The following is a 57671-nucleotide window of genomic DNA, read 5'->3' on the forward strand; positions in this document are numbered from 1 at the left end:
ATTTTAAGTAGAGGCCCTGCGCTTGGCCGGCGAGAGCCGCAGCACGCAGGCGGCCAAGCGCCAGCTGGGTATTAGCCCCAGGCTGCTTTACCGCTGGCAGCGGCCCACTTCCTCACTGCCCACATCGGCCAGCGAGCCGGCCTGGCAAGTGGCCGTGCGCGAAGCTTTGCCCACCACAGCCAGTGCTACGGCACTCGCCGGCTGCGGGCCCAAGTGCAGGACCAGGGCCATGCCGTGGGCCGCTGGCGCATTCGCCGCGTGCTCAAAGCCCGCGGGCTGCGGGCCCAACAGCCCCGCTCGTTTGTCCCCCGCACGACCGACTCGGACCCGGCCGTGCGTGCTGCGCCCAATCGCTTGCTGGGCCTGCCGGTGCCCACGGCCCCCAACCAAGTCTGGATCGGCAACATTACGTACCTGCCCCGCCAAGGCGGCGGCTGGCTTTATCTGGCCGTCTGGCTCGACCGCTGCCCGCGCAAAATTGTGGGCCGGGACGTGCGCTCTGGCCATGCCCGAAAAGCTGGTCAGCGAAGCGCTCCACCGAGCCCTCGTGGTGCGCTAGCCTGCGGCTGGGCTCATCGTCCATTCCGATCAGGGTAGCCAGTACACGGCCACTCGCTTTAAAGAACTGGTCGCCAAACACGAGGCGCTACAAAGCATGGGCCGACGCGGCAACTGTTATGAGAACGCGCACGCCGAATCGTTTTGGAGCGGCTTCAAAGCCGAACTGCTCGACGGTGGCTCCTGCCCCAGCTTAGCCGAAGCCGAGCTTGAAATCAGCGATCACATTGCCTATTACAACGCTGAACGCCGGCATTCTGCCCTCGATTATCAATCGCCTAACCACTTCGAAACTCAACTCCAAACCACGTCCCAATTCTGTCCGGCTTAGCTAGACCACCTCATTGCGGTCGCCGGACGCTTTAAAGCAGCAATCTCCAGTGGTGCCTGGTTCAGGTAGCTGGCCCCCGCTTTCCGCTTCTAACTGCCATGGTCAACTCTCGACTAAATAATAGTCAGTCGCCTTGCAGCAGGGCGGCGGATCTCTGCGGGGGGGCGTACCGGGCTGGTTTATCCCGATAAACCCCGAGTTGGTGTAATAAAATTTACAACGGGTATTTCAGCTCTAATCTTTCAGGAGTGAAGGGTACCCGGACTCGCCGGCCAGCTTGCAACTCCGCAGCTAGGCCCGGGCCGCGAGTGTGCAACTGCTCTGCCGTCGCGAAAATGGGTCTTCCCGCCATTCTGGGTTCAGCCCAGTGATTCCCCGCAACCTGCTAACTGCTCCCGCAAAAGTCTATGTCGACCCCGATTTACCAACCAGCCCCGCTAACTGCGTTAACCGCCAGCGAAGAAGAGTTGCTGCTTACTGCATTCAACGATACCGCTTCGGCTTACTCGCGCGATGAAACAATGGTCAGCCTCTTCGAGGAGCAGGTGAGGCGAACGCCAGACCACCCGGCGTTACTCTATCAGGAAGAATGCCTGACCTATCGGCATCTGCTCGCGCGCGTCAATCAAATGGCCAACTACCTGCGTCGCCGTGGCGTGGGCGCCCAGGTACTCGTGGGGGTATGTCTGCCGCGCACTACGGACCTAATAGTGAGCCTGCTGGCGATTCTGAAGGCTGGTGGTGCTTATGTGCCTATTGACCCAGCTTATCCGCGCGAACGGATTCAGTACATGGTCGAAGACAGTCGGGCAGCGTTGGTGCTAACTACTACCCGCGAGCAAGCCCTGCTGCAGGGTAGTGGCCACACCCAGATTATCTGCCTCGACCAACTGGCAATCGAACTGTCAGCCGAAAGCGAGGAATTGGAGGTGAGCAGCGAGGGACGCTGGGAAGAGTTGGCCTACGTCATCTATACCTCTGGCTCAACAGGTAAGCCCAAGGGCGTCATGATCGAGCACGGCAACGCTACGGCCTTCGTGCGCTGGTGTCAGGACGAGTTCATCCACAGCCCGTTCGAAGTAGTGTACGCGGCCACCTCTATCTGCTTCGACCTTTCGATATACGAGCTGTTTTACACCTTGAGCATCGGTCGCACCATCCGTTTGCTCGATAGCGGTCTGCACATTGCTGATGCCCTAGCTCGGGAAGCTTCCCGCGCAGTGCTGCTCAACACCGTTCCGAGCATCATTCGCCACTTGCTTAACGAGGGGGCCGACTGGGCACCGGTGACGGTTATTAATATGGCTGGAGAGCCAATTCCTGTGGATGTGCACCAGCGGGTGGACTTGGTCCGAATTGAAGTGCGCAATCTGTATGGTCCCTCGGAAGATACCACTTATAGCACTTGCCAGCGCCTGCTGCCGAACGAGCCCGTGCTCATTGGCCGGCCAATTTCGAACACACAGGTTTACATTGTCGATGAGCAGTTGCAACTCCTGCCACTCGGGGCCACTGGGGAGCTGTGCATCAGCGGTGATGGATTGTCGCGCGGATACCTGAACAAGCCTGAGTTAACGGCCGAGAAGTTTATTGCCAACCCCTTTCCAGGAGGTGGTTCCCGGCTTTACCGTACGGGCGACTTAGCCCGCTGGCGCCCCGACGGCGTCATTGACTACGTAGGACGCCTTGACACCCAAGTCAAAATCCGGGGCTACCGCATTGAGCTTGGCGAGGTGGAAACGCGGCTGCAGCAGGTGCCCGGTGTGGCTCAAGCCGTGGTGCTAGCCCGGCCCGATGCCAGTGGGGCCCTCCAACTGGTTGGTTACATTGTAGCCGAAGAAGGCAGCGGCTTTGAGCCGGCCACCGCGACCACGCACTTACGCGTGAACCTGCCTGAATACATGGTGCCCAGTACCTGGGTAGAAATGCCCTCGCTGCCGCTGACGCCCAACGGTAAAGTCGACAAGCAGGCGCTGCCCGACCCACAACCCGGCCAGTTCCGGGCGCAGGACTACCTGGCGCCGCGCACCGAAACGGAACAGCAGCTGGTGGCTATCTGGCAGCGCCTGTTGCAGGTGGAACATGTCGGCATACAGGATGACTTCTTCGCCCTAGGGGGGCACTCGTTGCTGGCAGCCCAGCTCATGGTAGCCATTGAGAGAGAAACTGGCACCCGCCTACCACTGGCCACTGTACTGACTAATCCCACCGTGGAGCAGCAGGCTCAGTGTTTAGCACAACCCCTGCCAACCGGAACCGAACTCGGCCGGCAAGAACGCCCGGCAGCTATTCCGCTGGCGTTCATGCAGGAGGGCCTGTGGTTGGTCGACCAGTTGGAGGGCGGCAGTGTCCACTACAACGTTCCACTATTGCTGCGCCTACGCGGCGTGCTCAACGAGGCCGCCCTGCGCCTGGCACTGTGGCAGCTGGTCGAGCGGCATGAGTCCCTGCGTACCGTCATCGTCAGCGACGGCCTCGCCCCGCAGCAGCGCGTGCTGCCCGCTACGGGCTGGAAACCTGATCTTAGTACAACAGCGGACTGCAGCGACGATGCCAAGCAGGTGCGCGCCTGGCTGGCCCGCTCCTTTGATCTGGCCCGTGACTACCCCATCCGCGCCCGGCTCTGGCGCGGCCCCGACGACAATGAGAACCTGCTGACGCTGGCCGTGCACCACATCGCCTGCGACGGCTGGTCGCTGGGCATCCTGGTGCGCGAGCTGGCCCAGGCCTACGAAGCGGCACTGGCTGGATCCCCTCCCCAGTGGCCGGCACTACCCGTGCAGTACGCCGACTATGCGATCTGGCAGCGCCGCCAGCTCACGGACGAGGTGCTGGCCCCGAGCCTGGCCTACTGGCAAGAGCAGCTGGCCGGCCTCAGCCCGCTGCCGCTACCCACCGACTTTGAACGCCCCCCCGTCCCTTCACAAAACGGGAACCTGATCCACAAAAACCTGCCTGCGGAGCTGCAGCAGGGGCTGGAGCAAGTCAGCCGCCGCGAAGGGGCGACCCTGTTTATGGGCCTGCTGGCCGGTTTTCAGGTGCTGCTGGCCCGCTACAGCGGACAGAACGACATCTGCGTGGGCACGCCAGTTGCCGGCCGCACCCAGGCGGCCGAAGAGCCACTCGTGGGCCTGCTGGTCAACACCGTGGCCCTGCGCGGCAACGTGGCCGAGGCCGCCTGCTTTACTGAGTTGCTGCGCCAGGTCAAGCACACCACGCTGGTGGCTTACGCCCACCAGCACGTGCCCTTCGAACGCGTGGTGGAGGCCGTCGCCCCCCAGCGGGACCTGAGCCGCAATCCCCTCTTTCAAGTCATGTTCAGCCTCTATAATGCCCCGGCCGTAGCGAGTGAACAGGCATGGGGCGGACTAGCGGTCAATTCTGAGGCTTTCGATTGGAGTACCAGCAAATTTGATCTAGCCTTCGATATTGACCACACCCCCGAGGGGCTGCTCCTAAACGTGGAGTACAACTGCGACCTGTTCGAAGAAAGTACCGTCCGCCGCATGATGGACCACTATGAGCTTCTGCTTACCGGCTTGGCGGCCAGGCCTGACGCACCCTTAGCTCAGGTCAAGATGCTGTCGGCAGGCGAGGAACAGCAGCTTATCCATGAGTTCAACGCTACGGCCAAGCCTGCGCAGATGGAGCTAACTACGGACCAGCTCATCGACCAGATAGCCGAGCGCAGCCCTGAACGCGTGGCTATCGTCCACGACAAGGAACGCATCACTTACGGGGCTCTGCGGAAGCTGGCCGAGCGCACCGCCACCTTCCTGACCAGGCATGTAGAGTTGGCTGAGGAGGCCATCGTGGGCGTCCTCACCGACCGTTCTATCAGTATGTTGGCCGGCATCTATGGCGTGTGGAAAGCTGGCGGGGCTTACGTGCCCCTGCACCCTGAACTACCCGCCGACCGGTTGCAAATTGTTCTCGAAGATGCCGAGGTAGGCGTACTACTCTACCAGCACAAGTATGCCTCTCTGGCCCTGGAGGTGCAGCGCCGCTGCCCTGGCCTGCGCCACCTCATCTGTCTCGATGCCACTGTCCCGGTAGCGGCCGCTGTAGCGCCGCAGTTCAACCATGCGCTGCCCCCGGCAGCGCCCACACCCTTCATCCGTCCGCCCGGCCGGGGCAATGCCGGCTTGGCCTACGTGCTCTATACTTCTGGTTCAACTGGCCGGCCCAAGGGGGCAATGGTTGAGCACCAGGGCATGCTTAACCACCTCTTCGGCATGGTTGAGGAGCTCGCCATGGACCAGGACAGCCGCATGGCCCAGAACGCTTCCCAAAGCTTCGATGTGTCGGTGTGGCAGATGTTTGTAGCCCTGATTATTGGCGGGCAGACGGTCATTCTCGACCCCGAAGTGGTACTGCAACCCGCTGAATTCGTGGGCCAGGCCACCGAGCAGGGGGTAACCGTACTGGAAGTGGTACCGAGCTACCTGTCAGTACTGCTTGAAGAAACCAGTAATTACTGTTCGAGCCGGCCTTTGGCTAGCTTACGGCAATTATTGGTAACTGGCGAAACAGTGACGCGCCAGCTACTGGCCCGCTGGTTCCAGCAGTTCCCCAACGTGCCAGTAGTTAATGCATACGGCCCGACTGAGGCCGCTGACGACGTAACTCTGCATCACCTGCGGGAAGTACCGGCCCGAACGATAGTACCCATCGGCCGGCCTATCCGCAATACTCGTATCTACCTCGTCAGCGCTAACGGACAGTTGTGTCCTGTCGGCGTGAAGGGCGAAATATGGGTATCGGGTCTCGGGGTGGGGCGTGGTTACGTGAATGACCCGGCCAAAACGGCCGCCGCTTTCAGCACCGACCCTTTCTGCGGCGAACCCGGCGTGCGGCTCTACAAGACCGGCGACCTGGGCCGCCGCCTCTCGGATGGTACCATCGAGTTCTTCGGCCGCCAGGATTACCAGGTCAAAATTCGCGGGCATCGTATCGAGCTGGGCGAAATCGAGCAGCACTTAGCAGAGGTAGCTGGGGTGCGCGAAGCCGTGGTGGTTGATCGGCAGGATGCGGCAGGGCAACCATTTATCTGCGCCTACTTTACCGCTGACGAACCGACCCTGGATACGGACGCTATCAAGCAGGCACTGGCTAGGCGTTTGCCGGCCTACATGCTGCCTGCTTTCCTGCTGCAGCTGCCTATGCTGCCGCTCACACCCAACGGCAAGGTTGACCGAAAAGCACTGCCCGAGCCGACCGGCCACGCCCTGGGCTCCGTGCCCGAGCGCACAGCGCCGCGCACGGCTACTGAGCAGCATGTGCTGCTTATCTGGCAGGAACTGCTGGGCCGGGTCAACATCAGCGTGACGGATAATTTCTTCACCCTGGGCGGCCATTCGCTTAAAGTGACGCAGCTCACTTCCCGACTCTACCGCGAGTTCGGCGTGAAGCTCCCCCTGCGCGAAGTATTCGTGCGCCCCACGCTTGAAGCCATTGCCACTTTCGTCGATGTAAACCGCCAAGCTGCCTACACCCCTATTCCCCTGGTAGCTAAGCAACCGTTTTACGAGACTTCTAACGCTCAGAAGCGCCTCTGGATCATTGATCAGCTGGAGGATAACTTGGCGGCCTACAATTCCTACATGGCATACTGTCTGCGGGGCACCTTGAATGTAGCTGCTTTGCAGGCGGCCGTCGACCTCGTAGTAGCCCGGCACGAAACGCTCCGCACCACTTTCCTGGAAGTAGGTGGGGAGCCCAAGCAACGTATCCACGCCCCTGGTGATCTGCCTACCAGCCTTGATGTGGTAGACTACCGCCACGGGGGCAAAACGCCCGCCGCCGTTGAGGCTGAACTGGCTGAGCGCGGTCAGGCCCCCATAAACCTGCAAACCGGCCCCCTATTCCAGTTAGCGCTGTACTTGCTGCCCAACGACACCTACTACCTGTTCTGCGTGATGCACCACATCATCTGCGACGGGTGGTCAAACAACCTGCTCATTGAGGAACTGCTAACTAGCTACCAGGCCCTGGCCGACGACAGCCCGATAACGCTGCCGCCGCTACCTATTCAGTATAAAGACTACGCTGCCTGGCAAACCACCCAGCTGACTTCCCCCGAAATGGAGCAGCACCGCCACTTCTGGCTGGAGCAATTGGCCGGCGACTTGCCCGTCCTCAATTTCCCCAACTACCGCCCCCGCCCGCCCGTGCAGACGTTTAATGGCCGCACCCTCGAGCACCGCTTTAACTTCGAGAGCCTGCGCCACCTGCGCCAGCTCAGCGCGCAGGGCAACGCCAGCTTGTTCGTTACGCTGACAGCGCTGCTCAACGTTTTGCTCTACCGCTATACCGGGCAGCGTGACATTATTCTGGGGGCGGCTACGGCCGGCCGCAATCACCCCGACTTGGAGCGTCAACTGGGCTATTACCTCAATACCATCTTGCTGCGCAATACAGTGGAGCCCGCGGAAAACTTCCTGCAGCTGCTGGAGCGGGTCAAGCAGAGTAGCATATCGGCATTTGAGCACCAGGATTATCCCTTTGACCTGCTCATCAACCAACTCGAAAGCCCGCGCGACCTGAGCCGCAACCCCGTATTCGATGTGCTCATCATTCTGCAAAATTTCGATGAGGATGAGACCAGTCTGCTGCATAAGCATTTGGGCGAGCTTCACGTCGAGCCGGTCGATTTGGCCAGCCGCACAACTGTGTTTGACCTGGACTTCGACTTCACCGAAAGCCGCACGGGTCTGGAATTACACCTTTCCTATAACACCGACCTCTACGATCAGGAGCAGATGCACGCCCTGTTGCGTCACTTGGAGGTCCTCATTACTCAGGCCGCTACTACAATTAAGCCCGTCGCGAAGCTGGATTTGTTAGGCGAAGCGGATTTACTGCAGCTGGCCGCCTTCAACGACACGGCCGCTGACCTGCCGGTGGAAATTACCTACCACCAGTACGTGGAGCAGTTTGCTCAGCAGACGCCCGACCAAACAGCTGTCATTTGCAACGAGCGGCGCCTGAGCTATCACGAGCTGAACGCCGGTGTCAACAAGCTAGCCCGCGCTATTGCCCGCCATGTCACGCTCGGCGAAGACGACTTGGTGGCTGTGTATATGGACCGTTCGGAGCATATGATTCAGTGTATTCTGGCACTGTGGAAGAGCGGCGCGGCCTATATTCCGGTCGAGACCAGGCTCCCGCTCAACCGGGTAGAAGGGATTGTGCAGGATGCAGGCACCAAGCTGGTTATTGCCCAGCGCAGCGGCGATGCAGCCGAACTGCGCCAGCGGATTCAGGCCCAATGCCCGGTCCTCTACCTCGAAGATCTGCTGGCTGAGGCTGAGCAGCTGGACGACTCCAACCTGAACCGAGTGGTTAACCCCGATTCGCTGGCCTTCGTCATCTTCACCTCGGGCTCGACTGGCAAACCCAAAGGAGCAATGATTGAACACCGGGGACGCATGAATCACTCGCACTCCACGGCTGAGCTGCTGGGGATGAATAAAGATACGGTGCTGGTGCAGAATGCCTCGCACAGCTTCGATATCTCGGTGTGGCAGTCTTTCAACGCTTTCGTTCGAGGGGGAACCACGCTCATCTACGACGACGAGCTGGTGGCGCAGCCGGAACGGTTGCTGCGCGATATGGTAACCAACAGGGCGACCCATCTACAGGTAGTTCCCTCCTACTTGGCTGTTTTGTTGGACCTTATCGAAAAAGATCCGGCCGCCTACAACTTCTCGCTGGTACGGCTGCTGAGTTGTGGTGAGCGCCTGCCACCGGCTCTGGCCGAGCGGTGGCTGACCAGCTACCCCCATATCCGTATGGTCAATGACTTCGGGCCGGCCGAAGCGGCGGATGGAACCTCATTGTACCAGTTCGATCAGGTGCCAGCAGGGATGACCAACATTCCCATCGGCCGCTCCGTGCATAACATGGCCAACTACATAGCCGATGAGCACCTGAACCTGTGCCCGGTGGGCGTAATGGGCGAGCTCTGCGTAGCCGGTGTAGGGGTGGGCCGCGGCTATATCAATGACCCGGAGCGTACTGGTCAGGCCTTTATGGTGGACCCCTTTGCCCCGGAAAAAAACCAGCGCCTTTACCGTACCGGTGACTTGGCCCGCTACCTGCCCAGCGGCCTGCTAGAGTTTCACGGCCGCAAGGATTATCAGGTAAAAGTGAATGGCCAGCGTATTGAGCTGGGCGAAATTGAAACCAAGCTAACTCAGCTGGCCGGAGTCAAAGACGCGGTAGTCCTTGCCAAGGAAGAGGCGAACGGCCGCAAATATCTGCTGGGATTCGTTGTGCCAAGCACTGAGGACAGCACTGCTGATAGCATCCGTAAAGCCCTCGCTGCCGAGCTCCCACCTTATATGCTGCCGCGGCAGCTGCACCTGCTCGCGACATTGCCAATGACCAATAATGGCAAAGTCGACCGCCGGAAGCTGGACCAATGGGAAAGCGAGGAGCCGGTTGAGAAGGCCCACTACCACGCCCCGTCCACTGAAGTCGAAGCCTTGCTGGCTGAAGCGTGGGCCTCCGTCCTCAAGCGCGAGCGAATGAGCGTAACTGACAACTTCTACGATGCTGGCGGCGACTCTATCAGTGCTATCCAGGTAGCCTCGCGTCTTTACAAGGAGGGATATAAAGTAGACATCCGCGATGTAATGCGCCAGCCTACCATCCGCGAACTGGCCCCACTTGTCCGGCCGCTGCAACGCGTGGCCGATCAGGCCCCGGTAGTAGGAAAAGTGCCGCTAACTCCCATTCAGGCGGACTTCTTCGCTACTGCCAAAGCCAACGCTAACCACTATCACCAGTCGCTGCTGCTGGCCGCTGCCTCCCCGTTGGAGCCTGTGGCCTTGCAGGCTGCCCTTGACCAGTTGCTGCGCACCCATGACGCGCTGCGCATGAGCTACCACCGCAAAGCTGCGGGCCAGGTAATTCAGCTCAGCCCGGCCCCGGGCGCGGGCGCGGAGCTACGCGTATACGATATGCGGGATTCAGCCAACCCCGGCCCCCGGATGCAGCAGCATGCCCAGGAGTTGCAGGCGGCCTTTGACCTGAGTGTCAGCCCGCTGCTGAAAGGGGCCATATTCCAGACTGAAGAGCAGGACTTCCTGCTCTTGGTTGGCCACCACTTAGTCATCGACGGCGTATCATGGCGCATTCTGCTGGAAGACCTGACGGCAGGCTATCAGGCTGCTGCGCAGGGCCAGGCGCAACCAATTCCGCTCAAAACAGATTCTTTCCGCACCTGGGCCCAGCAGCTGGCGGCTTACGCTACTTCGCCCGCCTTCACCAGCGAAAAGCTCTACTGGCAACGCGTGGCCGACTTCCCTACCCAAACCATCCCGCGCGACCTGCCCGCGGCCGGGCCCGGCCGAGTGGGCGACCGTGCTGAAGTAGCAGTGGAGCTGAACGTCGACTATACGACGGCCTTGCTCACCCAGGCACACCGCGCCTTTGGCACAAACACCGATGATTTGCTGCTGACGGCCTTGGCCCTAGCGACCCATCAGGTATTCGGCCTGCAGAAGCTAGCCGTTATGCTCGAAAGCCACGGCCGTAGCCAGCAACTCCCCGAAATGAACCTGACCCGCACAGTGGGTTGGTTTACCAGCGAGTATCCTGTGTGCCTCGACCTCGCCCCCGACCACGACCTGGCTCAGCGGCTTAAGGTGGTGAAGGAAACTTTGCGGCGGGTCCCGCACCTGGGCACTGGGTACGGCTTGCTGCACCAGCACGGAATTGCACCCGTCCAGCCCCGGCCTCAACTAGTGCTCAACTATCTCGGCCAGCTGGGCAACGATGACGAGGCGGATTTCTTCCAGTTGCAGCCCTACAGTCTGGGCTGTGATGAAGCTCCCGATAACCAGTGCGATTACGAATTGGAACTCATTGGCAGCGTCCAGCAAGATCGCCTCTCACTTACCCTGCACTACCCCGACACCCACTTCCTGCCGCACACGATGCAGCAGTGGATGCAGGCCTACCAGCAGCACCTGGAAATGCTCATCGACTTCTGCGCTCAGCGTCAGACGCACGAGGTGACGCCCAGTGACTTCGAGTATCAGGACTTCTCGCTTGATGACCTGGATACGCTCCAATTGCTATTTGATTAATTCTCCCTTTTTTTCTAAAAACAGCCCTTTTGTCATGACTGATTTCTCCCAATACCACCTCGGCGAAGATGCCCAGATCATCACTGAATCTATTCCTGGGCCTCGCTCCCAAGCCCTACTGCAGGAGCAGCTGGAGCTGGAAGGCAGCGTGGTGTCTTACCCGCGCAGCATCCCAATTGCCTTCAAGCGAGCTAAGGGAGCCATCGTTGAAGATGCCGACGGTAACCGCTTCATTGATTTCTTTGCCGGGGCTGGGGTGCTCAACCTAGGGCATTCCAACGCAGATGTGCTGGCCTACACGGCTGCCCAGCAGCAGGAACTAGTTCACTGTCTTGATTTTCCGACCGAGAATAAACTCTCAGCGATTCGTAAAATTCTTGGCAACCTGCCCGAGCATCTGCGTGACCAGTACAAAGTGAGTTTTGGCGGCCCCACCGGCTCCGACGCGGTGGAAGCGGCCATCAAGCTGGCTAAAATCAAAACCGGACGCGATACTATTATTGCCTTTACCGGCGGCTACCACGGCATGACCTCCGGTGCGCTGGCCCTGACCTCCAACGTAGGCTTCCGTAACAAGCTGCCCTCGCTCATTTCCAATGTGCATTACGTGCCCTATAGCTACTGCTATCGCTGCGTATTCAAGCAAGAGCCTGGCACCTGTAATAACCAGTGTGTAGATTACCTGCGGACGGTTTTAGAAGACAGCCACTCCGGTGTGCCAAAACCCGCCGCCATCATTCTGGAACCAATTCAAGGCGAAGGTGGCAATATCGTTCCGCCTGATGGCTATTTGGAAGACATTGTACGGCTGGCCCATAAGCACGATGTGCTGGTCATCTTTGATGAAATCCAGAGCGGTTTCTTCCGCTCGGGCGAGTTTCTCTCCTGCATGCACACGGATGCCGTACCCGATATTATCACCATCTCTAAAGGCCTGGGCGGCGTCGGTTTTCCTATTTCGGCGCTAGTGTACCGCAAAGATGTGGAAGCCTGGGGCCCAGGCCAGCATATTGGCACCTTCCGCGGCAACCAAGTAAGCCTGGCTGCCAGCAACGGGGCCTTCGACTTTGTCGCAAAACACGGCGTTGCCGAGCATGCCACTCGCATGGGCGAGTATTTAACGTCCCGCCTTGAAGAGCTCAAGCAGGACTGTCCTTACTTGGGCCAAGTACGCGGCCGTGGCCTGATGATCGGGATGGAGTTTGTGCAGGACCAGAGTAGCAAGGAGCCATTTGCCGAGTTTGTGCAGGCTTTTCGCCACGCCTGCGTGCATCGTGGTCTGCTGTTCGAAGTAGGAGGCCACTATAACAACGTCGTGCGCTTGGTGCCCCCACTCATCATCACTCCTACAATTATCGACAATGCCGTGGCCATCATGCGAAGCGCCTTGGAAGCTATAGCCGTGGATTTCCCAGGTGCTATTGTCCAAGAAGAGGCTATGGTTGAGGCCTAATCATCAATCCGCCGCCAGCTCAATCAGACGGCATGTTTGAGCGTGGTCACCGGCCTTCTCCCCCCCCCTAAACCTTTCTGACGACGATGCAAAAGATCCAAATAGTTGACACCATTTCGGGCCCGGATTTTCACGAGCGGTTCGTAAAAACCAACACGCCGGTACTCATCCGCAACATGGCCCAGCAGTGGCGTGCCCTGCATGCCTGGAACGAGGCGGAGTATTTTGAAGGCATCGAAAACGGCGTGAAGCTGGCTACTAAGGTTGGTGACGTATCCAAAGGCCAGCGCGAAATGGTGCTGCTCAGCAACTACGTGCGCCAACTACAGGACTACGAAGCCTGCATTGCTCGCGGCGAAGAGGCCCGCCGGCCCGCCTACCTGCATGATGTGCCCATCTTCAACCTTATTCCGGGCCTCATCAAGGACATCATGCCCTTTCCTACCGAACTGCTACCAGAGTGGTACCATGAGCAGTGGTACAATTACATCCAGTTCTTCATGGGCGCCACGGGCAGCCTCACGCCTTTGCACTTCGACACGCTCTGTACCCATAATCTGTTTTTTCAAGTAGCCGGTCGTAAGCGGTTTCTGCTTATTCCACCCAATCAGAAGGAAAAATGCTACGTGGAAGGCTGGCGTTGGGCCCGCTTTGACCCGAACCAACCTGATTACGAGAAGTTTCCTTTGGCCCAGGGTGTTAATGTGATGGAGGTTGAGCTGGACGCCGGCGATATTCTGTTTATGCCCTCCGGCACCCTGCATCAGGTCCACGGCTTAAGCTATTCGGTATCATTTAATATCGACTGGCACACCACCAAATCGGCGCGTAAAGGCGTCATGTCGGTATTTCGCGGCGCACCTCGGCAGAATGGCTATTACAACATGCTCATTCTGGCGGGTTTGTCCCTGAAGGTGCCCCCTCGCTACATCTTTCCCCGCTACAAATCCTATCTGAACTACGTGAGCTAAATCAGGAAAGTAGCAGCGCTGAAATCCTTCCGCGAAGCGGTCTGCGCTAAGAGATGGTACTAGTCTGCGCTAAGGGATGGTACTATGCATAATCGTGAGCTTGCTTTCAGCTGGTGGAAAAGCCCTAACTCAGCGCGAGCTGCTGATTAGCAGCCGTTGCCCATTGACGCGCAGAGCTGCTGCTGCCCGATACGAAAAGCCTCGAATGCCCTGTGCATCCGGGGCTTTTTTGCGCCCTAAGGCCGGATGGGGGAGCAGGTTTATCCCGGTAAACCCAGGGTTGGTGTAATAAAATTTATTCGGCCGGGGGGGGTGATGACCTTGCGATGGTCAAGAAGTCGGCACTCGCTGCTCGCTGCTAACTAGCCTCCCTATGAACAACAAGGACAACATCCAACAGATTTATCCGCTGACCCCGATGCAGGAAGGCATGCTCTTCCACACGCTACGCGATGAATCCCGAGCTTACTTCTCTCAAACCACTTATACGGCCCATGGTGAGCTAGATGTTGATGTGCTGGCCCGTAGCCTAGCTGAACTAGGCCGGCGCCACGACATCCTGCGCACCTCCTTTGTCTACGACAAAGTAGAGCAGCCGCTTCAGGTAGTGCTGCGCAACCGTTGCATAGGCCTAAGTATAGAAGACTTAACCGAGTTGAGCGCTGCCGAGGCCCAAGCCCGTGTGGTCACCTGCCGGCAGCAGGCGGTAGCCCAGGGCTTCGACTTAACCCGCGATCCGCTCATCCGCCTAGCGGTGTTGCGCACGGCAGCTACCGTCCACGAGTTTGTGTGGAGCTACCACCATATCCTTATGGACGGCTGGTGCCTTTCTGTGCTGCTCACCGAGCTGCGCGAAATTTACCGCGCCACTCAGGCCGGGCTACCGGTGCCGCTTCCGCCACCCGTACCGTTCGGCCGCTACGTAAAGTGGCTGGCTCAGCAGGATAAAGCCGCCGCCGCCACCTACTGGCAAAACTACCTGCGGGGCTATGAAACCCTGGCCGCCCTGCCGCCTGACCAGGAGCCACAGCCCGGTGCTCCGCTAGTTGCTCCCGAAGTAGCCACGCTGCACCTGTCTGCCACCGATACGGCCCGCCTCACTGCCTGGGCCCGGCAGCAGCAAACTACTTTAAATACCGTCTTTCAAGCTTTATGGGGGATTCTGCTGGCCCGCTACAACAACACTACCGATGTAGTGTACGGCAATGTTGTGTCCGGCCGCCCAACCGATCTACCCGACGCCGACCAGATAATTGGGCTTTTCATCAATACCGTCCCGTTGCGCGTTAGCTACACCGGCCACACCCGCTTTGATGAGTTGGTGCGCCAACTGCACCAGGACGCGGTGGAGGCCGTGCCCCACCACCATCAACCGCTGGTGGAAATTCAGTCCGCCACCGAACTGCGTAGCCAGCTGATTCAGCACGTTATAGCTTTCGAAAACTACCCGGTTCAGGATGACCTGCTGGAGGGAGACTCCGTTGGTAACGACCCGTTCAGCCTCGATAATGTCGGCGGTTATGAGCATACCCACTACCACCTCGATGTGGATGTGGAAATAGGCCAGGAGTTGGCCGTGACCATCAGCTTCAATCCCCAACACTATTCAGCGACCTATGTGCACCGCCTGACCGGGCACTTGGGGCGACTGTTTGCGCAGGTACTAGCCGAGCCCACCGCTCTAGTGGCCGAACTGGAACTGCTAACCCCGGCTGAGCGCGCCGAGCAGCTACACATGTTGAATCGCGGCGCAATTGAGCTGGGCAACGACCTGCCTATCAACCTGTGCTTCGAGCAGCAGGTCGCCTGCTTTCCCGAAGCCCTTGCCGTCGTCCACAACGACGTTACCTGGACTTACGCCCAACTCAACACCGAAGCCAACCGCATCGGGCACCAGTTGCAGAAGCTGGGCGTAGGGGCCGAAGATTTTGTGGGAGTGAATGTGGAGCGCGGTCCCGGGCTGGTAGCGGCCATGCTGGGCATTCTGAAGTTAGGCGCCCGCTACGTCCCCCTTGACGTACAAAACCCGGCCTCCCGTAACTGCGAGCTAATGGCCAGCAGTACTATGCAAGGCCTTATAAGCGATGCCGCCGGCCTAGCCATCCTGCTGGGGACGGAAGTCGCCAGCTGGCCCCTGGTACTGAGCCTGGATCCGCTGCCGGCCAATACTGCGCGGCAAATCACCAACCTGGGTATTGGCTGGGCAGATGCCGATACTGCTCCCGATCAGGGGGCGGCAGAAAACCTGCCGAACCGCAATCGGATGGATTCCTGGGCTTATATGCTCTACACTTCTGGCTCGACAGGCCAGCCCAAAGGAGCTATCACCCGCCATGATGGGGCGATGAATCACATTCTGGCTGAAATCAATGAGCTGGACCTGCCCCAAGGCTTCCGCTTTCTACAGAGCGCCAGTATTTCGTCCGATATATCAGTGTGGCAGATTCTGGGGCCACTCATGCATGGCGGGACCACCGTTATTATTGATAAGGACGACCTGCTCAACTACGAAGCCTTACTCCGAGTGCTGGTCCGTCATGATGTTACCATCATCGAATTTGTCCCTTCGTTCCTGCTGGGTCTCACCGACTACATCGACAACTACTACTCCGAAACGAACCCGCTCCCATCCCTGCGCTGGCTGATGATGGTAGGCGAAGTAGTGTCCGTGGACCTCGTGAACCAGTGGCTGCGGGTAGTGCCTGGCTGCCGCATAGTAAACGGCTACGGTCCCTGCGAGGCATCTGATGACATTGCCCAGTACCTCATTGAGCAGCCGCTTGGGCCCGAAGTGCGCAAGGTGGCAATCGGCCGGCCCATTGCCAACATGAATATATTCGTAGTGGACCGTTTTGGCCGGCTACTGCCCCGTGGCATAGTGGGCGAGCTAGCCGTATCCGGGGTGGGCGTGGGCGCGGGTTACTGGCAGGAGCCGGCCAAAACCGCCATCAGCTTTGTCCCAAACCACTTCGAAGGTACGCTGGGCGACACGATTTACCGCACGGGCGACTTAACGCGCTGGTTGCCTGATGGCAACCTGGAATTTTTGGGGCGCGTCGACCACCAAGTGAAAATCCGGGGCTATCGAGTGGAGCTGGGTGAAATCGAAAGCCGCCTTCACACCTGTCCGGCCGTAGAGGCTGCCGCCGTAGTTATTCGCCCCTACCAAGGCGAGCAGCAGATTATTGCCTACCTCGTGCCACGCCAGTCTAAAGCCCTAACTGATGCCGACTTGCAGCAGCAGGTACGGCGACAGGTGCAGGAGTTTGTAAAGGCCCAGCTGGCAACTTACATGCACCCGGCGGAGTACGTTTTGCTGGCCGCCTTCCCGCTCAACCTCAGCGATAAAGTCGACCGCAAGGCCCTGCCTGAGCCCGGCGGCACCCTCCGCAAAACGGTACTGGTCCCCGTCAATGACACTGAAATCCGTTTGCTGGAACTCTGGCAAAAGATTCTAACCCGCGAGGTCATTGGCACCGATGAAAACTTTTTCGACGTGGGGGGGCACTCCCTGAAGGCGACGCGCCTGGCAGCCCACATCAACAAAGCCTTCGATACCAACATCTCAGTACGCACGATTTTCACTGCGCCCACCATCCAGCAGCTTGCTCGTGCCGTGCAAGGCAATGAGGCGGCTTACCAGTCCATCACCCTGGCACCCGCGCAAGCTGACTACCCGCTCTCGCACGCCCAGCGCCGCCTTTGGCTGGTCAACCAGCTAAATCCCGAAGAGCAGTTCAGCTATAATATGACGGTCGCCTACCGGCTCACGGGGCCACTGCAACCCGAAGCGCTGGCTAAGGCCCTGCAGCAGCTGGTGACACGCCATGAAATTCTGCGCACAGTATTCGTGACCGAGGCTGGGGAACCGCGCCAGCGCGTGGGGACGGCTAATGCCTCGCATACCTTGCGCTACAACGATTGGCGCGGGCAGCCTGAGGCGGAAGCCGCAGCCATGGTGCAGGCGCAAGAAGATTTTCACACCGTATTCAATCTGGCCGAGGGACCTCTTTTTCAAGCCCGGTTGATGCAGCTGGCCGATGAGGACTTCGTTTTTGTACTGGTTCTGCACCATATCGTGGCTGATGGCTGGTCGAGCGACATTCTGCTCAGCGACCTGCTGACCCTGTACCAGGCTGCCCGCACCGAAACGGTGGCGGTGCTGCCCACACTACCTATCCAGTACAAGGACTTTGCCGTGTGGCACAACGCGCAGTTGGCCAGCCCGGCTGCCGAAGCGCACCGCGCCTACTGGCGGGCGCAGTTTGCCGGTGAAGTCCCGGTGCTGGAGATGCCCACTGATTTCCCCCGGCCCGCCCACCGCACGCAGCGGGGCGCGGTGCTGGAACTGCGCATCGACGCGGCCACCACGTCCGGTCTGCGGCAGCTGAGCTCCCGCCGCGGCGCTACGCTCTTTATGGGGCTAGTGGCTTCGGTAAAAGCCTTGCTTTATCGCTACACCGGCCAGACTGATCTGGTAGTCGGGACTGTGGCCTCGGGCCGGGAGCACAGCGACCTTGAGCATCAGATTGGCTTTTACGTCAATACGCTCCCGCTGCGCACTCGCTTGGCCGGCACGGCTTCTTTCGAAGTGCTGCTCGACCAGGTCAAGCAAGTCGCCCTGGGCGCTTTTGAGCACCAGAGCTACCCCTTTGATCAGCTGGTGGACGACTTGCAAGTCCCCCGTGAGCTGAGCCGCTCCCCGCTGTTTGACGTGCTGGTAGTGCTGCAAAGCAATAGTGCTGAGGCTGAGGCGGCCAACCCTGCTTCGGAGCTGACCTTCAACGCGGTGGAGTTATCGCAGGGGTACAGCAAATTCGACCTGACGGTGGAAGCCTGGGAAGAAGCAGAGGGCTTAACCGTAGCGCTGGAATACAGCACTGATTTATTCATGCCGGCCCGGATCGAACGAATGGCGGGCCATTATGCCCAGTTGCTGCGTGCCATTGTCGCCGGCGCCCACATCGCCCTCGATGCGCTAGACTACCTGCCTACTACTGAGCAGACGGAGTTACTAGGGTTTGCCGGAACTAGCGTGCCGGTACTGCCTGAGCAAACGGTATCGGCCCAATTTGAGCAGATGGCCGCCCGCTACCCCAATCAAGTGGCCGTTGCCGATAATGAGCGCACTCTGACCTATGCCCAGCTGAACGCCGAAGCCAACCAACTGGCGCGCTACCTGCGCGAGCAGTACGAGGTCGGAGCGGAAAGCATTGTGGCCGTGGCCCTCACGCGGCGAGTGGAATTTGTTACCGTAGCGCTGGCCGTGCTCAAAGCGGGTGGGGCTTACCTGCCGCTGGAAGTAAACCTGCCCGCCGAGCGGGTGGCCGAGCTGCTGACCGACACCAATGCCCGGGTACTGCTCACTGATGCGGAGGCTCTGCCGCGGGCGCTGGGCGGCGCTTATGCATGCCTGCACCCGGGGCTAGTGGATTGCTCTGCCTTTGCCGCCACCAATTTGGCTCATGGCGGCCCGCAAAGCAATTCGCTGGCTTACGTGATGTATACCTCCGGCTCGACAGGCAAGCCCAAAGGGGTAATGGTTGAGCATCGCGGCATCATCCGGCTAGTACTGGATGCAGACTACATCCACTTTGGGCCGGGCCAGCGGATGCTGCAAACCGGCTCGCTGGCCTTTGATGCGGCTACCTTCGAAATCTGGGGGCCGTTGCTCCACGGTGGACAGGTACATATTCTGGCTCTCGACCACCTGCTCGATACCGATAAACTGCGGCACACTATCCAGCAAAAAGCCATTACGGATGTTTTCTTCACCACATCCTGGTTCAATCAGCTGGCTGACGAAGCTCCAGACCTGTTCCATGGTCTGAGACGGGTCCTAACCGGAGGCGAGAAGATATCGGTTGCCCACGTGCGACGGGTGCAGGAACACTGCCCCAACGTGGAACTGGTGAACCTATACGGCCCAACAGAAAATACCACCTTATCTACTTACTACCGTATTCCCCGGCCGGCACCCGCCACCATTCCTCTCGGCGGGCCCATCGCTAACAGCACGGTATACGTGGTGGATGGGCAGGGCAGGTTAGTGCCCAAGGGCATACCCGGTGAACTGTGGCTGGGCGGCGAGGGGCTGGCCCGCGGTTACTGGCAGGATGCGGACCGCACCCGGCAGCAATTTGTGCCCAACCCCTTCGGCCAAGGCCTGCTTTACTGCTCCGGCGACCGGGCTTGCTGGCGCGAAGACGGCCAGCTGGATTTTCTGGGAAGAGTTGACAACCAAGTAAAAATCAGGGGTTTTCGCATCGAGCCCGATGAAATAGCCAGCCTGCTCAAAACCCATCCCGGCGTGGCTGAAGCGTTCGTGCTGGTCCAAGCTGATGCGGCCACAGACAAGCTGCTGGTGGCCTACTACACCTTGAGCGAACCCCTGCTGGCCGAGTCGTTACGGAAGTTTCTACAAAACCAGTTGCCTGCTTACATGGTGCCGTCACTGCTGGTACCCTTAGCCACCGTGCCACTCCATCCTAACGGCAAGCTGAACCGCTACGCTTTACCCGAGATCGGCCCGCTCCTGGCGCAGCAAAGTGCTGCCAACAGTCAACCCGACACACCTACCGAAGCTGCCCTGCTTGCTATCTGGGCCGATGTGCTGGGTCGCGAAAGCATAAGCGTCGAAGATGACTTTTTCTCCATCGGCGGTAATTCGCTCAAAGCCGTCCGGGTCCTGGCCAGTGTGCAACAACAGTTCGACCGTAAAATCGGACTGGCCATCTTTTTCCAGCACCCTAGCGTGCGCACCTTGGCCTGCGTTATCGAGTCGCGGTCAGCTGAGCGGCCCACCACTATCCCGACCGTAACTCCGGCCCCCCGCTACGACGTTTCGCGGGCTCAGCGACGCATCTGGGTTATGGATCAGCTCGAAACTGACCGCGCCGCTTACAATATTACCGGTACTTATGCGCTGCCCAGCGACCTTGACGCGGTAACCCTGGCGCAAGCCGTGCGCCGCTTGGCAGACCGTCACGAAATCCTGCGGACCACCTTCGTGGCCGAAGATGGGCAGCCTTACCAGCACGTGCTCCCGGGCCCGCAGCCCGCACTCGCGCTGGTAATACGAACGGTGGCCACTGCCGATTTTGAAGCCACCGTGGCGCGGGCCGCCCAAGCGGAGCAGCAGCACGTGTTCGACCTGGAAGCTCTCCCCCTCTTGCGGCTGCACTTGCTCACCGACGCCGCCAGCCGGCACGTTCTGATTGTCAACCTGCACCACATCATCGGCGACGGGTGGTCGCTGCTGCTGCTGCTCAGTGAATTATCCGCTCACTACCACGCTATTCGCACTGCCGAACTGCCGCTGCCCGAGCTGCCCATGCAGTACAAAGATTACGCCGCCTGGCACAATCAGCAGTTGCAAGAAGCGCCGTCCCGACACTCCGAGCAGTACTGGCTTGACCAACTCAGCGGTCTGGATGCCCGTCCCGATTTACCCCTGGATCACGATCGCGCCGCCGTGCGCAGTTATGCCAGTGCCGTGCTACCCTTCGAGTTGAATGCACCTTTGGCCGACGCGCTACGCAGCCTATGTGAGCAGCAGGGCGCCAGCCTGTTTATGGGCCTGCAGGCCGTGGTGAAGGTGTGGCTGGCTCGCCTGCTGCCTACTGAGATGGTAACGGTGGGCACTACCGCCGCAGGCCGCGAGCAGCCGGGGCTAGCCAAACAGCTCGGCTGTTACGTGAACGTGTTGCCCCTGCGCACCCAACTATATGGGCTCAACAGCTTTGATGAGGTGCTGGCGGCCGTGCGAAAAACCACGTTGGCAGCCTTCGAGCATCAGAGCTATCCCTTTGATCTGCTGGTGGAAAAGCTGGGCTTGCGCCGCGATTTGAGCCGCAACCTGCTCTTTGACGTGATGCTGAATTTCCTCGACGGCTTGGACCTCGCCGATGATGAAGCACCGGGTACGCTCCGCTTTGCCGATTGGCAGTCGGATGCGCAGGATGCTACCAACAAGTACGATCTGACGCTCTGCTTTCAGAGCTTACCCAACGGGGCCATTGCCGGCGAGCTGATTTACAACACCAGTCTGTTCCTGCCGTCTCGCGCGGCCGGCTTCCGCGACCAACTGCTAGCACTAAGTGCCGAACTGCTGGCCGATCCTACCGCGCCGCTACGGCTGCAGCCCGTTGCTCGCCCCACCCTGGCCCCGATAAGCGTCAGCCTGGAAGACGATTTCGCTTAGCCTGCGTCCCTTTTTCGCCCCCTTTCTCCCGAAGCTATTTACCCCGACCATGTACGAAGTGCTCATTTCGCCGGACGAGAACCTGACCTACTGGGTCGATAAGCTTACTGCCAGCAGCAGCAGTGGCTTCTATGAATTGGCCGAATCCGCCGCAGATAGCACTACCCCACGGGGCCGTCTGCTTCTGCCCGTGCCCGCCTCACTGACTGCGCAGCTCTTGGCCTGCGCTAAGGGCAAGGACCTGAACGTGTACAAGCTGGGCTTGGCTGCGCTTGCCATCCTGCTGCATAAGTACACACTGCACGAGGAGTTGCTGCTTACCACGACCGACCTGAGCCTGCAAGCTGGTAAGCCGGCCGGCCCCGGCCTACAGTTCGTATGCCTGACAGTAAAGGAGGACGATTCGCCCAAGAGCCTTTTGGCTCGCCTGCATCAGGAACTGGAGCAGAATCTGGCCCGCCAGCAGTTCGATTACGCCGCCCTGGTGGCCGAGCAGTTCAGCCAGCCTGCATTGGCCCGGCTCGCCTTTGCCACCGGTTTTCATTACGCCCCGCTCAATCCCTGGCAGTCTGATCTGGACAAAGTGCAGTTGCTCTGCAAGCTAGACCGCGACGAGGAGATCCTACGCCTGGAAATCGACTACGACACGGCCTGTTATTCGGCCCGGGCCGTGGAGTTGCTCGCCCAGCAACTCCTGCGCACGCTCGAGTTACTCACGGCCGACCTGGCCCAGCCCGTGGCTGCACTCAACCCCCTAACGGCCTTGGACCAGGAGTTGATTTTAGGACCTTTCAACAACACGGAACGGGTTTTCCCCACGGCTTCAGTTATCGAACAGTTTGAGTGGCAGGCGGCCGCTACGCCCGACGCGGTCGCCGTTAAAAGCAATGGCCTCACGCTGACGTACCGCGAACTGAATGAGCGCGGCAACCAAGTGGCTCATTACCTGCGCAATGAGTGCGGCCTGCAGCATCAGGAAAAGGTGGCCGTAATGGTCCACCGTTCCGAGCGAATCATCATTGGCATCATTGGCATCCTGAAGGCTGGCGGCTGGTATATTCCTATAGACCTGAGTTCCCCGCCCGAGCGCATTCAGTTCTTTATCAGCGACAGCGAGTGCCGCCTGGTGCTGACGGAGGCCGAGTTGCTGACCGCCGGCCTAACGGGAGCAGGCAGTCAGTTGTTTTGCGTGGAAGACTGTCTGGACCAGCCCATCGATACGCCCGCCCGCCATTTGGCCGATTTTGACTTGGCGTACATGATTTACACCTCGGGCACCACTGGCAAGCCCAAGGGGGCCCTGGTCTACCACCTTTCGCTGGCCAACCATGTGAACTGGTTCCGCCGCCAGTTTGCCCTGACCCCGAGCGACAGCACCATGCTGATTAACTCGTACAGCTTTGACGGGTGCTACAGCTACATCTGGGCCACGCTCACGGCGGGCGGCACGCTGCACGTACCTACCGATACCTTCTTTGACCCCGATCAAACGCTGGCCTATATCAAGCAGCAGGGGGTAACATTCCTCAAAGTGGTGCCCTCTACTTTCGGCGTGCTCGTTAACTCGCGCACTTTCAACGAAGACCCCACCGCCTGCCGTACGGTGCGCGTCATCAAGCAGGGGGGGGAAACTATCAACGTCAAGAACCTGCGCAAGTATTTAGGACACTACCCGCACGTGGTGCTTGGCAACCATTATGGGGCGACGGAAGCGACGATCGGATCGGTGGCCCACTGGCTTACACGTGAATCGATGGATGAGTTTGCGGCCCGGCCAGTGCTCGGTTCCCCCTTTGACAACCAGCAAATTTACGTGCTGGACCCCCAGAATCAGCTGCTGCCCGTGGGCGTGTCAGGGCAAATCTGCATTGGCGGCATTGGCGTGGGCAACGGTTATTATAACCGCCCGGAGTTGACGGCCGCTAAGTTTATAGCCAATCCTTTCGGCGAAGGCCGCCTCTATAAAACCGGTGACCAGGGCCGCTGGCTGCCCGACGGTACGCTGGCCTTTTCAGGCCGCATTGACAACCAAGTAAAGATCCGGGGCTTCCGGATAGAGCTGGATGAAATCGCCGAAACGCTGAAGCTCTACGGCCCAGTGCGTGACGCCGTGGCCCTGGTTCACGAGGTCGATGGACAACCCCAACTGGCCGTGTACTTCGCTGCCGAGGCCGCGCTGGCCCTGGCTGAATTGCAGGAGCACCTGCGCAGCCAGCTGCCCGATTACATGCTGCCCGCCTATTATGTGCCAGTCGCCACCATTCCGCTCACGCCCAACGGTAAGCTCGACAAGCATGCCCTGCCTGACGCGGAAGCGCACCGGCTGCACTCTGAGCAGGCCCGTGTGGCCCCGGCTACCGAAACCGAGGCTCAGCTGCTGTCCATGTGGCAGGAAATACTCAACCTGCAACACCTTGGCACCACCGATAACTTCTTTGAAATCGGGGGACATTCGCTGAAAGCCACTCAGTTGGTAGCTCAGATTCACCGTGCTTTCAACGTGCGCCTGCCGCTGCGCACCATCTTTCTGCGGCCCACCATTCAGCAGTTAGCTACTGCTTTAGCTGAAGCCGATACCGAGCAGTATCATGCCCTGCGCCCGGTACCCCCGCAGCCGCATTATGAACTCTCGCATGCCCAGATGCGGCTCTGGGTTATCACGGGGCTTGAACCCGGTCAGATTGCCTATAATATTCCGCACGCCGTGGAGCTACGCGGGGAGCTCAACGTGGCCGCCATGGCGCAGGCCTTTACTGCCCTTATTGATCGGCATGAGGTGCTACGCACGGTCTTCCCGATTATCGACGGGGTACCGCGCCAGCGCGTGGTAAAGGTGGAGGAGTTTGGTTTTGCGCTGCAGATCGATGACTTGCGCGGCCATATGGAGGCCGACGCTGAAGCATCTCGTCTTGCCCGCAACGAAGCCCAAACCGTGTTTGACCTGGCCGCCGGTCCGCTAGTGAAGGCCCGTCTGTTGCAGCTTACCGCAACCCGTACCGTGCTGCTATTCACCCTGCACCATATCGTGTCGGATGGCTGGTCAACCCAGGTACTGTTCCGCGACATCCTGACCTTGTACCGCGATTTTCAACGTGCCGAGCCTTGCTCGTTGCGGCCGTTGCCCGTACAATACAAGGATGTAACAGCTTGGCAAAATCAGCAGTTGCGCTCCGAGCAGATGCAGGTGCACCGCGCCTACTGGCTAAAGCAGTTTGAGGGGGAGCTGCCGGTGCTGGAGCTGCCCACTGACTTTGCCCGACCTAAAGCGGCCTGCTATGAGGGGGACTACCGCACACTTACCCTGGACGGGGCTTTAAGCCAGCAACTCACGCATTTCGCTGCCGCTCGCGGAGTAAGCATGTTTATGTTGCTGCTGGCTGGTGTAAAGACGTTGCTATACCGCTACACCGGCCAGAAGGACATTATCGTGGGCAGTCCAATTGCCGGGCGCGAACACGCCGATTTGGCCGATCAGGTGGGCTTCTACGTCAACACTTTACCCATCCGGTCGCAGCTCAGCGGCGAAGCAACCTTCGGACAGTATCTGACCCAGATACAGGAGCATCTGCTGCGGGCCTATCAGCACCAGGCCCACCCCTTCGATGAGCTGATCGACCAGCTGAATCTGCCACGCGATAACGGCCACTCTCCGCTATTCGATGTGCTGGTAGTCATGCAAAATAACGGTTCGGAGCGCGATGACCTGTTTGCGCAAAGTGAATTTGAAGCTGTACCATATAACAACGATAACCCCACTAGCAAATTCGATCTCACTATTGACTGCGCCGAGGAAACTGAGGGACTGGTAATCGGTATTGAATATCGCACGGCCATATTCACGGCTGCTCGCGTTGAGCGGATGCTACTGCACCTGGCCGCGCTGCTACGGCATGTGATGCAGCAGCCCGATACAGCGCTCGATGCCATCCCTTACCTAGCGGTAGCCGAGCGTGCAGAACTGCTTGATTTGGCTGGTAGCACCGCGCCGGTGCCGGTAACGCACACCGTCTCGACCCTGTTTGCAGCCCAAGCTGCCCGTACGCCCAACGCCCTGGCCATTGCTGATGAACGCCGCCAACTCAGCTATAATCAACTCAATGACCGGACCACTCGACTGGCAAATTATCTGCGCCAAGAGCATGGTATAAGGCATGAGGATGTGGTTGCCACCGTGATGCAGCGCGGCACCGACTTCGTAGTAAGTATGCTGGCCACTCTTAAGGCTGATGCTGCCTATCTGCCGCTGGAAGCTCATACTCCAGTGGAGCGCATCCGCGAGTTGCTGGCTTACACCCAGGCCCGCGTAGTTGTTACCGATAACCCTGCGATGTCGGCGGCTCTTGCTCCCACACCAGTTGTGTGCTTACCGATGCTGGATCTCAGCACCGAAAGCTGGGCCGCGCCGCTGCCCGCCTCGCAGGCCACGACCAATTCCCTGGCCTATGTGATGTTTACTTCAGGTTCAACCGGCCGGCCTAAGGGAGTGATGATTGAGCACCGCAGCATCATACGGCTGGTGCGCGACACGGATTACACCCGTTTTGATGAGCGGCTACGAGTTTTGCAGACTGGCTCTTTAGCTTTCGACGCGGCTACGTTTGAAATCTGGGGGCCGCTGCTCCACGGCGGGCAGCTACACCTGCTCAGTCTCGAGAGTCTGCTTGATACCGAGCACTTGCGGCGTTCTATCCGGGAGAAGGGGATCACGCAAATGTGGTTCACCAGCTCGTGGTTCAACCAACTAGCCGACGAACAGCCGGATGTATTCAGTGGGTTGGAGCAGGTGCTGGTAGGCGGCGAGGCCCTATCGGCAAGGCACTTAGCGCGGGTACAGCAGTACTGCCCGCAGCTACAGATCATCAATGGCTACGGACCAACAGAAAATACCACATTTTCAGTTTGTGGGGCAGTGGCCACTCCGGCAACTGCCCCAGTTCCACTGGGCCGGCCCATCGCTAACAGCATTGCCTACGTAGTAGATGGGCGGGGCAACTTAGTACCCAAGGGCGTGCCCGGCGAGTTGTGGCTGGGTGGCGAGGGGCTGGCCCGCGGTTACTGGCAGGATGCGGAGCGGACTCGGCAGCAATTTGTGCCCAACCCCTTCGGCGCCGGCCGCCTCTACCGCTCCGGCGACCTGGCCCGGTGGGGCGAAGACGGCCAGCTGGAATTTCTAGGCCGGGTAGACAACCAAATAAAAATCAGAGGCTTTCGCATCGAGCCCGACGAAATAGCCGAAGTACTGCGCGGCCATTCCCTGGTGAAAGATGCTGTGGTGACTGTGCACCTTACAGCTACCGGCGAAAAGTTTCTGGCCGGCTACTTCTCAGCCGAGGATGATCTTAGCGCCGAAGCCGTACGTCGTTATCTGCAGGAGCTGCTACCCGCCTATATGGTGCCCGCCGCCCTGCTGGCCCTGCCCGAATTGCCCCTGAATGCCAACGGCAAAATCGACCGCAAAGCGCTGCCTGCACCCACGTTTACCACCCCTGATTACGTGCCCCCGACCACCGGCGACGAGCAGGTACTCGCCCAACTCTGGGCGGAAGTGCTGGGGCTGGACGCGGAGGCCATCTCCGCCGAAGCTAACTTCTTCGAGCTGGGCGGTCACTCGCTCAAGGCCATTAAACTGGTCGGCCTGGTACATCGCCGCCTCGGCGTAGCTCTGTCGCTAGCGCAGGTTTTCGAATTGCCCACCATCCGCCTGCAGGCTGCCTGTTTGGCGGCCTCCGACCACACCGCCTACCAAGCCATCGAGCCGGCCCCGGTACAGCAGACGTACTCGCTCTCGTCGGCCCAGAGCCGGCTCTACTTCCTGCAACGCTTCGAGCCTACCAGCACGGCTTACAACGTGCCCGGTATTCTGGCCCTGCCTGCTGGTGCGGATTCTCCTGCTCACCTGCAAGCGGCTCTGCAAGCCCTGGTGGCCCGCCACGACAGCTTGCGCACCAGTTTTGAGGACCAGCAGGGCACGGTAGTGCAGCGCGTGCAGGCCGAAGTGGATATATCGGTAGCCGAATTGCCGGTTGGGAGCGATGCTTCAACTGCGCTGGCAGATTTTGTGCGGCCTTTCGACCTAGGCCAGGCCCCGCTACTGCGCGCTGCCTACCTGCCCGCCTTCGCCGGCCAGCCCGCCCAATTGCTGTTCGATGTGCACCACATCGTTACCGATGGTCTTTCGCAGGCCATCCTACAGGCTGAACTGCTGACCCTACTCCAAGGAAAACCATTGTCTGGGGCCGTGCTGCAGTACAAGGATTACCTGGGCTGGCAAGCCAGCCCAGCCCGCAGCACCCAACTTCAGGCTCAGCAGAGTTACTGGCAGGCCGCGTTCGCCGATGAGCGCCCCATTCTGCAATTGCCCACCGACTTTGCCCGGCCCGAACAGTATAGTTCTGCTGGGGCCGAGGTAAGCCTAACGCTTAGCTCCGAAGAAACCGCCGGCCTGCACGCGCTCTGCCGCCGCCACGACGTGACGCCTTACATGGCCATGCTGGCCGTCTGGTCGGTACTGCTGACCAAGCTCAGTGGACAGGCAGACGTGACTGTCGGAACCCCCGTGGCAGGCCGGGTGCACCCCGACGCCAAGCAAATTGTGGGCCTGTTCGTCAATACGCTCCCGCTGCGCAGCCTGCCAAGTGGTGACAAACTCATTGCCGACTATCTGCGTGAAGTCAAGCTTACGGCCCTCGGCGCGTTTGAGCACCAGGAGTACCCTTTTGAGGAGCTGGTGGAATATGTGGGGGGCGGGCGTGATATGAGCCGCAACCCGCTGTTCGACACTGCTTTCGGCCTGCTGAGTGAAGGTGAATTTGCCCACGACGTGGATGCGTTGAGTAGCACTCCCAGCTTTGACCCGCACACCACCGTATCGAAGTTCGACTTGAATCTGCGCGCCCTGGAAGTAGCTGACCGCCTCTACCTCAGCCTTACTTATGCTACCAGCTTATTCCGGCCCGCGACCATCCTGCGCCTGGTAGCACAATTGCGCCAGTTGCTGGGCCAATTGGCCGCCGACAGTACGGGATACCTGGCCGATCTGAGTCTGCTGTCAGATGCTGAGCAGGAGCAGGTGCTTCGGAAGTTTAACCAGACTGAAGCCAGTTTCGCAACCGCCGGAAGGACCTATAATGAGCTATTCACGTTCCAGGTGGAGCTGACACCCAAGTCCGTCGCCGTAGTGGACGAAACCGGGTCGCTGACCTACCGCGAGCTGAACGCGGCCGCTAACCGCCTGGCCGCCGCACTTCGCCGTCGGGGCGTGGGCCGCAACAGCTTAGTGGGCATTCTGCTACCGCCCTCGGTGCAGACGATAGTTGCCATCCTGGCAGTTTACAAAGCCGGCGCAGCCTATGTGCCGCTTGACCAGGCCCTGCCTTCTGAGCGCATCGGCCACATCTTAGAAGACAGCCAGGTTCGCCTGCTGCTAGCCGACCAAACCAGCCTGGCTCGCCTGGGTGCGGCCCCCGTGGAGGTGCTTGATGTGGACGATCCGGGTCTGGCCGACGAATCCAGCGACGAGCAGCCCTTGCGCAATACCCCCGAAGATCTAGCCTATGTCATTTACACCTCCGGCTCGACGGGCAAACCGAAGGGCGTAATGGTGCGTCAGCGCAACCTGGTGAACTACGTGAGTTGGTACGTAGCCTATACCGGGTGCCACGCTGCCGACCGCACTGTGCTGACTGGCTCCTACTCCTTCGACTTCGCCATGACGCTCATCTTCCCCATCCTGACGGTGGGCGGACAGTTGCACTTGGTACCTAAAGAAACATTCCTCTCGCCCATCGAATTGGGGACCTATATTCAGCACCACGGCATCAGCTTTCTAAAGCTTACGCCCACGCTGTTTTCCGTGCTGCTGAAAAGCCCAGCCTTTCGGCCCGAGTGGCTGGCTGGCATACGCCACCTCATGCTCGGCGGCGAATTGCTGAACGTGGCGGACCTGCGGAGCTTCTTCCGGCTATACCCCGACAAGTACGTCATCAACCATTACGGCCCTACCGAGACAACTGTGGGCAGCGTGTGCCGCACTTTCACGGCCGCCGACATGGCCAGCCTCGGGGCGGAGGTTGCGATCGGACAACCGATTAACAATTTAAGGGCCTACGTTCTCGATGCCTGGCAGCAGCCGGTGCCGGTGGGCGTTATCGGGCAGCTCTATATGGGAGGCGCGGGCGTGGCCGCGGGCTACCTGCACCGCCCGGAGTTGACGGCTGAACGGTTCATCGCGAGCCCCTTCGTCGTCGGCGACACGCTCTATGCCACCGGCGACCTGGTGAAATGGCTGCCCGACGGTACGCTCGTGTGTCTGGGCCGAGCCGATCACCAAGTCAAGATCCGGGGCCACCGGGTAGAACTGGGGGAAATTGAGCGGGTACTGACTAGCCATACTCTGGTGGGTGAAGCCTGCGTGAGCCTGCGACGTGACGCCGACGGCGACTTGCTGCTGGCGGCCTTTGTAACTGCGCCAACTGCCGGGTTGAGTTCGGAGCAACTGCGACGCTATGCCCAGAGCACCCTGCCCGAGTACATGGTGCCGGCTTATATTGGCCTGCTCGACGTGCTGCCCATGACGCCTAACGGCAAGCTAGACCGGCAGTGCTTGGATCAGCTGCCCTTAGAGATGCAGCACCACAGTACAGCGGCCGACTATGAACCGCCCGTTACCATCACCGAGCAGCAGGTGCAGGCCGTGTGGGAAACTGTCCTCAATCAGCGGCCCGTAAGCGTGACGGCCAATTTCTTCGAAATGGGGGGGCACTCGCTTAAAGCGCTGAAAACCACCATGCTAATCCATCGTGAAACCGGGGTAGAGGTGCCGCTGCGACAGTTTTTCCAGCAGCCTACTATTCGGCAGCTGGCCACTTGGCTCGATGGGCAGGCGCGCGGCACCTATGATGATATTCCACTGGCGCCACTCCTGCCCTACTACCCTCTCTCGCATGCTCAAATGCGATTATGGGTACTTCAGCAGCTCGATGAGCAGCAGACTTCCTACAACACTCCAGCGTCGTGGCTGCTACGCGGCCCGCTCGATGTGGCGCTACTACGGTCTTGCTTCCAGGCTTTAGTTAACCGCCATGAAATACTGCGCACAGTGTTTCGTATTGTCGATGGGGAGCCGCGGCAGGTGGTGCTCGCCCTGGATGAATTACCCGTCTTCTTCCGGGTGCAGGACCTTAGCGATCAACCCGAACCCTGGCAGCAGGTGCAGCCGCTGCTGCGCGAGCTGGCCAACCGAGTATTCGACTTGGCCCAGGGACCACTGCTGCATGTAACCCTGTTGCGCCTATCTGCTGCAGAAACGGTATTGTCGCTCAATCTCCACCACATTGTTTCCGATGGCTGGTCAGTTCCAATCCTTCACCAGGAGTTGCTGACGCGCTACCGTACCGGCCTTGCGGGTGAAGCACTGGACTTACCTGCCCTACCCATTCAGTATAAGGATTACGCTTACTGGCAGCACCAGAATCTGGTTAATGGCCGTGACGCGGCGCACTTGGATTACTGGCGCACCAAGCTCAGCGGTGAGTTGCCGGTGTTGGCTTTACCCGAGGATTTTCCGCGTCCCGCCGTCAAAACATTCAACGGCGACTATTTTCAGTATGTAGTGAGCCACACCCTGGCCGACCGGCTTGATAGTCTGGCCCACGCCCAGCAGGCCAGCCCCTTACTGCTGCTGCTGGCAGCCTTGAAAACCCTGTTCTTCCGCTATACCGGCCAGCCAGACATCATCCTGGGCACTCCCGTAGCCGGCCGTGAAAAGATCGGGTTGAGCCAGCAACTGGGTTTGTACGTCAACACGCTGGCGTTGCGCACCCAACTCGACGGGGAGCGCAGCTTTACGGAGACACTGCGCCAGGAGCGCGATAATGCTCTTGAGGCCTTCGAGCACCGCCATTTCCCTTTTGACCAGGTGATAAGCGAGCTGCGCACCCAGTTCGACCCCAGCCGATCGGCTCTGTTCGACGTGATGGTCGTCTACCAAAATGCCGGCGAGCGGCAAGGCGTGGGCCTGGCGCTGGAAGGGCTGGAGCTTGAGGAATTAAGCGAAGAGTTTAATGGCAGTAAGTTCGACATGACCCTGGTCGCCCGCCGGGTCGAGGAAGGGCTGCAGTTTCATATTGAGTACAATACCGACATCTATGCCGAAACCTCGTTGCGCCGGCTACTGGCTCACTTCGAGCAATTGCTTACCAGCATTGCCGCTAACGCTGACACCCCGCTCACTGAACTAAACTACTTGGACCCTGAGGAACGGGAACAGGTGCTGAGTGGCTTCAACCAGACCCACCACGACGGCGCGCTGCTCAATTCTATCCATGCCTACGTCGAGCAGCAAGTGGCGCTACGGCCCGAGCAACCGGCCCTGCTATTTCCCACCGGACAACTCAGCTACCGCCAACTCAACGAGCAGGCTAACCAACTGGCCAACTGGCTGCGGCAGGAGCACGGTGTGGGCGCCAATCAGACGGTGGCTTTCGTGTTGCCGCGCTCCGAGTGGCAGGTCATTACCGTGCTGGGCATCCTCAAAGCCGGGGCTGCATTCCTGCCCATCGACCCGAGCTACCCGGCCGAGCGCGTGCACTTTATCCTCAACGATGCCCGCCCCGTGCTGACGCTGGTGGACGCCACCGCCCAGGTGCCCGCCGGCTACACCGGGCTCGTCCAGGTGCTGTCTGAACTGCGCCTGAGTCTGGCAAAGCAGCCCACCCACAACCCGGTCAGCACGACCCGGCCCACGGATCTGGCCTACATTATTTACACCTCCGGCTCCACGGGCACGCCCAAAGGCGTCATGATCGAGCATCGTGGCAACATGAACATGGTGAGTGACCAGGTGCGTCGGTTTGAAATAGCACCGTCGGACCGCTGCTTGCAGTTTGCATCCATTTCCTTCGATGCTTCGGTTTACGAAATGTTTATGTCCCTCTATACCGGTGCCGGGCTGGTCTTACTAACTCCCGAGCTGATAGCCAATCCCGCACACTGCCTGGATTATTTGCAGCAGCAGCAGGTAACAGTGGCCACTCTGCCCCCGGTATATCTGGCCAGCCTCGACCGGGAACGAGTGGGGCAGCTATTGCGAGTACTCATCACTGCCGGTGAAGCCCCTAACCCCGCTGACGCTCGCTACCTAGGCCAGCGCCTGAGCTACTACAATGCCTACGGCCCCACCGAGTACAGCGTGTGCGCCACTACTTATCGCGTTACGGGCGCAGAATCGGTTGTGCCCATCGGCCAGCCCATTGCCAACACCCAGGCACTAGTCCTGGATGCCCAGCAGCAGCCCCTACCGGTGGGCGTATGGGGTGAATTGTATCTATCCGGGGTGGGCTGCGCCCGTGGCTACGTGGGTCAACCCGAGCTGACGGCCCAGCGATTCCTGCCCAATCCTTCTCAGCCCGGCCAAACCATGTACCGCACCGGCGATGTGGCCCGCTGGCGCGTTGATGGCCAACTGGAGTTTCGTGGCCGCGTCGACCATCAGGTGAAAATTCGCGGCTATCGAGTGGAACTAAGCGAGATAGAGCAGCTGCTGCTGACCCACCCCGCCGTAGCGCAGGCCGTGGTAACCTATGCCAAGGGTGATGCCGGGACTGACCAGCTCCGTGCCTACGTGGTGGCGAGCGGCGGCGTGGGACAACCAGAGCTCAAATTCTGGCTGGCCGAGCGCCTACCGCACTACATGGTGCCGACTTATTACTGCCTGCTGGTCGAACTGCCCGTGACATCCAACGGAAAAGTAGACCTACGCGCGCTCCCTCAGCCGACTGTTGGGTCGGGCCGCCGCGCTGAAGCCGTCGCCCCCGCCACCAATACCGAGCGGGTAATGGCCAGCCTCTGGGAGCAGGTACTGCAGTTACCCCAGGTGGGGGTAACCGACAACTTCTATGATCTGGGCGGCCAGTCCATCCTGGCCATGCGGCTAATTGGGCGCATCTGGAAAACTTTCGGGGTTAATGTGAGCATCCGCGATATAATGCACCATGCCACCATCCGCGAGCAGGCCGCCCTGCTTACTGGTAACACGCCTACCAAGGGCTTACTGCTGCCCCTCAGCCGGGGCTTGCCGGGGCAGCCAGTCCTGTTCATGTTACCCCCAGTAGTGGGTACGGCCGCCATGTACCAACCCCTGGCCCGCCTGGTAGGCCAAGCCGGCATTAATTGCTACGGCCTGCAACACCGTGGCTTTGATGACCCTAACGAGGCCTTCGATGCAAATATCGAGCAGATGGCACAGTCTTTCGCCCAAGAAATCACTTCGGTTGTCGCCGGTGGGCAACTAGTGTTTCTATTAGGCTACTCGATGGGGGCGTTGCTGGCCGCTGAAACTGCCCGCGTGCTGGAAGCTGCTCTCTTTGAAGTGGAACTAATCCTGATCGACAACGAGCCGCTGGCTGCCAGCCGCCAGCTGGAAGCGGCCGAAACCGACGGCCACTCGGCTGATGACGAACTGCTGAGCGAATTGCTCCAAGCCCACATGCCGGCTGAAACTCAAGCCGGCCTGGTGGGCGAGCGAATGCGCCAGTTGCTCCGCCACAACCTGCAACTGCTGCATGCTTACCGTCCCAGTATGCGGCTGGCCGCGCCGCTGCTGCTGCTCGAAGCCGCCGACTCCGAACGTTCGGCGGGGCGCATGCTCCGCTGGCAGGATTTCACCAGCGGGCCGGTAAGGCACCAAGCCATCGCCGGTCACCACTTCAGTCTGTTCGAAGCGCCCCATCTGCCTGCCCTGGCCGATCACATTCTGCGGAGCACGGCTCTGCATAGTGTCCACATACCGAGCACGCTCGCTTAATCCTCTCTTTCATCCTGGTCTGGACGATTTGTCGCCCACCTATCCCCCGCTAAATACCCATGGAACTGTTTCAAATTCTTCAGAAGAAGTCGAAGTACTTCTACGCCCTATTGCTGCTGCTCGGGCTCATCAACAGTGTATGGGCTAGCTCGCTGCTAATCCTGATCAACCATAAGATCAACGGCGAACCGCTGCCCTTCTTCAATGACTACGATTGGGTTGCCTACGTCGTCCTCATTGTAGCCGCCTTCAGCATGGCCCGCTTCTTTCAGGGTTACATGATCACGCTCACCTACGACTTGGGCAACGAGCTAAACCTCTCCATTTTTAACCGCCTGCGCTTTACCAATTTCGAGGACTATCAGGAGTTGGGCGAGGAGCGCGTACGCACGGCGATGAGCGACGTGACCACTCTGCAGCGTTTCCCCCAGGCCTTCATTGAGAGCTTTAACGCCGCCGTGATGGTACTCATCGGCATCAGCTACCTGCTCTACATTAACTCGGCCGGCGCGCTGGCCATAATGGCCGTCCTGGCCGTGCTGATCGTGTTCTATAACCTGCGCAGCAAGGCCATTCAGCGCGACTTGAATGCGGCCCGCGACCTGGCTACGGTGTACCAGCGCAACGTCAATGACTTCCTGCGCGGCTTTAAGGAGGTGAAGATGAGCACTGATCGAAGCGACGTACTCTACCACGACTACCTTACCCACAACCGGAACAAAGTTAAAACCCTGACCGTGCGCACGCTGGTGCGTCACATGATGAACGAGTTGCTGGGCGCCTATTCCTGGTATCTGGGCATCGGGCTGGTACTTTTCCTGCTACCCGTGCTGCTGCATACCGACGCCCGCGTGAGCAGCAGCTTCGTAATAACGCTGCTTTACCTGATGGGGCCTACCAATGTGGTCATCAGCGAAATGCATGAGTTTTTCCAAATGCGGATCGCGCTGGAGCGCCTGCAGGAATTCAATGAGGTTATCGATGGCTATGCGGCCGTACGCACCGGCCACGGCACGCTACCAGCCCCCGGCCAGGCTCAAGAGTTTGAGAGCCTGCGCTTTGAAAATGTCACCTTTGAATATTACGATGACAAGCGTGACCAGACCTTCCGCCTGCTGCCGCTAAACCTGGAAATTAAGCGCGGGGAGAGCATTTTCGTGACTGGTGGGAACGGGTCGGGAAAAAGCACTTTCATCAACTTGCTGACCGGCCTCTACCTGCCACTGTCGGGCAACATCTACCTGAACGGCCACCGCATCGATGCGAATCAGTATCCGCACTATCGCAACCAGATCTGCGCCATTTTCACCGACTGTCACTTGTTCGGAGAAAACTACAACCGTTTGGATCTGACGACCGGTAACCACCGTCTGGTGGCCCTGCTCAAGAAGATGCAGTTGACCGAAGTCGTCCCACTAAGCGCCACAGAAACCAAGTTAAAGGTAAATCTCTCGAAAGGCCAGCAGAAGCGCCTAGCCCTTATCAATGCGCTGCTCGAAGACCGCGACATTCTGGTACTCGACGAATGGGCCGCGGAGCAGGACCCCATGTTTCGGGCCTTCTTCTACACCAAAATCATTCCTGAACTCCGCTTGGCGGGCAAGACTGTCATTGCCGTCACCCACGACGATGCCTATTTCGACTGCGCTCGTCGCGTGCTCAAATTCGATTACGGCCGTATCGCCGCCGACACCCGCATGGAGCCGCTGGCTGGGGTAACCGAGGTCGCTGAGGCATACTAAGGACGGCCATTTATTGCCCCCTTCAACCAAAAACACCTATTTTGCTATGCGAGCAAGTCCAGCCTACTTTCACGAATTCGTTACCCGCTGTGCCCGGCAGGGGAAGCTAGTTGTCCAGCCACGCATGGGCTTCAGCGATGCAGCTCGGATGCGCCAGGGGCTGCAGGCGGTGGCGCATGCTCCCGTACCCAGCATCGGTACCATTACCCTTGACAGCTTCACTCGCACCGGCGATTTTACCAGTGCCCGTCACGCCGTAGCGAATGGCAAGACCCTCAACGGCTATCCCATCGTTACTTACTCCGACGACGATAACCGCGCCTTACTGGCTGGTATTCGCGGGCCGGAATTTCCGGTCCAGGTTCGTCACGGCAGCTCCCTGCCCGAAGAAATCTTCAAAGCGACCATTCGTGCCGGCCTTGATGCTACTGAGGGCGGGCCCATTTCCTACTGCCTGCCCTATGGCCGGGTACCGCTAGAGTTGAGCATTGAATCCTGGGCCCGCTGTACCCGCCTTTTTGTCGATGCTGGCGAAACCTATCACATCGAGAGTTTCGGCGGCTGCATGATGGGGCAGCTCTGCCCCCCCTCCATACTCGTTGCCATTACGCTGGCAGAAGCGCTTTTTTTTCGTCAGAACGGGTTGAAGCTGCTCTCCTTGAGTCTGGCCCAGGGCACCCACGGGCAGCAAGACATTGCCGCCCTGCGCGTGCTGCGCCAACTCGGGGAGGAACTACTCGGCCGTGACGAGAGCTGGCACATCGTCTTCTACACCTTCATGGGCAAGTTCCCGGAAACTTACCACGGTGCTCGAAGCCTGATTGAGGAAAGTGCCAAAATTGCCCGCTTGGGTGGGGCTGAGCGCCTTATTGTCAAGACGGTGAAAGAGGCCCATCAGATTCCTTTGGTAGAGGATAACCTCAATGCCTTGGAGTGGTCTTATTACTCGGCCTGTCAGAGCGCTGATTTCTTTGTCGACGAAGCGCAGGTGCAGCAGGCTGCTGCCGTCATTATGGCCGAGGCCCGCTTTCTGCTCGATACGTTGCTCAACTTGAGCGCCGATATCGGCCAGGCTATGCAGCGCGCCTTTGCCAAAGGCTATTGGGACCTGCCCTTCTGCCTGCACCCCAACAATTACGGCCGCTCCTATGCCCGAATTCAGGCTAATGGATACACGGGCTGGGCCTCTACGGGAAATATTCCCTTCCCCCGCCAACTGGTGGACACTACCAGAGCTGCCAGCGGCCGCCTTAGCTCGGGCGATTTGTTCAAAATGCTGTCCTACAATCAATTGCGATTCGACGCCAAAGTGCCCGCATTGGCCTGATACGGGGCCGGCGACTACCCATGTTTTATCCCCCTCCACCATTTGCATTTTACTTATGAAAGCTCTTGCTCTGCTGACTACAGTGCCCTCCGATGCGCATAACTGGAATCTTATCTTCATGCAGCTGCTGCTCGAGGAGAACGGTTTCACAGTCATAAACCTCGGCCCCTGCGTGCCTTACGACCTGCTGGCCAGCGCCTGTTTGAAGCACAACCCCGATGTAGTCGTAGTGTCCACAATCAATGGTCACGGCTTCATCGAAGGCAAAGCACTCATCACCGAAACCCGGAAAGTACCTGGCTTAGCCGATACGCCCTTCTTCATTGGCGGCAAACTGAGCACCGACGCCACGCTCTCGCATCTCTACGCCGTTGAGCTGGAGCTGGCTGGCTACCGCAAAGCGTTTAATGGCGGCGACGGGCTCCCCGATTTCCTCCAGCAGCTGGAGCAGATCAAAAGCCGCAAAACTACCCTGAGCGTCCTGCCGCCGCCGCGCTAACCATTAGCCGGCCCGGGCCACTTGCAGCAGCTGGTTCGCTCTACCCATACTCAACCGTCTTTCTCGGCTCTACAGCCATGTTTCTCATGAAAAAGATCCAACTCTTTAGTATTCCGTACGCCGGCGGTGGCCGGTATTCCTATCAGGGCATAAAGCGCTTTATGCCCGCCAATATCGAGCATGTGGCCTTGGAGTTACCCGGTCGGGGCCAACGCGTAACCGAGGATTTGCTCGTTGACCTGGACCGTATGGTGGACGATCTGGCGCAGCAGTTGCAGGTCCAGCGTAACGGTGCCCCGTTCGTGTTGTACGGGCATTCCATGGGCGGTGTTTTAGGGCACCAACTGCTGCGCCATCTGGCCCGAGTTGGGGCCGAGCTACCCATGCACTTTCTGATTAGCGGGTGTGCCGCTCCCTGCCAGGAGCGTTATCAGAAAAACCGCCACCGCCTCAGCGACGGCTTACTGACCCAGGAGTTGATGAAACTCGGCGGTTTACCGCCGGAGGTGCTGGCCAGCGAGGAGCTGATGAGTTTCTGCTTGCCAATTATTCGGGCTGACATTCAGGCCTTAGAATTGCACGCCTACCGCCCCGCTACGCCTTATTCCGTCCCCCTGACGATTGTGTCTGGTACCGCCGAAGGACTCGCTGAAAGCGACCTGGATGAGTGGAGCCGTGAAACCATGGAGCCAATCGGTAAGCTACGCTTACCGGGCAATCACTTCTTTATTGAGCAGCAGTTTCACGTACTGGCTGGCTTGATTCAGCAAGTGGTTACAGCGGCCCAGCCCGCGCTGTCATGATGCTTTACGCCAGCCTCCATTTCCCAGAACGGCTGGCTGGGCCCGTCTTTGCTGCCCTGCTGCAGGCATTGCCGCCGCCTCTGCGGCAGGAGGCCCTACGCTTCCACCGGTGGCAGGATCAACATGCAGCGCTACTAGGCAAGCTGCTGGTGAAACATCTGCTTTTACGCTGTGGCTATCCCGCTGACACACTGCAATCTCTCTACCGTGACGCGCTGGGCAAACCCCGTTTACCCCTGCCAGTGGACTTCAGCATTTCCCATGCGGGTACGCTCGTGGCCTGCGCACTGTCTACGAGTCACCGCGTGGGGCTTGATGTAGAACAGGTACAGTCCTATGCACTGGAGGACTTCCAACACTTCCTGCGCCCAGATGAGCAACAGTTGCTGGCTAAAGCTGGTATGGGTTGGGCCTTCTGCGAGCTGTGGACGCAAAAGGAAAGTTTTTTAAAGGCCAAAGGTGTAGGCTTGGTCTCGGCCCTGCGTCTGCAAGACGTGTACGTGCAAGCCAAGGGCTGCCGCTATCAGCCCGCGACAGGCCCATCTGAGCAATGGTACTACTTCCCGCTGCCAACCCCGGCTGGCTACGTAGCCAGCCTCTGTACCCAGGTCCCCGGCCTACGCATCGAATCGGTACTGACTACCGTGACCACGCTGCTCCAAGAAGCTGAACATAACCACCTCAGCACAATCACCTCAACACGGGTGTCGACGCAATGTCCGGACGCCATTCCTTCCAACTGTTAACCTCACACTCATGAAATCATTATTTATTGTCGTCTGGCTGTTATGCGGCCTATTACTGCTTCCCAGCGCTGGTTGGGCGCAGCAGGCCAGCGGAACCGTTGTTGGAACAGTAATCGACAAAAATCAAAAGCCTGTACCCTACGCTACGGTAGTATTGCGGAAAGTAGGGGACCTGAACGTCGCCAAAATTGCTCTCACTGACACAGAGGGGGGGTATGAGCTGGCCGACATCGGCTATGGCCACTACGCCTTGCTGGTCACGAGCATCGGTTACCAGGAAGCGACTTCCGAGCCGTTTGACCTAAACCAGGAACAGCAAAAAGGCCCAACGGTGCTCATGGTCGAAATCGATCATATGCTCGGGGAGGTAAGGGTAACGGCTCAAAAGCCCTTGGTGGAACGGCAGCTTGATCGTACCATCATCAACGTGGACGCTTCCATAACCAATGCGGGGAGCAACGTGCTGGAAGTACTGGCAAAGTCGCCGGGAGTAGCAGTGGACAAGGACGGCAACATCGCTCTTCGCGGTAAGGAGGGCGTAACTGTATACATCGACGGGCGGCCAACTTACTTATCGGGTACCGATTTGGCTGCCATGCTGCGCAGTATGCAGTCCAACCAGCTCAGCCAGGTAGAAATCATGACCAACCCCTCGGCGAAATATGATGCGGCCGGCAATGGCGTCATCAACATAAAAACGGTTCGTAGCCAGGTCAAAGGCTTCAGCGGCACTACCTCAGTGGCTTACACGCAGGGTCGCTACTACGGAGTGGTGCCCACTGCCAACCTAAACTACCGCAAGGATGCCCTTACCCTCTATGGTTCGCTTGGAGCGGGAGTACGCAAAGGCTACCAGGATTTTTATAGCCGGCGCCGCTTGCAGGGCTTGAGTGGCGTGGCCGATACTGCTCTCTACGAGCAGAACACTTACATGCGCACTTCCAACCAGACGTTCAATGCCAAGTTAGGTCTTGATTATGCACTAGGCCGCAATACGCTACTGGGCGTGAGTGTCAATGGCTATCATAACCCCAATCGCTCCTCTACCGATAATCATAGTGGGTTGTTGAACTCTAATAATCAGTTGCTCTCAGCGATCGAGTCGCCGGCTCAGGCCAAGGGCCGATGGCAGAACCTGGGGGGCTCACTGAACCTACAGCATACGTTCGACACGACCGGCCGTGAACTGTCAGCCGATTTGGCCTATGTGCAGTATCATTCGGCGCTAACGCAGAATTTCACTAATCTGCTGACCAACCCCGAAGACGGGCGCGTGCTGAGTACGGGGCGGTTCCGGCAGGGAATTGACCGTAGCATTGCCATTTACACGGCCCGTACTGATTATGTGCAGCCGCTCGGGAGCGCCCGTAAGCTGGAGTTAGGCTTGAAAGCCAGCTACGTCTCCACCGATAACGATGCCCCTTACGCCAGCTGGAACACCGGCGTCTGGACTGACGCAGAAGGGCGCAGCAACCGCTTCTTGTACAAGGAGAATATCAATGCGGCCTACGCCGCCTATAACCAAGAAACGGGGGCCTGGACTTTGCAATTGGGCCTACGACTGGAGCAAACCCATGCCCGGGGCGAGCAGCGCCGTACCGGCCAGGCATTCACCCGCAACTATACCCAGCTGTTTCCCTCTACTCTGGTCGGCTATAAGCTCAACGACAACAACCAGTTGGGCCTGAGCTACGGGCGACGGATCGAACGTCCGGAATATGGGGATCTTAACCCTTTCCGGGTCTATTTGGACCAATACACTTATGAGGAAGGCAACCCGCTATTACAGCCCCAATTTAGCCATAATGCGGAGTTAACCCACACCCTAAAAGAAGGGCTGTTGACTACCACCCTGCTCTACAGCCGCACGGCCGATATTATTCAGGACGTATTTCGCCAGGAAGGCAAACAAGCTTTTGAACGGCCCGAAAACCTAAGCAGTCGCCTAGTACGCGGCATTAGCGTGAGCACCGAGTTACCAATAGGTGAAGTGTTGACTTCAACCCTAGACGCCCAATTGACCAATACTCAGTTTCGCGGGCGGATTAATGATCAGCCTTTCGCGATCGGAGCCACCACCTTCAAAGGTAATGTGCTCAACCAAGTAAAACTTGACAATGGCTGGGGCTTTGAACTAGCGGGCTGGTACACCTCCCGTTCAGTGGCCGGCACTTTCATTCAGCGGCCTTTCGGAATGGTAGCAGTTGGCATCTCCAAGGCCATACTCGAGAAGCGCGGTACCCTGCGCCTGAGCGCTACTGACCTGTTCGCCACGAACCGGTTTGAGGGCGTAAGCCAATATCAGGGGGTTGACGTGTATCTGCGCAATACCTGGCAGTCGCGCGCTGTGAAACTCAACTTCACTTATCGCTTCAACCGCGGGGAGAAAGTAAAAATTAAGGAGCGCCGTTCGGCCAGTGAAGAAGAAAACAATCGCGTCAGCCCTGACTAGCTGACTCTTTATTTACCCTTGACTCAGCCTCTTTTCCATGATGAAAGTTCTGAAATTTGGTGGTACCTCCGTTGGCACAGCTGAGCGGATGCGGATGCTGCCGGCGCTACTGCCCACCGACGGCCCGCATATCGTCGTGCTATCGGCTATGTCCGGCACCACCAACGTGCTGGCAACTATCGTACAGCAACTCTACGCGGGCCACCGCCCCGCCGCGGCCGCGCAGTTGGACAGGTTGCGCGTCCACTACCATGGCGTCGCCCGCGAGCTACTGCCCGATGCGGCCGTGCTGGCTAATGCCCTGCTCGCTGTCGATACCTGCTTTGACGCTATCGACGCGCTACTGCCTTTACTGCCCACTCTGACTAGCGAACGAATTATACTTGCCCAGGGGGAATTGCTGAGCACGTTACTATTTCACCGCTATCTAACTGGTATTCTCGGCCAAACAGTGGTGCTGCTGCCAGCACTGGAATTCATGCGTCTGCGGCCTGACCACGAACCAGATGCCAGCTTTATTGAAAATCAGCTGACTGATATGCTCAGCAACTACCCTGAATGTCAGTGTTTTATCACCCAAGGATACATCTGTCGGGATGCCAAAAAATGTGTCGACAATCTCAAACGCGGGGGCTCCGATTACTCAGCTACTCTGATTGGGGCAGCTGTCCGGGCCTCTGAAATTCAGATCTGGACCGATATCGATGGGCTGCATAACAACGACCCACGGGTGGTTAAAGGGACCTACCCCATCCGGGAGTTATCGTTTGACGAAGCGGCGGAGTTGGCGTACTTCGGGGCTAAAATTTTGCATCCTTGCTCGGTTTTACCAGCCTGGGAGCATGGCATTCCGCTACGCCTGCTCAATACCATGCAACCCGAAGCTCCCGGTACGCTGATCTCCTCACGTGGCCATGCTGGGGGCATTAAGGCCGTATCAGTTAAAGATGGGCTGCTCGTGCTTAAAGTCTGCTCCAACCGCCGCATCGTGGCATATGATTTCCTGCATGCGGTATTTGACATCTTTAAGCGCCACCATACAACCATTGACTTAGTTGCCACTGCCGAGACTGCCGTTTCGCTCGCCGTAGAGGAGGTGGATGCTATGCCGCTCATCGTGGCCGATCTTCAGAAACTCGGCCACGTAACTGTTGTTCGCGATGTGAGCGTGGTATGCGTAGTAGGGCAGCAGCTGGTGCGTAGCAGCTACGATGGACCGCAACTGGTGTTTAATGCGCTACGCAATATCGACTTGCACATGATTTCATATGGCGGGTCCGTCAACAGCCTCTGCCTGCTGATCAACGCCAGCAATAAAGTCAGTGTTTTACAAATTCTCAACGATCGGGTCTTTAATGCCGGCATAGGTCCCTTACTACATGTTAGCGATGATCAAGAAGTAACCGAGCTAGTAGCCTAAAATGCTTTCCAAAGCATTGTTTATGCACCCGCCAAGCAGTACGGGCATTTGCGAAGCCCAAGAGTGCGCAAATGATAAGCGTTGCCTAGTTCCTTTCTGAGCCCAGCGCCAGTTGCGTTTACGCAGCGTGTCGTGCTTGCCAAAGTGGGCGGGCAGCGCTTTGGCAAGCACAAACAGGGCATGCGAGCCATAAGAAGGCGTTGAGCAAGAGTCGTTTGTCGACGTCTGTTCGGCCTATAGCGGTTTCGCGAACCGTTTATCCTTTCATGAGGCCTTCTGTAGAGTAAGATGTGAAACCCTATTCCTTGGGTTTGCGCACTCGTGTCGCGGCCGCGTGTGCGCAGCCCGGCTCCCGCCAGCAACGGCCCGGCGCGGGCCATTTCGCCCGCCGAGCAGGCGTGGCTCGTGGCTCACGTGGGCTAACACGCCGATGCTACGCTGGCCAAGTTGAACGCCGCCTGGCAAGCCGAATTTGGCCGCCCGGTGGGCCCGACCAGCATCTGGACCGTGCTCCAGGAACAGGGGTTGCGCCGAAAAAAAAGTAATCACGCCACTGCGCGCGCCACTGCGCGCGTGCGCCAAGCCCGGGCCGCGCATGTGCAGACCGTTTGCACGCGGGCCAATGTGGCCCGCTTTCATTTTCTCGACGAGACGGGCCTGCGCCTAGACTACTGCCGCCGCTATGCTCGGGCCAAAGGCGAGCGGCGGGTGGGCCGAGTGGTGCCGCTGACGCGTGGCCGCTCGCTGACGCTGATTGGGGAGCGGTCGGTCCGGGGCTTGGGGGCAGTGCAGTTGCTGGAGGGGAGCCTGAATTACGTGAATTTTGCCTGGTACGTCACTGAATGTCTGGCCCCCACGTTGCGACGGAGCGATGTACTGGTGCGGGATAATATCTCGGTGCATAAACTGCCGGGCGTGGTTGGCTGGCTGGCCGAGCGGGGTGTGGAAGTGCTCTTTCTGCCGCCCTACTCCCCCGACTTCAGCCCCGTGGAGCAGGCCCGGTAAGAGGTCATCAGCTGGATTACCAGCCAAGATGCGCACAACTGGTTTGACCATTGCGGCTATCATATCCAATCCGCGCAATAGCGGGGTAAACCGTTCTCGAAACCGCTATAAAGGGCGAGGTAATTAGCAGTCGACTGCTAATTACCTCGCCCTTTAACGTAGTCTGTTAAAACTATTTACTATTTACCATATATCATTCCCATTCACAGTATATTTATTCGCTATATCCTGCGTAGGGTATCCAGTAATTGAGCCATTAATAGTAAAGGTCCAAGTTACATCGTTAGGGAATGTATCAACGATACCAGTAGCTAATCCAACTACGTACGATCTCCCTAAAACTATATCCTTAAGTCCGTTAGAATACGTCTCACTTTGATTTTGGTAGCCTAGGGGCATACCGGAACTGCCACCTGGGGCCGGATACGGGACGGAAGGACCTCCAGAGGCCGTGAAGTTTACTGCCCAAGTGAAAGGTTCATTTTGCTGTGGATACCATTTATTTTTTCTGCCACTGAGATATTCATATTTAATTCTTAAAATTAACGCAGTATTGAACGACCGCTGAATTATCGGACCAGGATTATACCCTAAGTCTTCCGTATATACACTTATACCATATATAATTCTTCTTTTACTACCTGAATCCCCCTTATAAAAGAAAGTTGGTGTGACATATTTATCATCACAATACGGGTTGTTATTCGCATATGTCAAGTCATAATTTTGAGTTTGTGCTTTCGTGTTTTTGTTATTTAATTCAACAAATTTTGACCCAGCTTGGTATTTAATATTTGCTAAACTAGGATCAGCCTTAATCAATACTAACTCCTCATCAGAGGATACTTCATACTTAAATCCATTATCAAACCAATAAATTTTGCTTCCTATTTGGTATTCACCCTTTGGGTTAATTATAGTTGCATAATCAGTTGGAAAGCCAAACTTGCTCATCAGCTCATAAGATGGCGCTTCTCTGCCCTGTAAATCTAATTCTTCTAAGTGACTAGATTCTTTTAAAGAAGACTTTCTTAGTGACACAAAATTCAAATTGCTTTCCCAAGCATCGAGTTTCTCGGCACTGGATTTTCCTGCTAATATTCCTTCTAAATTACTAATGGTACGCTCGAAGGCCTTCTGGTCTGCAAAAACGAGTCGACCATTAACTACTTGATGATCGGATTTGCTTTCCATTACTTGCGTAGATGGCTGCATATCTTGCTTTTCGGAGCAGCTACTGATAGCGAATGACGACGCTATGCCTAGTAATACTATCAAATTGCTTTTTCTGGCTTTCATAAGGGTTGGGAAAATGAAGGGTTGGAAGAATGAAGGGTTGGGAAAATGAAGGGTTGGAAGATCCAAATGTGTATTATTTCAGCGGCACGTCATGCTTCTAAAATTATTATTTTTAATCAACGATACTTATAGCGATTTCGTGAACGGTGTATAGTAGTTCCATGAACGGTTTACCCTGTCGTAAAGACGCAAATTTTGCGTCTCTTTGTTGCTAATATTACCCGGCGCCTACTGTCGGTCAACGACGAAATGCAAAATATTACGTCTCATCTCCAGCACGATACATACTGTTCGCAAAACCGCTATAGCGGACGCGTAGCTAATTATAGATCCGTATCCTGCGCGGCGGTTAGGTTGCCAACGAAAATGGAGTTACAATACTTTTTTGGGCTGATTTTCTTGTCATGATTCAGGTCGGTATCACGGAATTTAGAAAATACTGAAAAGCCGCTTGCTTGGCTGGGTGATTAAGTAGAGTAAACTTAGGCCGCGAATACAGACCACTCTTACTTAATACACCAACACAGTTATTCTAGGGACGAACGTTGATTTTAGCGCCGATTGAAGTAACTGCCTTTAGTTAGTGATGGGGGGGCACGGGAGGCTAGTTAGGTGGGGACTTATAGGATTTTCGTGAACGGTTTGAGGTGGTCTAGTCAACCAAGACAGAATTGGGTGGTATATTTTCTTTGCCATGCCGAAGAGTCCAACCGAATAAATCGACAAGCGGGTCAAGTACGAGGCCGTCTTCCGTGCTGAGGCCTTGCGCCAGGCCAGTCAAAGCCGCTCGGCGCCCGCCGCTGCCCGCGCCCTCAATATCAGCGTCAAACTGATTTACGACTGGTAAAAAGCGGCACAAACGCCCGCTTCCGCCGCCGCGGGAGCGCATCTGGGCCCGGCCACGGCGGCCGAATTGCGCCAATTGCGGGCTGATAACCGGCAGCAGGCGCAGGAGCTGACCATTTTAAAAAAAGCCACTGCCATCTTCTCCGTGACCCCGCTGACACCATGAGCCGTTACCGCTTTATCGCCGCCGAGCGCGCCTAGCATCCGGTGGGCCAACGCTGCCAGGTGTTGAGCATGTCGACCAGCGGCTATTACGCCCGGCTGGCCCGATAACAGCCGGCCACAGGGCCGGCAACACCCGCCTGGGAACGGCCTTGGTGAAGGTCTTTGGGCACCATAAACGCCGCTACGCCGCCGCGCGCCGCTTACAAGTCGCGCTGCGCCACAAAGGACATCAGGTGGGCCGCCAGCGCCTGCGCACGGCCATGCGCCGCCGGGGCCTGCACGCGCTGCAACCCAAGGCCTACACCCCGCGCACGACCGACTCAACCTACGGGCTGCGGTGCTCGCCCAACCGGCTGCTCGACCAGCCCACCCCCACCCAGGCCAACCGGGTATGGGTGTCGGACACTACCTATTTACCGCTGGCTAGCGGCGACTGGGCCTATTTGTGCGCCTTCCAGGACATGGCCAGCAAGCAGGTAGTGGGCTAGCACGTGCTGGCCACCATGCCCGAAGAGCTCGTTACCACGGCCTTACAGCGAGCTTTTTTCTCCCAACCGCCCAATCCGCAGTTGCTCATGCACTCCGACCGCGGCGGCCAGTGCTGCGCCAATGCTTACCGTGCCCTACTGGCTTGGCACGGGGCGGTGCGCTCACAAAGCCGCCAGGGCGAGTGCTACAATAATTCCCAGGCCGGGAGCCTGTGGTCGCGGCTCAAAACAGAGGTGCTCGAACTCCGGCAGTGGCCCGTTTTAGCTGATCTGGCCGACGCCCAGACTAGCGTGGCCGACTGTTTTGACTACTATAATCACGAAAGGCTGCACTCGGCCATCGACTATCAGACCCGCTATCACGCCCACCAACAACTTCTTCCAACTACCGCCCTAAACTGTCCAGCCTAACAGGACCACCTCATTCTTGTCGGCATTTCCCATGGCCTCCGTACGCTGCTGCCCTTCCTGCTGAACCCGTTTGAGCTAGTTGGTCACGGTCGAACGGGTGCGCACCTAGTACTTACTCATGACCGATGCGATGGTGTGGCGACCAAAGCTGATTTCTTCGACCATCTGGCAGATTTTCAGCTCTTGGGCCTGCTGGCGAAGGAGAAATAAGTGTTCCACCTACTGGGGATTGATGGTCAACCTATTTTAGGAGAAAGACAAGCACCGATGCGCTCGGCTGGTTCAAGCACTGCGGCCACCATGCAGGATAGGCATAAACGTGGGCTAATAGTTTGCAAAATCGTTATATGGCCTTACTTAACCTGCACGCGACGAACCACATGCATGTTCTCGGCTGTTAAATGAAGCAAATAAAGTCCTGACGGCAGGTAGGCTGTTTCGATAATTGTTTCCGTCTGGCCAGGGGGTAGTATTTGCTGCCTTATTGAGCGGCCCAATGGATCTAACAGCAGTAATTTCACGGGCTTACTAGTTGCCCCTTCTAATCGGAGCGTCAAGTTAGCGCCTTGGCTAATGGGGTTGGGGTATAATTGGACTGCCTCAACCGGGGTAGCTGCAGCGGCGGCCAACACGTTACCAGTTACTGTCAGCGGCAGCGCCCGCGTATTATTGTTCTCATTTGATTCGGCTATCAGATTGCGGGGGTCTGCCACTAGTAGCAGGTAATAGTTGCTCGGGGACGTACCTCTTGGCACGGGAAGCAAAGGAGCCGAAAAGAACGTACCATCACCAGTTGACCCATTACTGGTGCCATTGAGACTTCCACCCGTGATCTGCCCTATAAATATATCCGTGTTAGCTGAGAAGAGACTATCTGTTGACAGGTAAAAACCCACTTCATAGACGCTTACGGCACTAGCCCCGCGATTAAAGATAAAACCAAAAGCACCAGTGACGCCCCCTACCGGCACCCTATTAAAGGAGATGGATGGCCGCCACAATTCCAAATCCGGTAACGATACTCCACCTGAAATTACCTCTACTGGAAAACTGACGACATTGTTGGTTTCGTCTTGCTCCTGCTCGGCGTTGAGCGGGTCAGCTACTAATACTATGTAATAGCTTCCAGCAGTTGTCAGAGTCGGAATTGTGGCTACAATGGAAGTCGGCCCAGACTGTCCAGCATTCAACAGTCCCTGACAGCTAATTCCCAAATAAGTATCAGTAGCATCCCACCTGGCATCCGACGACAAATAGTAGCCGATACAATTAAACTGAGCACCCGCTCCTGGACTACCATTCACGCGAATACTTGCCGACATTGGGTATGTTTCGCCGGCGGTGACTATTGTGGGCAAAGAAAACGGCGCTACTAGCACTAAATCCGGATAGTTTTGGCCGCGTAGTTGTAGTGGCATAGTTAGCAGTAACAGTGCGCATAAGGTGAGTAATAGTATTTTCATAGGTATAAAAGGTTTGTTGATTTTGCCGGAGCATATTTAATAGTAAAGATAATCGAAAATGTGAGGTGGTCTAGCTGAGCCGAACAGAGTTGGGACGCTGTTTGAAGGTGCATTTCGAAGTGGTTGAGAGTAAGATAGCCGAGCGAAGAATATCGCCGCTCGGTGTTGTAGTAGGCGGTGTGGTGGCTGATTTCGAGTTTGGCTTCGGTCGGTCCAGAGAAAGCAGCCGCCGTCGAGTAATTCGGCTTTGAAGCGGCTCCAAAACGATTCGGCGTGGGCACTGTCGTAGCAGTTGCCGCGCCGGCTCAGGCTTTGCCGCGCGCCGTGTTTGCCGCATGATTGAGGCGGTTGGGATAACGCGGCTAAAGCATTCCGATGGTCACGACTTTTTTTAACATATCACGCTCCATTTCCACGCGCTTGAGCGCGGCGCGTAACTGCCTGATTTCGTCGCGCTCGGCGCTGCCAGCGGCCCAGCAAGGCCGGTGAAGTACTCTGGCGCGGGCCTCGTCCGTCTGGCGGGCACCGGCCGCTACTTGGCGCACGCACCCGGTTTTGAAAGCCGGCGCATATTTCTTGCGCGTAGCGGGCAAGCCGCCAGGATTCAGTTTCTCGGTCATGGGCAGTGGAAGGCAAGACTTCTCACTGGCCGTTTTGGCTAGACCACCTCAGTAGCTAGACCATCTAATATCCTGACGACGTATCACGAAAGCTGAAAACCAAACCGCTAATTGTCCTGATGCCCAATTTATGCTAAGTAATCATCCTCATAATCTAAAGTTTAATTATTGTTATTTCACCATTATTTTTATGAATAAGCACCTGTGAAAAATTGTTAGAATATTCAATGCATTTTACATCTAAGGATGAATATATTATATTAGATTTATCCTTAGACAAATCTATTTTAACAACATCATATTTTTTCTTTGAAAGATAGCCGTCGGTTACACTTATAAAAATAATTTCATCAGAGGGTGAAGAAATAAAGCATTCGGACACGTTGCTTACGTTTCCACATATTCTTGGGCTATAAGTGGCTTTAATAATTGCGGTCCTTTCATTTAATAAAGACTTATATATTTGCCCACAACCTCCTATTCCAATAATATAATTATTAATATAAACCAAAGTGGAAGGGATTGATTTAGTATTCTCTACTTGTATGGTATCTAAATATAGACACCTGTCTTTTGTATCAATGGTTATATAGCCTTTTTTTAATGCTAATCTATTTTCATTGCCTTGCGCACTACTTGAGGAAGTGCACAAAGCAATGAAAAATAGAATTAGTATGGGGTGCTTTAGATATTTCATTTTTTGAGTAATGAAGATACTACGGGGCTATACTGGCGTAAAAACATTTGAAAACTCAAAACACCAGGTACTCCAAAAGGTATATTAAATACCCCAGCATGTAAAAATGCTGCTGAAGATGCTGCTGAACAGTTTCTTGAACCAATTGGTACTATCCCCGCCAGACTATATGCATTTCGTCCTTCTGTTGCATATTTGTATGTAGCTAATTTGGTTAAATTGACTCCTCTAACGGACTGATGGCGACCAGTTGCTACTAAACCATCCGTCAGATTTGCTTCTTTGCCTGTCAAGAAATAGTCATTGGTGCTACTTGCCTTTTTGAATGCATCACCAAGCTGTTTTCCGTCACCTAAAATACTCTCCCAGCCTTTGAGATCTGTTCCAAAGTCATACAAAAAATTTCCGTCTTTCATTATTTTGCTATGCCCGGAAGAGACTAGATCAACAGTTTCCGTTCCGCCAAAAACAAATCCATATGTGTCAGAAATATTAGTGAAGGCCCCTAACCCATAACCAATATTTTCTATAGTAGAATTTCCTTTTTTTCCTAGAAAGCCAAATTCACCCCTGTCAAAGTTATAAGATGCCGCACCAAACCCGACAGATAATGGAGTACTACCTCCACTAAGTATCTTCATTCCCATACTAGCGGAGTATGAGCTAAAGACGATACTGCCAGTATTCGCAAAAGCTGCGCCAGAGCCAGCAATAAGTCCCCCAAAACCGCCGGTAAGGGCCCCAATTCCAGCACCTGCTGCTGTGTAGCCAAAGAGTGACCAACCAGAAGCACCTTTTGCTTGTCCAATTTTATATCCTGAATAGGCACCGACGACAGCTCCAATTACTACATTCCAGAATCGTCCGTCGGGATCTGTTCCAACAATAGGATTGTTTCCTAAACCTATGTATGGAGAGGTAAATTGATCAGCTGGGTCAGGAGTGTGCCACCGGCCCAACTGCGAATCATAATAGCGGGTGCCATAATCTGCCCAGCCTATTTCGTTAACACGCTCTTTGTCGCTGTACTGCCACTGCTCATTTGGAGTACCTTCATATTCAATGTTTACCAGATTTTGGCCCCACGGATCATAGTGATTCTCCTGTACGATCATGTCTGACGTCGTGCGCAATTCCGCATCGTCAAACCATACATCCTCAGCAGTGGCGTTCTGCAGTGAGATAAGCACATACCCATTTTCCTTCGCCTTAAAGCCAACTTCCAGCCGCTGCCACTCATTGGCGGCACTGTGGTCGAGGTACCGTGTCTCGGAAGCGACGAAGTTGCTATCTTGGTCGTAAAGGTCGTATTTGATGCTGGCTCTGGGCGTTTCTTGGCGGCGCTCGAATAAGTGTGGCAGCGCCGTCCAAGCCAGTGTGATGCCGGTCGCCAGCTTGGGTAGCAGACCACGCCGAGTGGTAGAGCGACTATCATTGGTTGCGGTGATGGTTGGCGTGTTGGCTGCGGCCGCAATTGGTAAAATGGCTGGCCATAGGCTTGCCTTATAGCGAATATCATATCGCCCGTACACCTCAAAGTTCACACTGTCGCCGGCGTTAACCTTTACGGAAGCACTGGGGCCAAACATGCGCTGGTTCTGACCCGCGTTAAGACGGGCCGCGTAGCTGCCGGTGCGGGAATGATCAGAGTCGAGCTGGCGCGTAGCAGTAAGATTATCGAAATGCTTTTCTTCCTCTGCGGCATTGACCTGCTCCATGGTAGCAACTAGGCGCTGAACGTTACGGCCCTCGTCGCGGAAAGCCAACCGCAGGTTACCAAGATGGTCACGGATATGATACTCCTGCATCCAGCGCTGGGTGCTATTATCCGGCGTAGAACCGTAAAGAGCCCGCCCAACTGGCGTCGCTATCGTCAACAAGGGCCCTTGACCGTATACAAACCCTCCTACATAGTTGACTGCATAGTCATATGTAGCGTTACTATATGCCTGAGTTAATTTCTCACCGGCCGCTGTGTAAGTAAAAGAGATACTATTGCCATTGTTGAATTGAATTAATCGAGGTAAGTCCAGTTCATTATAGTCTACAGTTATCCCCTTGTTACTATCTTGGGTCATATTCGCGTTCCAATCATAGGAATACTCATCACCCGAGGAGGCAGTGTCCTCAAAATCATTGGGTGCGCTGGAGTGCCCTGCCTTATCTACTACGCTCCGCAACTGGTTACCGCCTGCTGTACCGTAACTATAATGCAGTTGATCAATAGGACCATATATGGCCTGATTTGAAACGGTCGACTTATGCCCTACCCGGTTCATCCGGGTGATATTGCCGTTCATGTCATACTCGATGTCACTCGTAGTGAACCGGCCCATACCTGCCGCGTCATCTTTCTCGCCATTCCAGCCCCAAGCACTACCAGTATAGTAGTAAGCTGAGTAATTGGCGCCTGTGATACGGTTAGCATTATCGTAATGGTAACCATAGCCACGCATCTTTAGATTTCGTCTACTTTGCCATAAACTTTCAGCAATATTACCGTTATAATGGGCAGTTGTAGAATTAGTTTGTAAGTCGGTATCATACTTCAACTCGAAGCCAAATAAATCCCCTTCAGCATCGCTATCTTCATTGGTAGCCACTCCCGATTGTAAATCACGGTTGTTAATGTGCGTCAACCAACCACGAATGTTATAGCGGTAATCGACAGATTGCAAATAAGTAGGGCTAGGTGAATTTTTACGACCTAGCTTGTCATCCACTAGTTGCCCTAGCTCATTATATTCCTTTTTAGATAGCAATAATTCACTTCCGCCAGCATTTTTATTAAACTGCACAAATAGCTCATTAGGGCTGTCGTTGCTGTAATAAGTATAGCGGTAAAGGATAGTATGAGTCGGCGTATTATTCCTGAGGTTATGGGCAGTATACTTTTTGAGCACTTTCCCAGCGTAATCGTATTCAGTGGAAAGCCGCTCTACTCCCCCAAGTTGGTTTTCACTTTTGATCTGAATGGTACGGGCCTTATCGTCGTAATAGATAACAGAGGTTAGCCAAGCAGTAGAGCCAAGAATACGGGTTTGGCTGATTGTGGGAAGGCCTATCGTCAATGTAGAAGCTAGAGCTGGTATACTCAGGTCGCCAGCTGACTCCTGATAATAGCGAAGCTTATCCTGGCTGCCGTTGAGAAAGCTATAATCATCGTAATAACTGATTGTAAGCAGTTCGTTACTCGGAGGGTTGATTGGAAAACTACGATCCCGGCTGTAACCAATCCGAATTGTACTCGTGGCCGTGTTAGCTTTAAGCTCATACCGGGAAAAGGTGCCAGCATTAATGCCTGCCTCAAGGGCATCACTTAGCGCTTGTTGACTGCGCGAATCAGTTATTTGCCCTGTAATGATGGGGCGATTTAATTCGTCATATTTAGTATAAGCCCATTTCCCTTGCTGGCGTTGATTACCACTCTGGGAAGCCACAGCCCGATTCCAACGATCATATATTGTATATTCCCACTCTTTGCCAGGGACCTTTTTAGCAATTGCTCGACCGAGCGCATCAAAACGATAAAGAAAGGCCCAACGCGCCAGAAACTCAGTACTTAGTGCTTCCCCGCTGTTGACGGCCCGCTTGACGCCCTCCGGGGACATGGTCATCACGATACGGCCGGCCTCGTCGTAGGCCGTAGCAGTGGTCAAATAGTTTCTAGGGCTTGCCAGTGTCTCCGTTGCTACAATTTGCCCGAGAGAATTTGTGTATTTCCAGCTCTGCTTACCATCCTCATCTGTAAGTTGAGTAACGCTAATGGAGCCAGGCGCGTCGAATGTGAAAGAGGCTGTACCAATCAACCCCTCTGCCCCGGGGGTATATGACCAGATTGCCACTTCTCCTCCTGTTGAGCCCCGGGCGAGCATTCGCTTTGTATGGCCTTGAAATGTTGATTTGCCATTCGCATCCTTAACTACCTGCCACGAGGTGCCAGCCCCGCCCTGCTCAATTGCACTACCGCCAGGTGTGTCTTCGAACACTGTTTCGGCGTAAGTCAAGTTATTCGTTACTCGAGCAGTCTTTGCCGGACCGGAGTTCGAGTAGAATGCTCTCTGTTCAGCTAAGGCATTGGACTTGAAAGACCCATCGCTGCCTCCTACGTAGGGTAGATATGAACGAGGCTGCTGGTCAATGGCATCGTATTCATAGAACTGCACCATATCGAGTCCGTTTGGCGCACTAGATGTTTCCGCAGTGGCCCTGACAACGATTTGTTGCGTAGGACGCATTAGCCCGTCCAGGTAGGTGAGTGTGCGCCCCCTTTTAGTTTGCGCTAGGTCAATATCGGCCTCTGAGAGAATCCCTTCTTGCAACACAACATCTTCCTGAGAATAGCTTTTGTCGGCACTGCCAGTTCCGGGGCGGACGGTTATCCTAACGGGACTCGATACCTGCCATATACCCCCATTGGATACTTCAACCCGATAATAACCAGGAGTGCCGGTAATAATGGATGACTGCGTACTCACTACATCGACGTTATTGCGCGTCCAGCGGTATTGGGTGAAGCCCAAAATCGATAGCGTAACGGAGCTAGTAGGGGCGAGCTCCAGGGGGCCGTTAGCGATGATTGTAGGCTGGACCTGGCAGTAGATAGGTGTTACCAGCACCAACAGGATTAGCAGAAACAATACAATTGATTTCATTACTCTACTTATTTGAAGATTCAAGCAAATCGATAACTGTCTCGCAGTTGTTAGTGCTGCTGGCATACGTATCAAAGTAGTCTTCGTACTCGATCGTGTTGCCGCAGACATCGGTCACTGTACATCGAACCTGGATACGCCTGACCTGGTAATGATCGTAGCGGAATATAGGACTGTTATTGCCCGCGTCGTTCCATTCTCCCCATGTTCCATTTGGCCGGTTATACTCTTTAATTTCCCAGCGGTATGTATACCCTGAGCAGCCATTCTGCGGATTTACGGTGACACTTACATTACGCTGCCCACTATTGCCGTCTCCACGAGGATTACACAAATCCATGTAGGCGCTACCATCACGTGATATGTTTATATTAAGCGCATTCGATACAACTACTGCTAAGGTTTTTTCGACGGGGTTCATATCCGGTGCGTCAGCTACGACAGTGAGCGAATACGTACCTGTTTGAGCGTAAGTATGCGATTGTACATTAGAACCTTTGGTGGTACTACCATCGCCAAAATTCCAGCTGTAATTAATCTTGGAGTCGCAGGCTTCAGCAGTTGCCGTGAATACTACCGCTGAACCTGGGAAAGCATTACCACCCGTACGGGCTACGGCAGCTTCAATTTCCCGAGAGGTAGCAATTGAGTTAGTTTTCGTTCGCTTGAGAATATTGCCATCAGCATCTTTTACTAACCACGGCTGATTTTCAGCGTCGTACAGGTAATAGGTGGTTACATTATTCTCATCAGTTTCTGATGTTTTCCCCACCATCGGATGATAAGTGGCAGTTTTCATGCGAGCGTTTTCATGGTGAAATCGCAATTCATCAACCAGCACTGGTTGGTTTCCCGAAGGCATCCATGTGCTACATAGTAACCTCACGTCTTGGCCTGCAGGAATAGCTGCTCGCACGGCAGGATCATCAAAGTTGACTGTCGTTGTATACAGGTTCCACTTTTGCCGATCAGTAACCGTATAGCCAACCCCATACCAAGCAGGTCGATTGGTAGCCGTTGAAATAAGCCAATCACCGTTAGCATTCTTTAAGCCGATTATAACTGTCAGATTAGCCGCATTGGCCCCAGCCGGTAATTTTGCCCAGCAAGTAAACTTATACTTGCCCTTCTGCTGAGCGGGGGAAAGCACAAATAATCTTTCCGGACCATACTGACGTTGTGGTGAAAGCCGGATGCTACGCTTGCCGGTTTTGGCCTCATCTGAGTATTCGACGTTAGTGGTCCATGAATCAGGATTGTCATCGTCCTCAAAACTGGTATGCCCCGCTGTGGCCGCTAACGCACCGCTGCTGAATTTTCCATTTGCTACGGATGCAATAGGTAACATTCCCCTGTGTGCAAGCAGGTTGCCAGTCCATAAACCGGCTGATGTGAGTGTATTGACAGCATTACCGTAGCTATCCATCTCAACAGCTTTTTCCTGGTACTGACGTTGCGTAATACCTGAAGCGGCCTCAACTGTCCCAATGCGTAATGGCCATACGTAATTACCACCGTTGGGCTGGAATTCGTAATAAGTAGAGAAGGAGCCCTTCTTGTTACTATTAACATCCAGCCGATATGCTTCTTTCTTGAGCACGGTAGCATAGCTCTTGGCATTGATGAGCTCAGTAGGAGCATTGCCATCACTTACCCGAGTGTACTCAACAACGTAAGTGCTTTTATCACCTGCCTTTGATGTCTTTACCTTCGAAAGGAATTTATTCCGGTATTCATACGAAATGTACTGCGTCTGAGTGGCTATAGCACCTGCGTTGCCCCGGCGTTGGTCATAACGGGTAATAACTTGTTGCGTTATTGGTATCCAATCACGCTCTTGTTTGTATACTTTGACATTGTAGTAATAATTATACATGTCGTAGCCAAAAGCATACCTTTCTCTTGCTACAACAACTGATTTCAAAGCGGAATTGTCGTAATTATAGAAGCCATAAGTATTAGTTGTTTCGCTGATCAATCGTCCTTGCGAATCTACTTCTACTTGCTGTAGAACATGTCCCCTCTTGTTAGCCGAGCTACTTAATATACCGTAAGGGCGCTGATCTTCTGGAAGATTCAAGTAATTGCCAGCCAGACGCGGCGACATAGGATCACCGTCACACCAGGTTAACAAGCCTCCCCGCTCTTTGGGTAGCCCACCAGTCTCAGTATAGCAACCCGTGTCTTTATTATAGGGGTCTGCCGTTACTTTTACTGATCCGACATAATAATAATCAGCATAGTCCGACGCAGTTGAAAACTTATAGGCACTGCGTGATCCATTGGCGTGCTGTATAGTCACCCATTGATAATGAATAAAATCGACTGGAACTGGCTCTATGGGTTCACTGCTACGGTAAAGGAATTTATCGATTAAGTCGTCTTCCAATCTGCAAATATCTAATGCCCTGCCGTAGCCTCCCCATCCTCCGGGATACGCCGTTGACCAGCGTACCTTCTGCCAATCGTGAAATCGGGGGACTTTTACAGCTGGCGCAGATGAAGTAGTGGAGAGATTCCCCGTAACGGGATTAAACGAGTTATAATTTACGCTAACCGTTTGCGCCGGAATCGGCTGGTTTACATCGTAAATACGTACTTGCTCCAAGCGAACTCCA

The 57671-nt window shown here is 56.4% G+C and carries 25 protein-coding genes (1 of these 25 running past the window's edge); 18 read left to right on the forward strand and 7 right to left on the reverse strand.

Annotated elements, in window-relative coordinates; translation table 11 throughout:
- Positions 1-87: 87 nt before the first annotated feature.
- Entirely contained in the window at positions 88-231 is a 144-nt protein-coding gene (locus BMY67_RS19660; protein ID WP_245744930.1) for a hypothetical protein, read from the reverse strand.
- On the opposite strand from BMY67_RS19660, the gene BMY67_RS19840 reads away from it, so the two are divergent.
- From BMY67_RS19840 to BMY67_RS16330, 15 genes are all read left to right on the forward strand, one after another.
- Positions 214-597: a hypothetical protein gene (locus BMY67_RS19840; protein ID WP_394333374.1), complete on the forward strand. Its 384-nt coding sequence runs from the start codon at positions 214-216 to the stop codon at positions 595-597. The genes BMY67_RS19660 and BMY67_RS19840 overlap by 18 nt on opposite strands.
- A 58-nt stretch (positions 598-655) precedes the next feature.
- The gene (locus BMY67_RS19845) at positions 656-889 is read left to right on the forward strand and encodes an integrase core domain-containing protein (protein WP_177189881.1); all 234 of its coding nucleotides are present in this window, start codon (positions 656-658) and stop codon (positions 887-889) included.
- Positions 890-1410: 521 nt separating this feature from the next.
- Positions 1411-10986, forward strand: a complete 9576-nt coding sequence (locus tag BMY67_RS16270) for a non-ribosomal peptide synthetase (protein ID WP_245745075.1) — start codon at positions 1411-1413, stop codon at positions 10984-10986.
- Positions 10987-11020: 34 nt separating this feature from the next.
- The gene (locus BMY67_RS16275; protein ID WP_177189882.1) at positions 11021-12439 is read left to right on the forward strand and encodes an aspartate aminotransferase family protein; all 1419 of its coding nucleotides are present in this window, start codon (positions 11021-11023) and stop codon (positions 12437-12439) included.
- A gap of 86 nt (positions 12440-12525) precedes the next feature.
- The gene (locus tag BMY67_RS16280; protein ID WP_092773622.1) at positions 12526-13410 is read left to right on the forward strand and encodes a cupin-like domain-containing protein; all 885 of its coding nucleotides are present in this window, start codon (positions 12526-12528) and stop codon (positions 13408-13410) included.
- 373 nt (positions 13411-13783) lie between these two features.
- On the forward strand, positions 13784-21613 hold the full coding sequence (locus BMY67_RS16285) for a non-ribosomal peptide synthetase (protein WP_092773624.1): 7830 nt from the start codon (positions 13784-13786) through the stop codon (positions 21611-21613).
- A gap of 49 nt (positions 21614-21662) precedes the next feature.
- On the forward strand, positions 21663-34415 hold the full coding sequence (locus tag BMY67_RS16290; protein WP_092773626.1) for a non-ribosomal peptide synthetase: 12753 nt from the start codon (positions 21663-21665) through the stop codon (positions 34413-34415).
- Between the two features lie 59 nt (positions 34416-34474).
- Positions 34475-36157: a cyclic peptide export ABC transporter gene (locus tag BMY67_RS16295; protein WP_092773628.1), complete on the forward strand. Its 1683-nt coding sequence runs from the start codon at positions 34475-34477 to the stop codon at positions 36155-36157.
- Between the two features lie 46 nt (positions 36158-36203).
- The gene (locus BMY67_RS16300; RefSeq protein WP_092773630.1) at positions 36204-37484 is read left to right on the forward strand and encodes a hypothetical protein; all 1281 of its coding nucleotides are present in this window, start codon (positions 36204-36206) and stop codon (positions 37482-37484) included.
- A gap of 55 nt (positions 37485-37539) precedes the next feature.
- Positions 37540-37983 (forward strand): cobalamin B12-binding domain-containing protein, encoded by a 444-nt coding sequence (locus tag BMY67_RS16305; protein ID WP_092773632.1) that lies wholly within the window; start codon positions 37540-37542, stop codon positions 37981-37983.
- Between the two features lie 86 nt (positions 37984-38069).
- Positions 38070-38786: a thioesterase II family protein gene (locus BMY67_RS16310; RefSeq protein ID WP_177189883.1), complete on the forward strand. Its 717-nt coding sequence runs from the start codon at positions 38070-38072 to the stop codon at positions 38784-38786.
- The gene (locus tag BMY67_RS16315) at positions 38783-39532 is read left to right on the forward strand and encodes a 4'-phosphopantetheinyl transferase family protein (RefSeq protein WP_092773636.1); all 750 of its coding nucleotides are present in this window, start codon (positions 38783-38785) and stop codon (positions 39530-39532) included. Before BMY67_RS16310 ends, BMY67_RS16315 begins: the two co-directional genes overlap by 4 nt.
- Positions 39533-39542: 10 nt before the next feature.
- Entirely contained in the window at positions 39543-41984 is a 2442-nt protein-coding gene (locus tag BMY67_RS16320) for a TonB dependent receptor (protein WP_092773638.1), read from the forward strand.
- Positions 41985-42024: 40 nt separating this feature from the next.
- Positions 42025-43404, forward strand: a complete 1380-nt coding sequence (locus tag BMY67_RS16325) for an aspartate kinase (protein WP_092773886.1) — start codon at positions 42025-42027, stop codon at positions 43402-43404.
- Between the two features lie 573 nt (positions 43405-43977).
- On the forward strand, positions 43978-44409 hold the full coding sequence (locus BMY67_RS16330) for a transposase (RefSeq protein ID WP_177189884.1): 432 nt from the start codon (positions 43978-43980) through the stop codon (positions 44407-44409).
- 183 nt (positions 44410-44592) lie between these two features.
- Here BMY67_RS16330 and BMY67_RS19075 read toward each other — a convergent pair whose 3' ends face one another.
- Positions 44593-45708: a hypothetical protein gene (locus tag BMY67_RS19075; RefSeq protein WP_177189885.1), complete on the reverse strand. Its 1116-nt coding sequence runs from the start codon at positions 45706-45708 to the stop codon at positions 44593-44595.
- Positions 45709-46426: 718 nt separating this feature from the next.
- Here BMY67_RS19075 and BMY67_RS19850 point away from each other — a divergent pair.
- From BMY67_RS19850 to BMY67_RS16340, 3 genes are all read left to right on the forward strand, one after another.
- Complete coding sequence (locus BMY67_RS19850) at positions 46427-46555, forward strand: transposase (protein ID WP_177189903.1); 129 nt, start codon at positions 46427-46429, stop codon at positions 46553-46555.
- Between the two features lie 313 nt (positions 46556-46868).
- Positions 46869-47207, forward strand: a complete 339-nt coding sequence (locus BMY67_RS16335) for a hypothetical protein (RefSeq protein WP_143069870.1) — start codon at positions 46869-46871, stop codon at positions 47205-47207.
- Between the two features lie 15 nt (positions 47208-47222).
- Positions 47223-47618: an integrase core domain-containing protein gene (locus BMY67_RS16340; protein ID WP_143069871.1), complete on the forward strand. Its 396-nt coding sequence runs from the start codon at positions 47223-47225 to the stop codon at positions 47616-47618.
- Between the two features lie 353 nt (positions 47619-47971).
- Here BMY67_RS16340 and BMY67_RS16345 read toward each other — a convergent pair whose 3' ends face one another.
- From BMY67_RS16345 to BMY67_RS16360, 5 genes are all read right to left on the reverse strand, one after another.
- On the reverse strand, positions 47972-49081 hold the full coding sequence (locus tag BMY67_RS16345; protein ID WP_092773646.1) for a CARDB domain-containing protein: 1110 nt from the start codon (positions 49079-49081) through the stop codon (positions 47972-47974).
- A gap of 362 nt (positions 49082-49443) precedes the next feature.
- Positions 49444-49701, reverse strand: a complete 258-nt coding sequence (locus BMY67_RS16350; protein WP_092773648.1) for a hypothetical protein — start codon at positions 49699-49701, stop codon at positions 49444-49446.
- Between the two features lie 154 nt (positions 49702-49855).
- Positions 49856-50398 (reverse strand): hypothetical protein, encoded by a 543-nt coding sequence (locus BMY67_RS19080; RefSeq protein ID WP_143069872.1) that lies wholly within the window; start codon positions 50396-50398, stop codon positions 49856-49858.
- Complete coding sequence (locus tag BMY67_RS16355; RefSeq protein WP_177189886.1) at positions 50395-55053, reverse strand: DUF6443 domain-containing protein; 4659 nt, start codon at positions 55051-55053, stop codon at positions 50395-50397. The genes BMY67_RS19080 and BMY67_RS16355 overlap by 4 nt, the downstream gene beginning before the upstream one ends.
- A 4-nt stretch (positions 55054-55057) precedes the next feature.
- A protein-coding gene (locus BMY67_RS16360) for a PKD domain-containing protein (protein ID WP_092773888.1) crosses the window boundary here: on the reverse strand, positions 55058-57671 show its 3' portion. It continues 1463 nt past the right edge of the window; the window shows 2614 of its 4077 coding nt (coding positions 1464-4077); the start codon falls outside the window, past its right edge; the stop codon is at positions 55058-55060.

This window comes from Hymenobacter actinosclerus (genome assembly GCF_900111515.1).
Lineage (GTDB): Bacteria > Bacteroidota > Bacteroidia > Cytophagales > Hymenobacteraceae > Hymenobacter > Hymenobacter actinosclerus.

What these genes read in the sequence shown, in the direction of transcription:
- BMY67_RS16275 (WP_177189882.1), top strand. Translation starts at nt 11,021, where the DNA reads ATGACTGATTTCTCCCAATACCACCTCGGCGAAGATGCCCAGATCATC.
- BMY67_RS19080 (WP_143069872.1), bottom strand. Translation starts at nt 50,398, where the DNA reads ATGAAATATCTAAAGCACCCCATACTAATTCTATTTTTCATTGCTTTG.
- BMY67_RS19075 (WP_177189885.1), bottom strand. Translation starts at nt 45,708, where the DNA reads ATGAAAGCCAGAAAAAGCAATTTGATAGTATTACTAGGCATAGCGTCG.
- BMY67_RS16345 (WP_092773646.1), bottom strand. Translation starts at nt 49,081, where the DNA reads ATGAAAATACTATTACTCACCTTATGCGCACTGTTACTGCTAACTATG.
- BMY67_RS16310 (WP_177189883.1), top strand. Translation starts at nt 38,070, where the DNA reads ATGAAAAAGATCCAACTCTTTAGTATTCCGTACGCCGGCGGTGGCCGG.
- BMY67_RS16285 (WP_092773624.1), top strand. Translation starts at nt 13,784, where the DNA reads ATGAACAACAAGGACAACATCCAACAGATTTATCCGCTGACCCCGATG.
- BMY67_RS16280 (WP_092773622.1), top strand. Translation starts at nt 12,526, where the DNA reads ATGCAAAAGATCCAAATAGTTGACACCATTTCGGGCCCGGATTTTCAC.
- BMY67_RS16290 (WP_092773626.1), top strand. Translation starts at nt 21,663, where the DNA reads ATGTACGAAGTGCTCATTTCGCCGGACGAGAACCTGACCTACTGGGTC.
- BMY67_RS16350 (WP_092773648.1), bottom strand. Translation starts at nt 49,701, where the DNA reads ATGACCGAGAAACTGAATCCTGGCGGCTTGCCCGCTACGCGCAAGAAA.
- BMY67_RS16270 (WP_245745075.1), top strand. Translation starts at nt 1,411, where the DNA reads ATGGTCAGCCTCTTCGAGGAGCAGGTGAGGCGAACGCCAGACCACCCG.
- BMY67_RS16315 (WP_092773636.1), top strand. Translation starts at nt 38,783, where the DNA reads ATGATGCTTTACGCCAGCCTCCATTTCCCAGAACGGCTGGCTGGGCCC.
- BMY67_RS16295 (WP_092773628.1), top strand. Translation starts at nt 34,475, where the DNA reads ATGGAACTGTTTCAAATTCTTCAGAAGAAGTCGAAGTACTTCTACGCC.
- BMY67_RS19845 (WP_177189881.1), top strand. Translation starts at nt 656, where the DNA reads ATGGGCCGACGCGGCAACTGTTATGAGAACGCGCACGCCGAATCGTTT.
- BMY67_RS16325 (WP_092773886.1), top strand. Translation starts at nt 42,025, where the DNA reads ATGAAAGTTCTGAAATTTGGTGGTACCTCCGTTGGCACAGCTGAGCGG.
- BMY67_RS16340 (WP_143069871.1), top strand. Translation starts at nt 47,223, where the DNA reads ATGCCCGAAGAGCTCGTTACCACGGCCTTACAGCGAGCTTTTTTCTCC.
- BMY67_RS19660 (WP_245744930.1), bottom strand. Translation starts at nt 231, where the DNA reads ATGGCCCTGGTCCTGCACTTGGGCCCGCAGCCGGCGAGTGCCGTAGCA.
- BMY67_RS16305 (WP_092773632.1), top strand. Translation starts at nt 37,540, where the DNA reads ATGAAAGCTCTTGCTCTGCTGACTACAGTGCCCTCCGATGCGCATAAC.
- BMY67_RS16300 (WP_092773630.1), top strand. Translation starts at nt 36,204, where the DNA reads ATGCGAGCAAGTCCAGCCTACTTTCACGAATTCGTTACCCGCTGTGCC.
- BMY67_RS16355 (WP_177189886.1), bottom strand. Translation starts at nt 55,053, where the DNA reads ATGAAATCAATTGTATTGTTTCTGCTAATCCTGTTGGTGCTGGTAACA.
- BMY67_RS16320 (WP_092773638.1), top strand. Translation starts at nt 39,543, where the DNA reads ATGAAATCATTATTTATTGTCGTCTGGCTGTTATGCGGCCTATTACTG.